This is a genomic window from Acidovorax sp. BL-A-41-H1 (assembly GCF_051942715.1).
This window is the reverse complement of sequence record NZ_JBPVJQ010000008.1, coordinates 1-55,425: the sequence shown is the minus strand read 5'-3', so window position 1 is coordinate 55,425 and position 55,425 is coordinate 1. Positions and strand designations below refer to the sequence as shown.

The 55,425-nt window shown below is 67.2% G+C and carries 48 protein-coding genes and 1 pseudogene (1 of these 49 only partly in view); 26 read left to right on the top strand and 23 right to left on the bottom strand.

Features of this window, described 5'->3' with window-relative positions; all coding sequences use genetic code 11:
- The 9 genes from ACTPOI_RS22470 to ACTPOI_RS22430 form a co-directional block, all read left to right on the top strand.
- On the top strand, positions 1–984 hold the 3' portion of the coding sequence (locus ACTPOI_RS22470; RefSeq protein ID WP_440113017.1) for an FAD-dependent oxidoreductase. The gene continues 147 nt to the left of window position 1, outside the view; 984 of the gene's 1,131 nt are visible here — the last part of the coding sequence; its start codon lies off the left edge, out of view; the stop codon is at positions 982–984.
- Between the two features lie 12 nt (positions 985–996).
- Positions 997–2,157, top strand: a complete 1,161-nt coding sequence (locus ACTPOI_RS22465; protein ID WP_440113014.1) for an MFS transporter — start codon at positions 997–999, stop codon at positions 2,155–2,157.
- Positions 2,154–3,170, top strand: coding sequence for a Bug family tripartite tricarboxylate transporter substrate binding protein (locus ACTPOI_RS22460; RefSeq protein WP_440113011.1), 1,017 nt, complete (start codon positions 2,154–2,156; stop codon positions 3,168–3,170). Before ACTPOI_RS22465 ends, ACTPOI_RS22460 begins: the two co-directional genes overlap by 4 nt.
- Positions 3,171–3,187: 17 nt before the next feature.
- Positions 3,188–3,985: a cyclase family protein gene (locus tag ACTPOI_RS22455; RefSeq protein ID WP_440113008.1), complete on the top strand. Its 798-nt coding sequence runs from the start codon at positions 3,188–3,190 to the stop codon at positions 3,983–3,985.
- 15 nt (positions 3,986–4,000) lie between these two features.
- The gene (locus tag ACTPOI_RS22450; protein ID WP_440113005.1) at positions 4,001–4,582 is read left to right on the top strand and encodes a cupin domain-containing protein; all 582 of its coding nucleotides are present in this window, start codon (positions 4,001–4,003) and stop codon (positions 4,580–4,582) included.
- Positions 4,579–5,550: a Bug family tripartite tricarboxylate transporter substrate binding protein gene (locus ACTPOI_RS22445; RefSeq protein ID WP_440113002.1), complete on the top strand. Its 972-nt coding sequence runs from the start codon at positions 4,579–4,581 to the stop codon at positions 5,548–5,550. The genes ACTPOI_RS22450 and ACTPOI_RS22445 overlap by 4 nt, the downstream gene beginning before the upstream one ends.
- A complete protein-coding gene (locus ACTPOI_RS22440; protein WP_440112999.1) occupies positions 5,547–6,293 on the top strand; it encodes an SDR family NAD(P)-dependent oxidoreductase in 747 nt (248 codons plus the stop codon). Before ACTPOI_RS22445 ends, ACTPOI_RS22440 begins: the two co-directional genes overlap by 4 nt.
- Positions 6,294–6,557: 264 nt before the next feature.
- The gene (locus tag ACTPOI_RS22435; RefSeq protein ID WP_440112996.1) at positions 6,558–7,553 is read left to right on the top strand and encodes a fumarylacetoacetate hydrolase family protein; all 996 of its coding nucleotides are present in this window, start codon (positions 6,558–6,560) and stop codon (positions 7,551–7,553) included.
- On the top strand, positions 7,553–8,551 hold the full coding sequence (locus ACTPOI_RS22430) for an NAD-dependent epimerase/dehydratase family protein (RefSeq protein WP_440112993.1): 999 nt from the start codon (positions 7,553–7,555) through the stop codon (positions 8,549–8,551). Before ACTPOI_RS22435 ends, ACTPOI_RS22430 begins: the two co-directional genes overlap by 1 nt.
- A 264-nt stretch (positions 8,552–8,815) precedes the next feature.
- Here ACTPOI_RS22430 and ACTPOI_RS22425 read toward each other — a convergent pair whose 3' ends face one another.
- From ACTPOI_RS22425 to ACTPOI_RS22415, 3 genes are all read right to left on the bottom strand, one after another.
- Complete coding sequence (locus ACTPOI_RS22425; protein ID WP_440112990.1) at positions 8,816–9,337, bottom strand: universal stress protein; 522 nt, start codon at positions 9,335–9,337, stop codon at positions 8,816–8,818.
- The gene (locus ACTPOI_RS22420; protein WP_440112987.1) at positions 9,334–10,308 is read right to left on the bottom strand and encodes a TerC family protein; all 975 of its coding nucleotides are present in this window, start codon (positions 10,306–10,308) and stop codon (positions 9,334–9,336) included. The genes ACTPOI_RS22425 and ACTPOI_RS22420 overlap by 4 nt, the downstream gene beginning before the upstream one ends.
- 88 nt (positions 10,309–10,396) lie before the next feature.
- Positions 10,397–10,903, bottom strand: a complete 507-nt coding sequence (locus tag ACTPOI_RS22415; RefSeq protein WP_440112984.1) for a universal stress protein — start codon at positions 10,901–10,903, stop codon at positions 10,397–10,399.
- Positions 10,904–11,072: 169 nt separating this feature from the next.
- On the opposite strand from ACTPOI_RS22415, the gene ACTPOI_RS22410 reads away from it, so the two are divergent.
- Positions 11,073–11,960, top strand: coding sequence for a LysR family transcriptional regulator (locus ACTPOI_RS22410; RefSeq protein WP_440112981.1), 888 nt, complete (start codon positions 11,073–11,075; stop codon positions 11,958–11,960).
- A gap of 217 nt (positions 11,961–12,177) precedes the next feature.
- On the top strand, positions 12,178–14,211 hold the full coding sequence (locus tag ACTPOI_RS22405) for a UvrD-helicase domain-containing protein (protein WP_440112978.1): 2,034 nt from the start codon (positions 12,178–12,180) through the stop codon (positions 14,209–14,211).
- A gap of 22 nt (positions 14,212–14,233) precedes the next feature.
- Here the strand turns inward: ACTPOI_RS22405 and ACTPOI_RS22400 are convergent, their stop codons facing one another.
- From ACTPOI_RS22400 to ACTPOI_RS22365, 8 genes are all read right to left on the bottom strand, one after another.
- The gene (locus ACTPOI_RS22400; RefSeq protein WP_440112975.1) at positions 14,234–14,863 is read right to left on the bottom strand and encodes a DUF2894 domain-containing protein; all 630 of its coding nucleotides are present in this window, start codon (positions 14,861–14,863) and stop codon (positions 14,234–14,236) included.
- Positions 14,856–15,515: an OmpA family protein gene (locus ACTPOI_RS22395; RefSeq protein ID WP_094291556.1), complete on the bottom strand. Its 660-nt coding sequence runs from the start codon at positions 15,513–15,515 to the stop codon at positions 14,856–14,858. The genes ACTPOI_RS22400 and ACTPOI_RS22395 overlap by 8 nt, the downstream gene beginning before the upstream one ends.
- On the bottom strand, positions 15,512–18,217 hold the full coding sequence (locus ACTPOI_RS22390; protein ID WP_440112972.1) for a DUF802 domain-containing protein: 2,706 nt from the start codon (positions 18,215–18,217) through the stop codon (positions 15,512–15,514). Before ACTPOI_RS22390 ends, ACTPOI_RS22395 begins: the two co-directional genes overlap by 4 nt.
- Positions 18,214–19,002 (bottom strand): DUF3348 family protein, encoded by a 789-nt coding sequence (locus tag ACTPOI_RS22385; protein WP_440112969.1) that lies wholly within the window; start codon positions 19,000–19,002, stop codon positions 18,214–18,216. Before ACTPOI_RS22385 ends, ACTPOI_RS22390 begins: the two co-directional genes overlap by 4 nt.
- A gap of 288 nt (positions 19,003–19,290) precedes the next feature.
- Positions 19,291–20,559, bottom strand: coding sequence for a benzoyl-CoA 2,3-epoxidase subunit BoxA (gene boxA / locus ACTPOI_RS22380; RefSeq protein WP_440112966.1), 1,269 nt, complete (start codon positions 20,557–20,559; stop codon positions 19,291–19,293).
- Positions 20,560–20,705: 146 nt separating this feature from the next.
- A complete protein-coding gene (gene boxB, locus ACTPOI_RS22375) occupies positions 20,706–22,133 on the bottom strand; it encodes a benzoyl-CoA 2,3-epoxidase subunit BoxB (protein ID WP_252659869.1) in 1,428 nt (475 codons plus the stop codon).
- A 44-nt stretch (positions 22,134–22,177) separates the two neighbouring features.
- Positions 22,178–23,848 carry a 2,3-epoxybenzoyl-CoA dihydrolase gene (boxC, locus tag ACTPOI_RS22370; RefSeq protein WP_094291551.1) on the bottom strand — a complete coding sequence of 557 codons (1,671 nt, stop codon included), beginning with the start codon at positions 23,846–23,848 and terminating at the stop codon, positions 22,178–22,180.
- A gap of 188 nt (positions 23,849–24,036) precedes the next feature.
- Complete coding sequence (locus ACTPOI_RS22365) at positions 24,037–24,972, bottom strand: helix-turn-helix transcriptional regulator (RefSeq protein WP_094291550.1); 936 nt, start codon at positions 24,970–24,972, stop codon at positions 24,037–24,039.
- A gap of 199 nt (positions 24,973–25,171) precedes the next feature.
- Here ACTPOI_RS22365 and ACTPOI_RS22360 point away from each other — a divergent pair, with 199 nt between their 5' ends.
- The 4 genes from ACTPOI_RS22360 (at position 25,172) to ACTPOI_RS22345 (ending at position 29,676) form a co-directional block, all read left to right on the top strand.
- Entirely contained in the window at positions 25,172–25,639 is a 468-nt protein-coding gene (locus ACTPOI_RS22360; RefSeq protein WP_094291704.1) for a DUF4863 family protein, read from the top strand.
- Between the two features lie 61 nt (positions 25,640–25,700).
- Positions 25,701–27,263 (top strand): 3,4-dehydroadipyl-CoA semialdehyde dehydrogenase, encoded by a 1,563-nt coding sequence (locus tag ACTPOI_RS22355; RefSeq protein WP_440112960.1) that lies wholly within the window; start codon positions 25,701–25,703, stop codon positions 27,261–27,263.
- 53 nt (positions 27,264–27,316) lie between these two features.
- Positions 27,317–28,873 (top strand): benzoate-CoA ligase family protein, encoded by a 1,557-nt coding sequence (locus tag ACTPOI_RS22350; RefSeq protein WP_440112957.1) that lies wholly within the window; start codon positions 27,317–27,319, stop codon positions 28,871–28,873.
- Positions 28,870–29,676 (top strand): alpha/beta fold hydrolase, encoded by an 807-nt coding sequence (locus ACTPOI_RS22345; protein WP_440112954.1) that lies wholly within the window; start codon positions 28,870–28,872, stop codon positions 29,674–29,676. Before ACTPOI_RS22350 ends, ACTPOI_RS22345 begins: the two co-directional genes overlap by 4 nt.
- Before the next feature lie 37 nt (positions 29,677–29,713).
- Here the strand turns inward: ACTPOI_RS22345 and ACTPOI_RS22340 are convergent, their stop codons facing one another.
- A complete protein-coding gene (locus ACTPOI_RS22340; RefSeq protein ID WP_252659875.1) occupies positions 29,714–30,406 on the bottom strand; it encodes a Crp/Fnr family transcriptional regulator in 693 nt (230 codons plus the stop codon).
- A 279-nt stretch (positions 30,407–30,685) separates the two neighbouring features.
- Between ACTPOI_RS22340 and ACTPOI_RS22335 the strand changes: the two genes are divergently transcribed.
- Genes ACTPOI_RS22335 through ACTPOI_RS22325 form a run of 3 tightly spaced genes read left to right on the top strand, consistent with a single transcriptional unit; the run spans position 30,686 to position 34,479 of the window.
- On the top strand, positions 30,686–31,678 hold the full coding sequence (locus ACTPOI_RS22335) for a Bug family tripartite tricarboxylate transporter substrate binding protein (protein WP_440113202.1): 993 nt from the start codon (positions 30,686–30,688) through the stop codon (positions 31,676–31,678).
- Between the two features lie 20 nt (positions 31,679–31,698).
- Positions 31,699–32,640 (top strand): 3-hydroxyacyl-CoA dehydrogenase NAD-binding domain-containing protein, encoded by a 942-nt coding sequence (locus ACTPOI_RS22330; RefSeq protein ID WP_440112951.1) that lies wholly within the window; start codon positions 31,699–31,701, stop codon positions 32,638–32,640.
- A gap of 39 nt (positions 32,641–32,679) precedes the next feature.
- A complete protein-coding gene (locus tag ACTPOI_RS22325; RefSeq protein ID WP_440112948.1) occupies positions 32,680–34,479 on the top strand; it encodes a feruloyl-CoA synthase in 1,800 nt (599 codons plus the stop codon).
- A 93-nt stretch (positions 34,480–34,572) separates the two neighbouring features.
- Here the strand turns inward: ACTPOI_RS22325 and ACTPOI_RS22320 are convergent, their stop codons facing one another.
- Positions 34,573–35,028: an HU family DNA-binding protein gene (locus ACTPOI_RS22320; protein WP_094291543.1), complete on the bottom strand. Its 456-nt coding sequence runs from the start codon at positions 35,026–35,028 to the stop codon at positions 34,573–34,575.
- A gap of 387 nt (positions 35,029–35,415) precedes the next feature.
- On the opposite strand from ACTPOI_RS22320, the gene ACTPOI_RS22315 reads away from it, so the two are divergent.
- Positions 35,416–37,164, top strand: coding sequence for a diguanylate cyclase (locus tag ACTPOI_RS22315; protein ID WP_440112944.1), 1,749 nt, complete (start codon positions 35,416–35,418; stop codon positions 37,162–37,164).
- A gap of 30 nt (positions 37,165–37,194) precedes the next feature.
- Here the strand turns inward: ACTPOI_RS22315 and ACTPOI_RS22310 are convergent, their stop codons facing one another.
- Positions 37,195–37,356: a hypothetical protein gene (locus ACTPOI_RS22310; RefSeq protein WP_291470747.1), complete on the bottom strand. Its 162-nt coding sequence runs from the start codon at positions 37,354–37,356 to the stop codon at positions 37,195–37,197.
- Positions 37,331–37,474: a hypothetical protein gene (locus tag ACTPOI_RS22305; RefSeq protein WP_165773957.1), complete on the bottom strand. Its 144-nt coding sequence runs from the start codon at positions 37,472–37,474 to the stop codon at positions 37,331–37,333. Before ACTPOI_RS22305 ends, ACTPOI_RS22310 begins: the two co-directional genes overlap by 26 nt.
- A 204-nt stretch (positions 37,475–37,678) precedes the next feature.
- On the opposite strand from ACTPOI_RS22305, the gene ACTPOI_RS22300 reads away from it, so the two are divergent.
- Positions 37,679–38,683: a M14 family zinc carboxypeptidase gene (locus tag ACTPOI_RS22300; RefSeq protein ID WP_440112940.1), complete on the top strand. Its 1,005-nt coding sequence runs from the start codon at positions 37,679–37,681 to the stop codon at positions 38,681–38,683.
- A gap of 16 nt (positions 38,684–38,699) precedes the next feature.
- Positions 38,700–39,488: an alpha/beta fold hydrolase gene (locus ACTPOI_RS22295; protein ID WP_440112936.1), complete on the top strand. Its 789-nt coding sequence runs from the start codon at positions 38,700–38,702 to the stop codon at positions 39,486–39,488.
- On the opposite strand, the gene ACTPOI_RS22290 is transcribed toward ACTPOI_RS22295, so the two are convergent.
- Complete coding sequence (locus ACTPOI_RS22290; protein ID WP_440112933.1) at positions 39,475–40,833, bottom strand: SPOR domain-containing protein; 1,359 nt, start codon at positions 40,831–40,833, stop codon at positions 39,475–39,477. The two genes, ACTPOI_RS22295 and ACTPOI_RS22290, sit on opposite strands and share 14 nt — an antisense overlap.
- Before the next feature lie 258 nt (positions 40,834–41,091).
- On the bottom strand, positions 41,092–42,177 hold the full coding sequence (locus ACTPOI_RS22285) for a DUF533 domain-containing protein (RefSeq protein WP_440113199.1): 1,086 nt from the start codon (positions 42,175–42,177) through the stop codon (positions 41,092–41,094).
- A gap of 258 nt (positions 42,178–42,435) precedes the next feature.
- Here ACTPOI_RS22285 and ACTPOI_RS22280 point away from each other — a divergent pair, with 258 nt between their 5' ends.
- Positions 42,436–43,956 carry an AMP-binding protein gene (locus ACTPOI_RS22280; protein WP_440112930.1) on the top strand — a complete coding sequence of 507 codons (1,521 nt, stop codon included), beginning with the start codon at positions 42,436–42,438 and terminating at the stop codon, positions 43,954–43,956.
- A gap of 53 nt (positions 43,957–44,009) precedes the next feature.
- Here the strand turns inward: ACTPOI_RS22280 and ACTPOI_RS22275 are convergent, their stop codons facing one another.
- A complete protein-coding gene (locus ACTPOI_RS22275) occupies positions 44,010–44,372 on the bottom strand; it encodes a hypothetical protein (protein WP_440112928.1) in 363 nt (120 codons plus the stop codon).
- Positions 44,373–44,830: 458 nt separating this feature from the next.
- Between ACTPOI_RS22275 and ACTPOI_RS22270 the strand changes: the two genes are divergently transcribed.
- A complete protein-coding gene (locus ACTPOI_RS22270) occupies positions 44,831–45,478 on the top strand; it encodes a DsbA family oxidoreductase (protein WP_440112925.1) in 648 nt (215 codons plus the stop codon).
- A 121-nt stretch (positions 45,479–45,599) separates the two neighbouring features.
- Here the strand turns inward: ACTPOI_RS22270 and ACTPOI_RS22265 are convergent, their stop codons facing one another.
- The 3 genes from ACTPOI_RS22265 to ACTPOI_RS22255 form a co-directional block, all read right to left on the bottom strand.
- Positions 45,600–46,079, bottom strand: a complete 480-nt coding sequence (locus ACTPOI_RS22265) for a CreA family protein (RefSeq protein WP_440113196.1) — start codon at positions 46,077–46,079, stop codon at positions 45,600–45,602.
- A 29-nt stretch (positions 46,080–46,108) separates the two neighbouring features.
- Complete coding sequence (gene cphA, locus ACTPOI_RS22260; RefSeq protein WP_440112922.1) at positions 46,109–48,688, bottom strand: cyanophycin synthetase; 2,580 nt, start codon at positions 48,686–48,688, stop codon at positions 46,109–46,111.
- Between the two features lie 94 nt (positions 48,689–48,782).
- A complete protein-coding gene (locus ACTPOI_RS22255) occupies positions 48,783–50,972 on the bottom strand; it encodes a cyanophycin synthetase (RefSeq protein ID WP_094291532.1) in 2,190 nt (729 codons plus the stop codon).
- Positions 50,973–51,213: 241 nt separating this feature from the next.
- On the opposite strand from ACTPOI_RS22255, the gene ACTPOI_RS22250 reads away from it, so the two are divergent.
- From ACTPOI_RS22250 to ACTPOI_RS22240, 3 genes are all read left to right on the top strand, one after another.
- Positions 51,214–53,520 (top strand): cyanophycin metabolism-associated ABC transporter, encoded by a 2,307-nt coding sequence (locus ACTPOI_RS22250; RefSeq protein ID WP_440112918.1) that lies wholly within the window; start codon positions 51,214–51,216, stop codon positions 53,518–53,520.
- Between the two features lie 21 nt (positions 53,521–53,541).
- Entirely contained in the window at positions 53,542–54,036 is a 495-nt protein-coding gene (locus ACTPOI_RS22245) for a cyanophycin metabolism-associated DUF1854 family protein (protein ID WP_440112915.1), read from the top strand.
- Between the two features lie 348 nt (positions 54,037–54,384).
- Complete coding sequence (locus ACTPOI_RS22240) at positions 54,385–54,816, top strand: hypothetical protein (protein WP_063459004.1); 432 nt, start codon at positions 54,385–54,387, stop codon at positions 54,814–54,816.
- A gap of 82 nt (positions 54,817–54,898) precedes the next feature.
- Here ACTPOI_RS22240 and ACTPOI_RS22235 read toward each other — a convergent pair whose 3' ends face one another.
- Both ACTPOI_RS22235 and ACTPOI_RS22230 read right to left on the bottom strand, forming a co-directional pair.
- Positions 54,899–55,252: an EF-hand domain-containing protein gene (locus ACTPOI_RS22235; protein WP_440112911.1), complete on the bottom strand. Its 354-nt coding sequence runs from the start codon at positions 55,250–55,252 to the stop codon at positions 54,899–54,901.
- A gap of 67 nt (positions 55,253–55,319) precedes the next feature.
- A pseudogene (locus tag ACTPOI_RS22230) lies at positions 55,320–55,425 on the bottom strand (5'-nucleotidase); the annotation flags it as partial.

The following is a 55,425-nucleotide window of genomic DNA, read 5'->3' as shown; positions in this document are numbered from 1 at the left end:
GGGGGCGCCACGCTGCGGGCGTTTCGGCGCCTGGGAATTCTCGAAGCGTTTCTGGCGCAGGGTAACGCCTCGGACGGCTTGAACCTGAACCTGCCCCACGGCCCTCTGGTGGCCACCTTGCCCACGCCCCGTATTGCGGGGGCCGATGTTCCAGGCGGCGGCGCCATCATGCGCCCGGTGCTGGCCCGCATCCTGGCCGAGGCCACCCGTGCGGCGGGCACCAACGTCCGCCTCGGCTGCACCTTTTCTGCCATTGAGCAAGAGGCCGAAGGCGTGCAGGTCACTTTCACCGATGGCCAGCGCCAGCACTATGACTTGGTGATCGGTGCCGACGGCCTCTACTCCAAGGTGCGTGAGACCGTGTTTGAAAACGCACCCCAGCCGCGCTACAGCGGCCAGGCCGTGTGGCGTGCCGTGCTTCCCAAGCCGCCAGAGATCGAGACCGCCACGATGTGGATGGGCCCGAAGATCAAACCCGGCGTGAACCCTGTCTCCAAGACGGAGATGTACCTCTTCGTCACCGAGCCGCGCCCGACCAACGACCATGTCGATCCGGCCACCTTTGCGGACCGTTTGCGCGCATTGCTCGATGGGTTTTCCGCGCCCACGCTGCAGTCCATTCGCAGCCAGATCGGACCGGACTCACAGATCGTTTTTCGTCCGCTCGAAGGTCTGCTCATGCCGCGCCCCTGGTCGCGCGGCCGGGTGGTGCTGATTGGTGACACGGTGCACGCCACCACGCCGCATCTGGCGTCCGGGGCCTGCATCGGGATCGAGGACGCCTTGGTTCTGGCCGATGAACTGGCGCAGGCGGGCGATGTACCGACTGCGTTGTCGGCCTTTGAAGCCCGGCGCTGGGAGCGCTGCCGCATGGTGGTCGAAAACTCCGCCCGGCTGGGCGAGATCGAGATCGAAGGCGGCGACAAGGAGGAGCATTCGCGCATCATGCGCGAGTCCCTCATGGCGTTGTCCCAACCCATCTGAGGCGAGGTGCGCATGATCACAACCCAATCGCTGCGGGGCCGGGTGGCCCTGATGGTGGGCCACTGCGCAGGCATGGTGGATCTGGTGGCCTTGCCCGTCTGGGTGGGCACGCTGATATCGGTGTACCGCTTCGACCCGCAGCAGGCCGGCTTGCTGGCGACGCTGTTTTTGGCTGGAGCGGTGGCCGCCAGCCTGGTGTTAGCGCCGTTCTTTCAGTTGTTGTGCGGGCGCACCGTGGCGACCTGCGGCTTTGCCGGCGCGGCCGTGGCGTTTGCCGTAGCGTCCACCACCACCCAGTTCGCCTTGTTGGCGCTGCTGCATGCGGGGGCAGGTATTGCTGCGGGCACGGCCCTGAGCGTTACCCATGGCACCATTGCCCGCAGCCCCAACCCCCACCGCATGTTCGCCCTGGTGGGCATGGCACTAGGGGTATTTGCCATCGCGTTCCTGGGGGGCACGCCTGTGCTGGTGGCCAAGCTGGGTGGACCCGCGTTGTTCCAGGTCTTTGCCGGCGTCATGGCAGTGGGCGCGGTGGTGGCGGCTCTGGCGTTTCCCGAGGCCGACAGCGTAGGCGGTGCGGCCACTTCGCGGGCTCCGGCTGCGCCTCTGCCCGCTGCGGTCTGGTGGGGCGTGTTGGGCATTGCGGCGCTGGGCCTGGTGCAGTCCATGACCTTCAGCTTTCTGGAGCGCGTGGGCAGTGACCGGGGCTACGGACTTCAGGCCGTCACCGGCGTGCTGATTGCCCTGGGCGTCGTCAACCTCTTTCCCGCAGCGTTGGCCGCTGTGCTGGAAAAGCGCTGGGCTGCCCGCAGCGTTCTGCTGTCGGGACCTGCGCTCCAGGCCTTGCTGGTGGTGGTGATCATGAACTCGCCCGTGTTTGCGCCCTATGCCGCAGCCGCCGCCGTGTTTGCGGCCGTGATGATCTTCACGCACACCTTTGCCTTTGGCGTGCTGGCGCGGCTGGACCCCAGCGGCCGAGCCTTGGCCGCCACCCCCGCCATGCTCATGTTCGGTGCGGCCATTGGGCCCATCCTCGGCGGCACCTTGGTCAAGGCCTGGGGCTATGGCAGCCTGGGGGTTGCGGCTTTGGTGATAGACGCGGTGGCGGTCTATGCATTTGCACGCATCCACCGTGCCCCGGGTACTGCAGGCGCAGTGAAAGGCATGGCATGAGCAGCCCCGTTGCCTTTGCGCAGACGCAGCCCCGGCTCAGCCGCCGTGCCTGCCTGGTAGCGACTGCAGCGGGCATGGCTGCGCCGTGGGTCCAAGCGCAGCCGGGTCGGCACATCACCTTCATCGTTCCCCAGCCTGCGGGTAACCCCAGTGATGTGTTCGCTCGCAAGCTCCAGACGGTGATGCAGCGCGAACTGGGTCAGACCATCGTCATCGAGAACCTGCCGGGCGCCGGTGGCTCCATCGGTGTACAGCGCATGCTGAACGCGCCTGCCGATGGTGCGACGGTGGTGGTGGTTTCGCAGACCGAGCCCATCCTCACCCCGTTGTCGCTGGCCAGCGCGCGCTACAAGCCCGAGCAGATGCGCGCCATCGGCACACTGGGGCGCACCAGCTACGTGCTGGCAGGCCGGGCCGACATGCCCGCCACCACCCATGCGCAGTTGCTGGACATGGCGCGGCAAGCGGCTGCTGCTGGCAAGCCACTGACATTCGGGCACATCGGGCAAGGCTCGATGATCCACCTCATGGGGACCCAGTGGGCACGCCTGTGTGGCGTGCCGCTGGTGCATGTGCCGTACCGGGGCGTGCCCCCGGTAGTGCAGGACCTCATGGGCAATCAGATCGATCTGTCCTTTGTGCCACTGGGGGGCGCGGCGCTGAACATGCTGGAGACGGGCAAGCTGCGTGCCTTCGGCTGCACCGCCGCCAAGGCGCCTTCGCTGCTGCCGCACGTCGCACCGCTGAGCCAGCAGTCTGCAGCGCTCAAGGGCTTTGAATACACCGCCTGGGGTGCGCTGCTGGTGGCGCGCCATACCCCCGATGCGGCGGTGCATCGCCTGCACCAGGCCTTCGGTGTGGGCCTGCGCGACCCCGAGGTCCAGAGCTTTCTGCGCGCCAATGGCACCGAGCCCCAGGAACCGCTGTCGCTGCCCGCCCTCGACAAGTTTTACCAATCCGAAATCCAGATCCACCATGCCCTCGCCCGCACCGTGGGCGTGGTGCCCGAGTGAGCCTTGTACCCACTGCCATGACCAAACCCCCACGCCGCTTTGTGGACCTTTCCATTTATCTGGAAAACGATGTCCTCTCCGACCCGCCCCCCCTGGCGCCCAAGATCACGTACCAGAAGCACGCCGACACGCTGCCCGAGTTCATGGCCATGATCCCGGGCACCCAGCCTGAGGACTACCCCGATGGCGAAGCCGCAGCGGCCGAGTGGGTGACGCTCACCACGCACAACGGCACCCACCTGGATGCGCCGTGGCACTTCCACTCCACGCAGGACGCGAAGAACGGCGGTGCCCGCCCCTCCATCACCATCGATGAGGTGCCGCTGGAATGGTGCTTCCAGCCAGGCGTGAAGCTGGACTTCCGCCACCTGCCCGATGGCTATGTGGCCACTGCGGTCGATGTAGAGGCTGAGCTGGCCCGCATCGGGCACACGCTGCAGCCGCTCGACATCGTGGTGGTCAACACCCGCGCTGGGTCGCGCTACGGGCACAAGGACTACCTGGGCGCCGGTTGCGGTATGGGCTACGAGGCCACCATGTACCTGCTGGAACGCGGTGTGCGGCTGACCGGCACCGACGCCTGGAGCTGGGATGCGCCGTTTTCATACACCGCCCAGCGCGTGGCCGAAACGGGCAACAAGGCCCTGATCTGGGAAGGCCACAAGGCGGGCCGCGACATCGGCTACTGCCATCTGGAGAAGCTGCACAACCTGGAGGCACTGCCGCCCACCGGTTTCACCATCAGCTGTTTCCCCCACAAGATCCGCGGTGCCTCGGCAGGCTGGACGCGCGCGGTCGCCATTTTTGAAGATTGAGTCAGGAGTCCGTTCATGGGTTTTCCATCCATCCACCGCGTGGTCACCGGCCACAACACTCAAGCCCGGGCCGTGGTCGCCAGCCAGGGGCCGTTACCCACCGTGGTCGAGATTGCGGCCATTCCCGGTACGGTGTTCCATGAGGTCTGGAGCACTTCGCAGTCGCCCGCCGTCGTGGACAACGGCCCGGACCCTACGCTCGGTCCGCTGGTGCTGCCGCCCCCGCAGGGTGGCACGCGCATCCGGTTCGTGGACATTCCGCCCGATACGCCCGAGTTCCTCGCACGGGGTGCCGAGCGCATGCATGACGCCTTCAGCCAGATTGGCGATGCGGCCGCCTCCACGGTGAAAACCGACTCCCCCCACCCGCTGATGCACCGTACCGAATCGGTGGACTACGGCGTGGTGATTGAAGGCGAACTGACGCTGGTGCTGGACGAAGGCGAAGTGCCACTGCGCCCCGGCAGCGTGGTGGTGCAGCGGGGTACCAACCACGCATGGGCCAACCGTTCGGGCGCGCCGTGCCGCATGCTGTTTGTGCTGGTGGACGGGCGCTTTGATGCGTCGGTGGCCGCACCTGCCAAGGAGCAGTCATGAGCACGCGCCGTCAATGGCTGGGCGCTGCAGCGTCCGCAGCGGTGGCCCCTTGGTCGTGGGCGCAGACCCTGTATCCCGCGCGGCCGTTGAGCTGGGTGGTGCCTTACCCGGCCGGGGGCTTTGGCGACGCGATGTCGCGCCTGCTGGTGCAGAAGCTGGGAGAGCGCATGCAGCAAGCCGTGGTGGTGGAGAACAAACCCGGCGGTGCGGCGCAACTGGCGGCGCAGCACGTCAAGCAGCAGCCTGCCGATGGCCACACCCTGCTGTACGCAGACATCGGCCCGCTGGCCATGTACCCAGCGCTGTACGCCAAGCTGAGCTTCAGCCCCCTCAAGGACTTTGCGCCCCTGACGCGGTTGTTCAGGTCGCCGCTGGTCGTGGTCGTGCCTGCGGGCAGTCCGTTCCAGACACTGGCCGACCTGTTGCGTGCAGCCGCTGCGGGGGATGGCCTCAACTATGGCTCGTACGGGCAGGGCAGCCAGCCCCATGTGTGGACCGAGCAGCTGCGCATCAAGACGCGTTCGCGCATGACCCATGTGCCCTACCAAGGCGCAGCGCCCGCGCTGCAGGACCTGATGGCCGGGCGCCTGGACTTCATGTGCGATGTGGTGGCTTCGAGCCTGCCGCTGGTGCGCGAAGGCAAGCTGCGCGCGCTGGTCAGCGTGGGCAGCGAGCAGCGCCTGCAGGTGCTCCCCCAGGTGCCTACCCTGACCGAGGCCGGGCATGCGGACCTCGATATTCCGGGCTGGAACGGTGTGATGGTGCGCGCGGGCACGCCTGCGCCGGTGGTCGAGGTGCTGCACAAGGCCGTGGTGGCCGCGCTGGAATCGCCCGAGGTGCTGGGCCGCTACCGGCCGCTGGGCCTGGAGCCTGCACCACTCACGCCCGCTGCATTCGGCGAGTTCATCCAGAGCGAATCGCAGCGGTGGGGTTTGGCCATCCGCCAAGCTGGGGTCAAGGTCGAATGAGCCTCTTTGACCTGCAGGGCCGCACCGCCCTGGTCACGGGGGCCACCCAGGGCCTGGGTCTGGCGATTGCGCGCACCCTGGCCGAGCAGGGCGCCCGGGTGGTGGTCTCCGACCGCTATCCACTCGCCTGCGAACAGGTGGCTGCATCGTTGCCGAACGCCATCGGTGTTGCTGCCGACATGGCCGCGCCAGCTGACATCGCTGCGCTGGTGGAGCGCGCCGGGCCCTTGGACATCCTCGTATGCAACGCCGGCATTCAGGGGCCGGCCGGCCCTCTGGCTGATGCCAGCGATGCCGATTGGCATCAGGTGTTTGACATCAACCTGCGGTCCGCAGCGCGGCTGTGTGCACTGGCGCTGCCTGGCATGGCGGCGCGGGGCGGTGGCAGTGCCGTGCTCATCTCCAGCATTGCGGGCCTGCGCGGCAACCGTTCGATTGGCCTGTACGGTCTGACCAAGGCGGCCCTGGCCCAGCTGGCGCGCAACCTGGCCGTGGAGTGGGGCCCAGCGGGTGTGCGGGTCAATGCCGTGTCGCCCGGCCTCATCCGCACGCCGCTGGCCGAGCAGCTCATGGCTGATGAAGCCTTCATGGTCAGGCGTGTGCAGGCCACGCCACTGCGGCGCGCTGGAGAACCCGAGGAAGTGGCTGGTGTGGTCGCCATGCTGGCCAGCCCGGCCGGGGCCTTTGTGACTGGACACAACCTGGTGGTCGATGGCGGCACCACCATCAGCGATGGGAGTTGAAAACATGTACCACATGCTGAGCTGCAGATCGGCGTACAACGCTCGCCCGCCTTGTCCGCCGTTTTGCTCTCCGTTGCCGAAATGCCGGGCCTGGCGGACTTCCAGGTTATCGGCTGGTTTGGCCAGGTGTGCACCGCCGGGTGCTCCCAACCAAACCGCGCGCGAATTCGGCGCATTTCTGACCGCAGAGATCGACCACTATGCCCGCGTGATCCGGGTGGCGGGGCCGCGACTGGAAACCCCTTCTTCTTGATAGGACTGGCGATGCGATTTGCAACTTTGAAAGACGGCAGCCTGGACGGCCGCTTGGTACTGGTTTCATCCAACGGTCTGCAGGCCGTCGATGCCGCTCCGATAGCTGCGAGCCTGCTGGGGGCCTTGCAGAACTGGGACGCTGTGGAACCCGCTTTGCGTGAGCGCACGGCAGCGCTGGAGGCGGGCACCGCAACCGGCATCTTTGCGTTCGATCCCGCCGCATGCAGCGCGCCGTTGCCGCGCAGCCCGCAGTGGCTCGATGCATCTGCGTTCCTCAACCATGGACGCTTGATGGAGCGCGCCTTCAACACGCCACCCATCCCGCATTTCGACACCATCCCGGTCATGTACCAGGGCGCGAGCGACGACTTTCTGGGCCCGCACGATGATGTACCAATGCCCAGCGAGGCCGACGGCATCGATTTCGAAGGCGAGTTCGGTGTCATCTGTGGCCCGGTACCCATGGGCGTGACGCCTGAAGCGGCATTGGGCTGCGTGCGTCTGGTCGTGCAGATCAACGACTGGAGCCTGCGCGCGCTGGGCCCGCACGAAATGAAGACGGGCTTTGGCTTTTTGCAAGCCAAACCCTCCACCAGCTTTGCACCGGTCGCAGTGACCCCTGATGAGCTGGGCGACGCCTGGCAAGGGGGGCGGGTGCATCTGCGGCTGCATGTGGATTCCAACAGCCAGTGGTTTGGCCACCCCCATGGGGGCGAGATGAATTTCAGCTTTGGCCAGCTGATTGCCCACGCGGCCCGCACACGGCGACTCACGGCGGGCACCATCATCGGTTCGGGCACGGTGTCCAACCAGGGGCGCGATGCAGGCTCTGCTTGCCTGGCCGAGCGGCGCGTGATCGAGATACTGGACGAAGGTGCGGCCAAGACACCGTTCATGCACTACGGCGACACCGTGCACATGCAGGCGCGTTGGCCCGATGGCCGCGAGGGGCCGTTTGGTGTCGTGAGCCAGCGCGTGGTGCCACCCGGTTCGGAGCAGCGCTGATGCATGTCCTCATCACGGGCGCCGGGGGTTTTGTAGGGGCCGCCCTGGCGCGGCGCCTGCTGGGGCCGTCCCCGATGCTGGCGGGTCAGCGGCCTGTGCGCTTGACCCTGGTGGACCGGATGGCCCCCGCCCAGGTGCCGCCGCCCAGTGTGCGCTGGCATGCGGGCAGTTTTGCCGCCCCCGCACTTCTGCAGGCCATGCGCGAGGACCCTCCAGGCTGCGTGTTCCACCTTGCCAGCGTGCCCGGTGCGCTGGCAGAGCGTGACCCGTCGCTGGGTGTGCAGGCCAACTTGCTCGATACCGTGGCCTTGCTGGAGGCGCTGGCCGGTGGAGTGCGCGAGGGCGGTGGCAGCGCTCCACGCGTGGTGTTTGCGAGTTCTGTTGCGGTGTATGGGGCGGTCGGACCATCCCCTGTGTCCGAGTCGCAGGCGCCCCAGCCCTTGTTGAGTTATGGCACCCACAAATGGGCGACGGAGTTGCTGCTGGCTGACTACAGCCGCCGTGGTGAACTGGACGCCTGCAGCCTGCGCTTGCCCGGTGTGGTGGCCCGCCCGTCTGCTGAAACCGGTCACGGCTCGGCATTCATGAGCGAGATCTTTCATGCGCTGCGCTCCGGACAGTCCTACACCTGCCCGGTGTCGCCCCAGGCCACGGCCTGGTGGATGTCGCTGGAGCGTTGCCTGGACAACCTGCTGCACGCCGCACAGCTTTCGGCAACCACCATGCCATTGTCCCGGTGTTGGCAGCCGCCTGTGCTGCAGGCTTCGGTCGGGGCGGTGGTCCAGGCCATGGCGCAGTCCCTCGGCCGAGATGCGAAAGCGGGTATCCGCTACGCACCCGACCCCCACATCGAGGCGTTGTTTGGCCGGTTGCCAACCATGCAAACTCCCCAGGCTGAAGCCGCCGGGTTTGCGCACGATGGGTCGGTTCAGGCGCTGGTGGAGCGAGTGATGCGCCACTTGGGCATTGCGGAGCAGGCAGCGCTCTTGCATGGTTAGCCAAGGTGCTCTGGTCGTGGCCGACACGGCTGCCTGGATGTAGAGGGGGGCGTCGCCGGGCGGCAGGCGAACTGTTGTGCTGCAACTGGTGGGGCAGGTCAACAGCTGGCTTTGCATGCCCGGCGATGATTTTCTGACGGAGATGGCGTGACTTCCTTGCATCCGAGCGAACCTTTGCCGGTTGGCAGACACCGCGCCACGGGCGGGGGCGATTCCCAAAGGGAGCATGGAGGGGCTTGTCATTGGGCGCGATGCCTGTCGGCCTCAGCGGACCACCAGGGTCGGCCCCCTGGCCAAGTGCAAGATCTTGTACGCCACTGAACCCATGAACAGGGACTCGGCAGCGGTCAGGCCCTGCGAGCCGATGGCGATGCCGCAGCTGCCCAGGGTATGGGCCAGGCCCACGATCTCTGTTGCGGCGTCGCTCCCCATGAGGGCATGCAGGCGCCAGTGCAGGGCGGCGGCCTCCAGCAGCTCGCGGGCGGGGGCCATGGCGGTCCAGCCGCGTTGCACCAGTTCGGTTTCGGCGGCCTCTAGGCTCAGCCAGGGCTCTACATGCACCAGATCCACCTCGGCGTGGGGTGCGAGTGCCGCCAGGCGTGCAGCCATCGCGGCGGCGCGCAGTGCGCAGGCCGAGCCATCTACCGCCACCAGCCAGCGTGCACGGCCCGTGCCCGTCGGTCTTGAGCCCGCGCTGTGCCAGGTCGCGGCAACCAGGCGGCCCGTGCTGTCGCGCCGCGTCAGGTCGGGCGCGGGCAGGGCGTCTGGCAGGGCCGTGGTGGTCATGATGCGCTCCGGGGTGGCCGGTGGCCTGAGAACTTCAGGCTGAGCACCACGGAGATCAGGATGATTGACCCCACGATGGACAGCGACCACTGCACCGGCATGTGGAACCAGGGCATGGCCAGCATCTTGCCGCCGATGTAGATCAGCACCAGGGCCAGGCCGTACTTGAGCAGGTGAAAACGCTCGGCCATGTCGGCCAGCAGAAAGTACAGCGCTCTCAGCCCCATCACGGCGAAGATGTTGGAGGTGAACACGATGAACGGATCGGTGGTCACGGCAAAGATCGCCGGAATGCTGTCCACCGCAAAGACCAGGTCGCTGGCCTCAATCATCACCAGCACCAGGAACATGGGGGTGGCATACCGCAACCCATTGATGTTCACAAAAAAAGCCTGGCCATGAAAGCCGGGCGTGATGCGCATGTGGCCGCGCAGCCAGCGCAGCAGCGGGTTCTGGTCCAGGTCGGGCTTCTGGTCGGCCATGACCAGCATCTTGATGCCGGTCACCACGAGGAACAGGCCGAACACATACAGCACCCAGGCGAATTCAGACACCAGCCAGACGCCGCCCAGGATCATGACTGCGCGCATGGCGATGGCCCCCAGCACGCCATACAAAAGCACGCGGCGCTGCAGCTCGGGCGGGACGGCGAAGTAGGTGAAGATCATCACAAACACGAACATGTTGTCCACCGACAGGGCTTGTTCGATCAGGTAGCCGGTGAAAAACTCCAGCGCCTTGCGGTTGGCTATCTCGCGGCCGACGGCGCCATCCAGGTACCACCACAACAGGGCGCCAAACGTGCTGGCCATGGCCACCCAGGCCGTGGCCCAGCTCGCAGCTTCTTTCGCTGATACGCGGTGGGCCTTGTTGCCACCGAGCACGAACAGGTCCAGCGCCAGCATGACCAGCACAAAGGCGATGAAACCGGCCCACATCGGGGCGGTGGCCAAGGATTCGATGGTGTGCATCTGTAGCCCCTGGGGCGGCGTGGCTCGCCGTGCTGTGTGGCGGTGGAGAGGGGTGGCGCGGTCGGTCTGGCGGCCCCGCCGTGGTGCCTCAGCTGGCAGCCATCCACAGCACCAGGATGCCCGCCCCTACCCCTGCGGGTATGCCAAAGCGTTCGAGCTTCGAGGCGGGTTCGCCAGCAATCACTTCCACCGGCACGGTGCTGCGTTCGATCACCTGGTTGGTGATGGAGTGCTCCACCAGGCGCACCAGCGAACTCTTGCGTGCGGTGCTCATCAGGATGCAGTCGCACGCCAGCCGACGCGCCACGGCCACGATGCAGTCAGCCTTGTCGCCGACCTCGTAGTGGACGGTGTAAGGAACTCCGGCCGCATCCAGGGCCTGCCGCACCGGCGCAAGCGCGAGGTCGGCTTGCTCGCGGTGGAAGTCGGCCCGATCGCTTTTGTTGGTGAAGTCGCTCACATGCTTGGAGAACGGTGGCTGTACGTTGAGGACGTGGACCTCCAGGCTGGGGTTCTTCTCGCACTCGCTGATCACGTGGCGTATGCCGTGTTGTGATTTGGGTGAGCCATCGGTGGGGACAAGGACTTTCAACATGGTGGTCTCCTTCACATGCATCGGTGTGGCGGTGCCATGCGCCCCGCGCCAGGCGCCTCGACGAGGCCCCACGATAGCCGCGCAGCCGGTTTGTAAAAGCAGATAATTGAGAAGCAACAGTTCTGAAAAACCGGAGAGACACCGGAGAACACCGAGGAGGCACCGAGCCATGGGACCCGACTTCAGCTATCGGCATCTCTACTACTTCTGGGTGGTGGCCAAGGAAGGAGGGGTTGCGCGCGCCGCCGAACGCCTGGGCATGGCCGTGCAGACCGTGAGCACGCAGGTGCGCGAGCTGGAGCGCTCTCTCGGTTATGCCCTGCTCAAGCCCGCAGGGCGCGGGGTGGCGCTCACCGATGCCGGGTTTGCCGCGATGCGGCAGGCCGAGCAGATTTTTCAGCTGGGGGAACAACTGCCCGCGGCCGTGCGGGATGCCGTGGGCGCCCCCGTGGTGCGCCTGGTGGTGGGGATCTCCGACGACCTGCCCAAGCTGGCCGTGCACAGCCTAATGCAGCCGGTGATGCAGGAGCCCAACCTGCGGCTGCTGTGCCTGGTGGACGAGTTCGAGGACCTGCTGGGCGACCTCGCGTTGCATCGGCTTGACGTGGTGCTGGCCGACCGCGCTGCGCCGCCCAACCCCAACCTGAAGGTCTACAGCCATCTGCTGGACACATCGCCCTTGGCCTGGTACGCTCCAGCGCCCTTGCAGACGGCCGCACGGCGGGGGTTTCCGCAGTCCTTGTCCCAGGTGCCGGTGCTGCTGCCCACCCACCATGCCGCAGTGCGCGCCCGCATTGACCAGTGGTTCGAGCGCATGGCCATCCGGCCGCAGGTGGTGGGCGAGTTCGAGGACAGCGCCCTGCTCAAGACCTTTGGCGCGGCGGGCATGGGGGTGTTTCCGATGGCGGGCCTGGTGCACGACGATCTGACGGCCCGCTATGGCGTGAAGCGGGTGGGCGCGTGCGAAGGGGTGGAGGAGCACTTCTTTGCAATAGGTGCGCGCAAGAAAGTGCTGCACCCGCTGGTGGAGCGGTGGCTGTCGGCCGGACACTCGTAGCCCGTCGCACTGGGTTGGCGCAGCGCCTGCGGACCCTGGGATGGTCAATTGCTATTAAATATATAGCTAAAAATCCATATGGAACGCGCGCAGAGGCCGGTTTTTGTTTGAATTTTCAGCGCCTGAGGCAACGCAGGTGCTTTCAGCGCCGCCGCCAGGCGCGGTGGGCCACGGCCGGTGACAATAGCGCCCCCGTCTGCCACATGGCCCCCAAGAAATGACACATCCCCCCGCCAGGAGCTGGAACAGCCAGTGGTTCGTGCCCACCGGCGAACAACAGCAGGTGCTGCAGTCCAGTGCTCCGGCCCTCATCATCAGTGCGCTGGCGGGCACGGGCAAAACCACCACGCTGTGCATGAAGGCCTGCCAGCTGCTGGCGGGCCTGGGGCCGCAGGGGCGCATCCTGGTGCTGGCCTATTCCCGCGCCGGTGTGACGGCGCTGCGTGACCGGTTTCTCAAACTCCACGGCGCCGTGCCCGCCAGCCTGGAGATCCTGACGATCGAGCAGCTCAGCGAACAGGTGCTCAAGGCCCAGGGCGATCCGGTGGTCAAGCTCGATGACCCGGTGCAGCGGCGCTTTTTGATCCTGCAGGCCCAGCAGGCGTTGCGCCAGGAACTGGCGCGCAGCCCGGACCCGGATGCCGACGCCGTGCTGGCGCATGACGTGGACATCGACGCTTTTCTGGCCTTCGAAGCCCTGGCCAAGAAACGGCAGCTGGACAAGCAGTGTGAGGACCATGGCGGCACCTTGCGGGATTTTTGTGAAGCGCAGGACCTGGACTACGGCCTGTACCGCCTGCTGCGGCACTACGAGCGCATGCGCGTGGGCATGGACCACGAACCCCGCTTCTACGCCGAGGGCGACTGCAGCTTCGAGCTGTGCCGCCAGCTCGACCTGCTGGGCTGGGACGATCCCTGCGAGCCGCTGGTGGGGCGCTATGGCGCGGTGCTGTTTGATGAACTGCACGACCTGGACGAAGGCGCGCTGACGATTCTGCGCAAGCTGGTGCAAAGCCACAACGGCGTGTTTGTGGGCGCGGGCGACTTCAACCAGCACATCCATGAGGGCGCGTTCTCGGTGTTTGGCGGCGCGCTGCAGCACATGCTGGGCAGCCTGCCTGCGGGCACGGAAGTCCTGCGCATCCACACCACACGCCGCTTTGGCGCGGAGATATGTGCGGCCCTCAATCCCTTGTTCGGGGTGGAGTTTGCGTGTGCTGCGCAGAGTTCGGACTCGTTCGTGCACCTGCGCTACGACACCGACGCGCACTGCGCGCAGCAGCTGGTGGAGCTGCACACCCAGATTGTTCAGGGCTGGGGCGGCCTGCGGGCTGACACATCCGACAGGGCCGACAAGAGCGCGCACAGCGCGCTGAACGTGGTGCTGCGCAACCCGCAGGACAGCATCCTGCTGGAGTGGGTGTTTGGGCACGAAGGCGTGCACTACGGCTGCCAGGGGATGGGCGCCTTTTACCTGCGCCGCGAAGTGGCCCTGGTGCTGGCCCTGATGTGGGCGCTGGACGGCGACAGCGCCGCAGAGCGACCCCTGACCCCGGGGATCGTGGCCGCCGCCATTCAGGGGCTGCTGCACTATGGCCGCCGCAACGCCCGGCCCGATGCGGTGGACCCCGACGTGCTGGCCCAGGGCCAGTTTGACGATGCGGGCTGGAGGGTGGGGCCGGGGGCCAGCGAAAGCCAGCAGCTGGCCGCGACCCTGCATGGCAATGCGCCGCTGATGCAGCGCTACATCGTGCACGGCACGCTGGACCGCAACGCCCCGCCGCTCGCAGACGCCTGTGCCCAGGCCATGGCGCTGGGGCCGGAAGTGCTGGCCGATGCGGGCGCGTTCTTCAGCCATGCGCTGGTGCGCCGCATCTTTGATGATGCCGCCATCCATGGCGCGGAGCGGCAGGCCTGCCTGGCCAGCCTGGAGCAATTGGCACGGCTGGCGCAGGGCATGCCTGCAACCGAGTTCCTGGGCCGCCTCACGCTCATGGCCACCACCAGCATTGCGATGTACCAGGCCAAGGAGCCCGTCACCCTGCGCCTGCTGAGCGTCGAAGCGTGCAAGGGGCGCGAGTTCATGTTTGTGGCCGTGCCGTTTGTGGAGCGCGGGCGGTTTCCGGGCCCGGCCTCGCATGCAGAGGCCTACCGCGAGCGCAACATGCTGTACGTGGCCATGACCCGTGCGCGCACGGCGCTGTGGCTGCTGGAGAGCGCTGCGCGGCCGGTGAGCCCGGGGCCGGTGTAGCCAGGGCTGCCAGGGAGGGGGCTTAGACCTTGCCGCGTCCCTTGCGCGGGGCGCGCGCGGCCTGTGCGGGCGCCCGGGTGCCTGCCTGGTCGAGCCACAGCAGGGCGTCCATCTGGGACATGAAGCGCCGCAGGTAGTCGGGCGACAGCGCGCGCATCAGGCTCAGCGAGCGCAGCACCAGCTTGTGCGAGTTCAGCGGGCCCGCGTTTTCGGGCCCCCGGTGCAGGGCCTGCACCACCTGCTGCTCGGCCGAGATCTTGGACCAGACCTCGCTGAACTGGCGCACGCTTTTCATGTCGGGCAGGTGTGCACCTGCGCTGGCGTGCAAGGCGTCGGTGGTGTCGGCATGGGGCTCGGCCGATGCGCGGGCCCTCAGCTCGCGGTTGAGCCGGGCCAGGGGGGATGGCGCAGCGGTTGCCGGGGTCGCCCCCGTGCCGGGTGCCGCCGCTGCGGTGGCGGCAGACCGGGCCTCGCAGGCATAGGTGGCCACGGCCTGCTCCAGCCGCTGCGCCAGCACCTGCTGCACGGCTGCGGGCTGGCCCGGCAGGCGCTGCGCCAACACCTCCAGGTAGTGGAAGCGGGCCGGGTTGTGGCGCTGTAAGCCTTCGGCGCGCAGCGTCTCCAGCATGGCCTCACCGGGCTGTTCATTCATGGCGCGGGGCTGGTGTGTTCGAGGCCTTGGGCACCGGGGCCATTTCCACGCGCCGGTTCTGTGCGCGACCCTTTTCATCGGCGTTGTCGGCCACGGGCTGCTCGGCGCCAAATGCGGCGGCAAACACCTGGGACGAGGGCATGCCCTCGTCGATGAGCGCGCGGGCCACCGTGAGGGCCCGCTGGGCCGACAGCTCCAGGTTGTCGGCAAAACGCTGGTGGGGGCCGCGCAGCAGCGTGGTGTTGTCGGTGAAGCCGCTCACCATCAGCATTTCATCGCGCTCGCGCAGGTAGACCTGCAGGGGCTGCACCAGGCTCTTGAGCAGCTGGCGGCCTTCGGGGCGCAGCTCGTCGGAGCCCGTGGCAAACAGCACGCTGCCGCTGATGCCGATGCGGCCGTTGTTCACCGTGACGCGGCCGCTGGCCAGCGGAATGGCCAATGCTTTCTCCAGCGCCATGCGGCGCTGTTCCTCCTGCTGGCGCTTTTCCACCTCCTGCTTGAGGCTGGCCACCAGGTCGATCTGCACCACCAGCACCCCGGCCAGAATCAGCACGAACGCGCCCAGCAAACCGGCCATGAGGTCGCCGAACACCGCCCACACGGGGGCGGTGGGTTCGGCGCTGTCGTCCAGGGTGTCGTCCAGGCCGGTCACGCGGCGGCTCCCTCGGTCACTGCTGTTGCCACGCTGGCAGGTCGGCCCGCGTTGCCATGCAGCCTGCGCAGGTCTTCCACAATGCCCTGCTGGGCGCTGATGCTCAGGTCAATCACCTCGCGGGCCTGGGCCACGTAGTAGGCCAGTTGCTCGTCGCTGCGGTTCATCGACTGGCTGATGGCGCCCTCGATGCTCTGCAGGCCCTCCAGCAGCTTGTCGTTGCTGGCGCTGAACAGGCCCACGCCATGGCCGAAAGCCTCGCCCAGGCTGGACAGCTCCACCGCGCTGGCAGCCACATGGGCGGCCACTTCGTCCACCTTCCCGGCCTGCGCGCCCAGCGCCTGGGCAAACTGGTCGCCCGCCTGTTCCAGCACCCGGGCGGCGGAGCCCACCAGGGCATCGATGGCCGCGCGCTGCTGCACGGCGGCATCGTTCACCGCGTGCAGCAGGGTGCCTAGCTGCTCCACCATGGAGGTGCGCTCGGCCAGCGCGGTGTTGTCGCGTTCGCTCATGCGCGCCATCTCCTGGCGCAGCTGGGTGATGACCTCGGCCGCCGCCTGCGGCACGTCGGATGCGGTCTGCAGCAGGCGCGTGACAGGCGCCTCCAGCGCCGACCCGAGCGTGGCCAGGTGCTGTGCGACGGCGGCCTGCAGCGTGTCGAGCCGCTCCACGGCGGCCTGGCCGCGCTGGGCTTCGGCGTCGCGCAGGGCCTGCAGCTCGGTGCGCCACACGCTGGTGAGTTCGTCCATGCGCTGGCCCTGGGCCTGCACCCACTGGGCCTCGGTGGCAAGGCGCGTGCGCAGCAGGGTGTCCGACTGCTCCATCAGCGCCGCCGTGCTGCCCAGGGTGCGCGCCACCTGCTCGGTCATGCGCTCGGTGACCTGGGTGGCGGTGGCCTCCAGCGCCCGGCACACGCCCTGCTGCTGGGCCACCGCTTGCTCGCCCACACGCTGCCACTCGGCCGTCAGGGCGCCTGCCATGCCGTCCATGGAGCGGCTCCAGGACTCCAGCCGCTGCTGGTCGGCGGCGAGCTGGGTGGTGTGCGATTGGGCCACGGTGTTGTTCAGGGCCTCCAGCCAGGCGCTGGAGCGCTGGTCGAGTGCCTGGCTGGCGGTTTGCAGCGTGTGGCCGATCTGGGTGGCCGTGCCTTCGAGTGCCTGGCAGGCTGCCTGCTGTTGCGCCACGGTGTGTGCGCCCACCTTTTGCCATTCGGCACTGAGGGTGCTGGCCAGGCCTTCCATGGTGCGGCTCCAGCCCTCCGCGCGCTGCTGGTCCGCCGCCAGCTGGGCCGCGTGCGATTGGGCCACGGTGTCTTGCAGGGCGGCGAGCAGGGCGTCTGCGCGCTGGTCGAACGCCTGGGTGGCGCTGTGCAGGGTGTGGCCGATCTGCGCGGCAGCGCCCTCCAGCGCCTGGCCCACGCCCTGCTGCTGTGCCACCGTCTGGGCGCTGGCCTGCTGCCATTCGGCGGCGAGTGTGGTGGCCATGCCGTTCAGGGCGTCGCGCCAGCCTTCCAGGCGCTGCGCATCGGCGGCGGCCTGGGTGGCTTGCAACTGGGTGGCCGATGCCTGCAGCGAGGCCAGCAGGGCGCTGGAGCGCTGGTCAAACGCCTGGGTCACGGTCTGCAGGGACTGCTCCAGTTGGGCCACCAGCGTGGATTGGGTCTGGCTGTGGCTTTGCAAGGCGGTGGTCCAGGTGTCGGCCACCTGGCGGGCCGTACCCTCCCATTGGCCCGACAGCGCCTGCATCTGCGCATCGGTGGTGGCGCGCAGGCGGTCGTGCGAGCGCTGGGCCTCCTGGGCCAGGGTGGCCATGGCTTGCTCCACCACGGGGCGGATGGCCTCCCCGGCCTGGCGTGCGCTGGCGCCCAGGCTGTCTTGCAGCGAGGTGCCCACGGCGCTGGCCAGCTGGGTGTAGGCGGCAGCGGCTTCGCGGTGAAATTCTTGCTGCTGCGTCACCAGCTGGGTGCCCAGCTGTTCGTTGCGCCGCTCCAGCCCTTCCGCCAGGCCCTGCAGGCGCTCAGCGATCAGGGGCAGGGCCTGGGCCTGTGTCTGCAGGGCGTGCAGCATCTCGTCACGCCGATGGGCGGGCGAGAAGGGGCGGAACAGGGTGGGGATGTGTGCATCCAGCAGGCGCACGGCCGCCAGCCGCTCGCGGCGGCTCAGCGCCGACAGCAGGCCCAGCATGGCCGAGGCGGCCACACCGGCCACCGAGGTGCCAAACGACAGGCCCAGCCCCTTGATGGGCGCCGACAGCGCGGCGCGGATCGACTCCAGGCTGGACGAGGTTTCCAGCGCAGACATGGTGCCGCTGAAGGTGATCACCATGCCGAGGAAGGTGCCCAGCATGCCCAGCATGACCAGCAGGCCCACCAGGTAGGGCGTGAGGGCGGGGCCTGGCAGTGCCACACGCTCGCCTTCGATGCGCTGGCGCACGGGGTGGTGCAGCGCGGGGGCCAGGCGGCCCAGCCAGCCGTTCAGGTCGGCCAGCGGTGCTGGTCCTGCCGTGCCGTCGGTCAGCGCGCGCCCCAGGGACTGGGTGGCGGCGCGGAACTGCCATAGCTCATAGGCCCCCAGCACATAGACCGCGCCAATCACCGCCGTCATGGCCAGCGCCAGGGGGCTGGTTCCGACAAAGCCCCAGCCCACCCAGCCCACGGCCGCCAGGCCCACGGCGAAGACGGCGGGCATCACACTCTTGTTCATTCCTGTTGTCCTGTTTTCTCGTTGTGGGCGGCTTCCAGCAGCCCCGTGATGGGTAGCAGGCGCACTTGCATCTCGGCCAGCAGCAGCGCCTGCATGTCTTGTTCAAAAGCCCACAGCCAGCCGCCTGGCAGGCGCCAGCGTTGCGGCTCATCGGCCAGGCCCCGGGCCTGCAGCGCCTGCTGGTGCGCCTGGTGGCGGTGGGCCAGGCGGCGCTCCAGGTGGCTGGGCAACGACGCCCACAGCCGCTGCTCGCGCGCGCCCAGCATCTGCTCCATGACGGCATCCAGGGCCGCCAGCTGCCGCAGGGCGGGGCGGCCCTTGGCAATGGAATGGCGCACCTGGGTCCGCAAGGCCAGCAGGCGCGTGTCCATCTGCCGCTGCAGCTCCAGGTAGCGGGGGGCATGGGCACCAAAGTCTGCATCGGCTTCGGGGTCGGGCAGCGCCACGGGGGTGTTGTCGGCCCGTGCGCGCAGGGGCTTGGGGGCTGCGGCCCGGGCCGTGAGCAGTGCGGACAGGTCCGCCTGGGCTTTCTGGACAAAACGGTCCAGTGCGGCCAGGTCGATGGCCATGCCGGGTTCTGCCCCTGTGCGTCCTGCCTCTGGCAAGGATTCGATGGCATGCAGCGCCCGGCTGAGCTGTACGGCGTCCACCGTGCCCAGCCACTGGCTCAGCGTGTGCGCCACATCGGGCTGCGGTAACTGCGCAGCCCGCGCGCCATCGTCCCGCGCCCATTGCTGGAGCAGGACAACAAGGCGTGAGCTGTTGAGTCGGTGGTGCAGGTACATCCCGTGGAGGCCATTCACTGTGCTGGCACCCCGCACCGGATCGCTCCGGGTGCGGGGGCATCAGGGAACGGGTCCCCAGTGGGCAAAGCCCGCTATTTTCGCAGGAACGCCGAACCGGCCCGCCCGGGCTGGGAGGGCGTTGCAGGTGTTACATGTCCGGAACCCCTTGGAAAGAGGGGAAAATGGCGCAGCGTTGCGGCGGGATCCTTGCACCGGGGGCGCTATGACCCTGGGAGGGCTGGCGGGCCTTGGCCAGCAGTGCTGACGGTCCCGCCAAGGGGCAGGGGCTCAGTAGGTTTCCAGGTGCAGGCGGCCCTCGCGCTGCAGGGCCGCGCCCACCGTGTCCCAGTCCAGCCCGGCTTCACTGGCAATGTCGCGCAGGGCCATCACCACGCCTTCTTCCATGCTTTTCAGGCCACACACATAGAAGTGGCTGCTGCCGTCCCGCAGCAGCGCGGCCAGGTCGGCGGCGCGCTCGCGCATCAGGTCCTGCACATAGCGCTTGGGCTGCCCGGCGGTGCGTGAGAACGCCAGGTTGATGTCGATGAAATCCTTGGGCAGGTTCTGCAGCGGGCCAAAGTACGGCAGCTCCTGCTGCGTGCGGGATCCGAAAAACAGCATCAGCTTGCCGCCCTCGAACTTGCCGCTGTTGCGCAGGCGCCGCCGCCACTCGGTCATGGCGCGCATGGGGGCGCTGCCGGTGCCGGTGCAGATCATCACGATGTGCGAGCGGGGGTGGTTGGGCATGAGGAAGGAGCTGCCAAACGGCCCCACCACCTGCACCTTGTCGCCCACCTTCAGGTCGCAGATGTAGTTGGAGGCGATCCCCTGCACAGGGTGGCCGTCATGGTCCTGCGTCACGCGCTTCACCGTGAGGGCCAGGTTGTTGTACCCGGGCCGCTCGCCGTTGCGCGGGCTGGCGATGGAGTACTGGCGCGCGTGGTGCGCCTTGCCCAGTGCATCGGTGCCGGGTGGGATGATGCCAATGGACTGCCCCTCCAGCACCGGGAACGGCATGCAGCCAAAGTCCAGCACCACGTGGTGGGTCTCGTTCTCGAAGCCCGTCTCGGTGCAGTTGAAGTTGCCGACCACGGTGGCTTCGGTAGGGCTTTTGGGCGGGAACAGGTTGGTGTAGGGGTGGGCAGCCGACCAGGGCGGCACCGTGGCGCCGTACTGGGCCGAGCGGAACGCTTGCGTGCCCGGCTCCACGGGCGCGGCAGGGCCGGAGGTAGGTACGGCATCCACGGGCGGCACAACACCTTCGGCGGTCAGCGCATCGGGCGGGAGTTCGGGCGGCAGCTCTTCCCAGGTGAACTGCTCCTCAATCGTGTATGCGCGCGCCAGGGGCATGGTGCGCCAGTTGTCGATGGAGCCTGTGGGGCAGGGCGAGATGCAGGCCATGCAGCCGTTGCACACATCGGCCCGCACGACGTAGTTGTTGTCGTCGTGTGTGATGGCACCTACCGGGCAGGTGGCCTCGCAGGTGTTGCAGCGGATGCAGATCTCGGGGTCGATCAGGTGCTGCTTGATGACGGCGGTCTGGACGGCCATATCCATGGTTGTTCTCCTGAAGGCCTCGCGGTCGGTATGGGGGTTGTACCGGGAGGCGGGCGGGGTGCGCTATCGGCAAAAACGTGGGGCCCCGGCCCATGTTGCCCTGCTCCCTGGTATGGGCAACGGGGCAACGTTGGCGTGTGGGTGGGTCAGCCGAACCGGACGTATTCAAAGTCCACGGGTTGGCGGTTGATGCCCATGACCGGGGGCGCAATCCAGCCCGCAAATTTGCCAGGCTCGACCACACGCCCCATCAGCGAGGCCACAAAGGCAAAGTCTTCCGGCGTGGGCAGCCATTCGGCCTTGCGCGCCGTCCATTCCGCTTCGCTCACCACGCGGCCATCGGGCGACATCTTGATGCCCGCGAGGGCGCCGATCTGGCGGTTGAAGGCCTTGTGTGGCACGACCAGGCGCGTGGGGATGCCGGCTTTCTCCAGCACCTTGTTCCAGCGGCCCACCCCGGCCATCGAGTCCTTGATGAAGTCGTCTCGCAGCACCTCGTTCAAGGCGTTGAGCATGGGCACGTCCTTCTCCTGCAGCTGGCCGTTGACCACTTCCAGCACCTTGTAGGTCTGGCCTTTGAGGATGTGGTCGTCACCTCGCTTGCCTTCTTCGTAGCGGCCCTTGAGGCCCGAGCTGTAGAAAGTGGCGGCGTTGCTCGACTGGTCGGCACCGAACAGATCGATGGTCACGCTGTAGTGGAAGTTGAGATAGCGCTGGATGGTGCCGAGGTCGATGGCGCCTGCTGCGCGCACCTGGGCCGGGTCGTCGGTCTTGAGGTCGTTCATCACCTGCGCGGTGCGCGACAGCACGCGCGAGACGCCGCTCTCGCCCACGAACATGTGGTGGGCCTCCTCGGTCAGCATGAACTTGGTGGTGCGTGCCAGCGGGTCAAACGCGCTCTCAGCCAGGGCCGACAGCTGGAACTTGCCATCGCGGTCGGTGAAGTAGGTGAACATGAAGAACGCCAGCCAGTCGGGTGTCTTCTCGTTGAACGCGCCCAGGATGCGCGGGTTGTCCTGGTCGCCCGAGGTGCGCTGCAGCAGCGCCTCGGCCTCTTCGCGGCCGTCGCGCCCAAAGTGCTTGTGCAGCAGGTAGACCATGGCCCACAGGTGGCGGCCCTCTTCCACGTTGATCTGGAAGAGGTTGCGCAGGTCGTACATGCTGGGCGCGGTGAGCCCCAGGTGGCGCTGCTGCTCGACCGATGCAGGCTCGGTGTCGCCCTGCGTCACGATGATGCGGCGCAGATTGGCGCGGTGCTCGCCGGGCACGTCCTGCCAGGCTTTTTCTCCCTTGTGGTCGCCAAAGTGGATCTCTCGGTTGGTATCGCCGGGGTTCAGGAAGATGCCCCAGCGGTAGTCGCGCATCTTCACGTGGCCAAACTGTGCCCAGCCATTCGGGTCCACGCTCACGGCGGTGCGCAGATAGACCTCATGGTTGGTCGAACCCTCGGGGCCCACGTCGTCCCACCAATTGATGAAGTTGGGCTGCCAGCCTTCCAGGGCGCGCTGCAGCGTGCGGTCTTCGCTCAGGTTGACGTTGTTGGGGATCTTCTCGCTGTAGTTGATGGTGCTCATGGATGTCTCCTCGCGGGATGGAAAACCGAACGGTTGGGGTGGGGCTAGACGCGGTTCAGATCAAAGCCAGCTTTCTGGCCGGTGCCGTAGACCTTGAGCGCACCTTTGTCGCCCACGGCGTTGGGGCGGTTGAAGATCCAGTTCTGCCAGGCGGTGAGGCGGCCAAAGATGCGAGTGGCCATGTTCTCCTTGCTCGCAAAACGCAGGTTGGCCTCCAACCCTGTGAGCGCGTCGGGCGACATGGCGGCGCGCTCCTCGATGGCGATGCGGATTTCGTCGTCCCAGTCGATATCGTCCGGGGCTGCAGTCACTAGGCCCAGCGCCAGCGCAGCGTCGGCATCCAGAGCCTTGCCGACGGCTGCGCGGGCGGCCTCCAGTGGCGCGGCTTCTTCGTAGAAGCGGCGTTGCAGGCGGCTTTGGTCGTTCACCATCGGCAGCAGGCCGAAGTTGAACTCGTTGAGCGTGATATTGGGTGCGCGTTCCGTGTCGTCGGGCAGGGCCAGCATGTAGGTGCGATCGGCGGCAAAAGCCAGCTCGGCCAGGGAGCCCGCAAAGGCCGAGCCGGGCTCCACCAGCGCGAACAGGCTGCGCGACGACACATCGAGCCGCGCGAAGGTGCGGCGCAGCGCGCCGATGGTTTCGCGTACCAGCCAGTGGTCCTGGTGCGCTATCAGCGTGGCGTCGCTGGCCAGCACCGCCTGTGCGTCGCCTTCGGTCTTGAGCAGCCAGGTGCCGATGTCCAGCTCGTTGGTGCGCAGGTTCAGGATGGCATCGTCCAGCTGGCGCGCCAGGGCCAGGGGCCACCAGGCGGCCCCTGCGGCTTCGATGCTGGCGATGTCCGTAGGCTGCACGCCAGTGGGGACCTTCAGCGTGATGGTGGCTGTGCGGCGGGTGCGGTCGATGTCCACGCTCACATGGGCGTAGCGCAGGCTGTCGGCCGTTTCTTCGCGCTCCACGCGGGGCAGGGCCACGCCTTGCGCGTGGCTTGGGCGGGGGCTGCCCTCCGCCAGACGTGCGGCGGTGTCATCCACTGCAGCAGCGAACTGCGCAGGCTTGGCAATGCGGTCCACCAGGCGCCAGTCCACCGCGCGTTGGCCGCGCACGCCTTCCACGCTGGTGCAGAAGATGTCGGCCAGGTCGTGGCGCACGTGGCGCTTGTCGGTCACACGGGTCAGGCCGCCGGTGCCGGGCAGCACGCCCAGCAGCGGCACTTCGGGCAGCGACACGGCCGAAGAGCGGTCATCCACCAGCACGATCTCGTCGCAGGCCAGGGCCAGCTCGTAGCCGCCGCCTGCGCAGGCGCCATTCACGGCGGCCACGAACTTGAGGCCCGAGTGCTTCGAAGAATCCTCGATGCCATTGCGCGTCTCGTTGGTGAACTTGCAGAAATTCACCTTCCAGGCGTGGCTGGAGACGCCCAGCATGAAGATGTTGGCGCCCGAGCAGAAGATGCGGTCCCGGGCGCTGGTGACGATGACCGAGCGCACCTGTGGATGCTCGAAGCGGATGCGGTTGAGGGCATCGTGCAGCTCGATGTCCACCCCCAGGTCGTAGCTGTTGAGCTTGAGCTTGTAGCCGGGGCGGATGCCGCCGTCTTCGGCAATGTCGAGCGACAGGCGTGCCACTGCGCCGTCCACGGCCAGCTTCCAGTGGCGGTACTGCGTGGGGTCGGTCCGGTAGTCCACGCGGGACGGGGGCTGCACAGGGTGGGTCATGGCGTCTCCTTGGAATGGGTTTGTGCAAAATAATGCATGTTTTGCCTGTTGATGTGCATAATGATGCATATCAACAGGCAAGTCAATGCATGTTTGTGCGGTGATTCGTCAGGAGGTGGCGCGTGGTGGAAAGGGCGGCGCTGGGCGGACAGGGCCACACCCTGTGTGGGGCGTGGCAGGTGTGGGGCTCAGGCCGCCCGGGCTGTGGCCTTGCGCACGCCCGCGTGCAGGGCGGCCAGGCTTTGCTCGGGCGTCTGGCCCGAGGTGTCGATCGTGATGTCGGCCTTGGAATAGAAGGCGGCGCGCCCGTCCAGAATGCGCTTGAGGTCGTCCATGGCTTCCCTGCTGGCCGCCATGGGTCGCATGTCGCCCTGGGCTACCACGCGGCCCATGTGTTCTTCGGGTGCTGCGCGCAGCCAGACGGTGGTGCAGTGCGCCAGCAACTCGTTGAAGGTGGCCGGGTCCGACACAATCCCGCCCGGTGTGGCGATCACGACCTCGCTGTGGATCTGGATGGTTTCTTCCAGCGCCCTGCGTTCATAGCGGCGATAGGCCGTGGTGCCATAGAGGTCGTGGATCTCGCGCACGCTGCAGCCCGCCAGGCTTTCGATCTCGCGGCTCAGTTCGATGAAGGGCACGTCGAGTGCACGCGCCAGCAAGGGCCCCAGGGTGGACTTGCCTGCACCCCGCAGGCCCACCAGGGCGATGCGCCCGTGCCGGGCTGTGTCATTGCTGCCGCCGCTCAGCAGCTCATGCAGGGCCAGGCGCACGCGGCGCAGCTCGGGCTCGCTGCGGTGCTCCAGTAGCTCGCGGATCAGCAGCCATTCGGGCGAGCTTGTCGTGAAATCGCCCATCAGTTCGGCCAGCGAGCAGTGCAAGGCGCCCGCCACCTGCTGCAGCACCAGGATGGACGCATTGCCCGTGCCGTACTCCAGGTTGGCCAGGTGCCGCTCGGACACGTCGGCCGCCACGGCCACGGCCTTGCGGGTCAACCCCCGCTGCGCGCGCAGGTTGCGCACCCGCTCCCCCAGCGCCACCAGCACGGGGTTCTTGGGTTCCTCGGTCGTGGTTGCGGCCGTGGCAATCGTTGGCAAACCCGTCCCTGCCTCTTCTTGTTCGTTCATACCCATCCTTGTGCGCCAATTGCCGCCCTGTATTTGCTCAGGGAAAATACTGAATATGCACTATAGTGCTTGACGCTGACTGAATCAGAAACTATTGTTCGTGTGACGCAACATACTGCATGTTTCGGGGTGGCGCAAGGACATGGATCAAACCATTGCCTTTGCACTTTCGCCCCTGATGCCCTCACCTGAGACACCCATGTCCACCAAAGCCGTATTTCACCAGACCCTTGCCACGTTGACGGGCCAGATCGCTGGACAGCCGCTGGATGCGGCGCTGGCGGGCTGGCTCAACCAGAACCACGGCCCCGGGAGCGATGTGTACGAGCGGCTCAAGGACGCGTGCACGGTGGGGGTGCGTGAAGGCTGGTTGTGCGAGCGCGAGGGCGGTGGCATCCGCTACGGCCGGGTTTTCAAGCCCGAGGACGCCTTGCACCGCTTCTCGGTGGATGTGGTGGACATGCAGGACCTGGCGGGCCCGCACCACACGCACCCGAACGGCGAGATCGATTTGATCATGCCGCTCACGCAGGGCGCGACTTTTGATGGCCACCCTGCTGGCTGGTGTGTCTACCCGCCCGGCAGTGCACACCATCCCACGGTGGCGCAGGGACGCGCCCTCGTGCTCTACCTCCTGCCCGAGGGGCAGATCCACTTCACCCGGTAGGCGCCACGCAGGCCTGGCGACCTGTTGCCGACTCCTTTCCCCTATTTGAAGAAAGCCCCGCATGACTGAACTGCTCCCCAACTATGCCGCAGGGCGCTGGCAACACGGAGTCGGGCCGGGCACAGCGTTGTGGGACCCTGTGCTGGGCACCGCGCTGGTGCGGGTGGATGCGGCAGGGCTGGACCTGGCCGAGGCATTTGCGTTTGCGCGTGATACCGGTGGCGCGGCCTTGCGCGCAGCCACCTACCGCGAGCGCGCCGCGATGCTGACGGCTGTGGTGAAGGTGTTGCAGTCCCATCGCGACAGCTACTACGAGATCGCTACGGCCAATGCCGGTACCGTCAAGAACGACTCGGCCGTGGACATCGATGGCGCCATCTTCACCCTGGGCCAATACGCCCGATGGGGAGATGCACTGGGCGATGTGCGTGCCCTGCGCGACGGAGACGCGGTGAAGCTGGGCAAGGAGACTGTCTTCCAGTCGCAGCATCTGCAGGTGCCCCGGCAGGGCGTGGCACTGTTCATCAATGCGTTCAACTTCCCGGCCTGGGGGCTGTGGGAGAAGGCCGCACCCGCCCTGCTGTCGGGCATGCCCGTCATCGTCAAACCTGCCACGGCCACTGCATGGCTGACACAGCGCATGGTCCAGGATGTGGTGGATGCCGGGGTGCTGCCCGTGGGCGCGCTGTCGGTCATCGCCGGAAGTTCAGCGGGGCTGATGGACCAGCTGCAGCCCTTCGATGTGGTGTCGTTCACGGGTTCGGCTGAGACGGCGGGCGTCATCCGCGGCCACCCTGCGGTGGCCCAGCGCTCGGTGCGCGCCAACATCGAGGCCGACAGCCTCAACAGTGCCCTGCTGCTGCCGGGCGAGGCACCGGGCAGCGAGGCCTTTCACCTGCTGGTGCGCGAAGTGGTGCGCGAGATGACTGTCAAATCCGGCCAGAAGTGCACGGCGATCCGCCGCATCCTCGTGCCCGCAGACGTGTACGACGCGGCTGCCGAAGCCATTGGCGCCAAGCTGGCTGGCATCACCGTGGGCAACCCGCGCAACGACAGTGTGCGCATGGGCTCGCTGGTCAGTCGGGCTCAGCTGGCATCGGTGCACGAAGGCCTGGCCACACTGTTGGCCCATGCCGCAGTGCTGTACGACGGCCGCAACCAGCCGCTGGTGGATGCTGACCCCGCCGTGGCCGCCTGCATGGGGCCCGTGCTGCTGGGCGCGCGCGATGCCGATGCTGCGCAGCCGGTGCACGACGTCGAGGTCTTCGGCCCCGTGGCCACGCTGCTGCCCTACCGCGATGGTGCGCATGCGATCGCGCTCGCGCAGCGCGGCCAGGGCTCGCTGGTCACCTCGCTGTATGGCAGTGATGAGGCCGCATTGGCGCACACCGCGCTGGCAGTGGCTGCCAGCCATGGCCGTGTGCATGTGGTCACGCCCGATGTGGCGCAGGCCCACAGTGGCCATGGCAATGTGATGCCCATGTCGCAGCACGGCGGCCCGGGCCGTGCGGGCGGTGGTGCCGAGCTGGGCGGGTTGCGCGCGCTGGACTTCTACCACCAGCACAGCGCCGTGCAGGCCAGCCCCGCAGTGCTGGCGGCACTTGGTTTGCCTGATCTGGCGTAGCCCTGCTTCATTTGCGCAGGCCCTTTCCCTACAAGAACCACGGAGACATCCCCATGACCCGCCTGCCAGAGCATTTCAACTTTGCGGAGCACCTGTTTGCGCTGAACCGCGCGCGCGGCGACCGCATGGCCTACATCGACGACCATGAAACCCTGAGCTACAGCGCCCTGGAGGACCGTGCGCGCCGACTGGCGGCGCTGCTGGTGGGGGCCGGTGTGCGGCGCGAGGAGCGGGTGTTGCTGCTGATGCTCGACACCTGCGATTGGCCTGTGGCCTTTCTGGGCTGCCTGTACGCCGGGGTGTTGCCCGTGGCCGTCAACACCTTGCTCAAGCCCGAGGACTACGCCTACATGTTGTCCCATGCCCGTGCGCGCGCGGTGCTGGTGTCGGGGGCGTTGCTGCCTGTGCTGAACGACGCCATGCACCGACAGCCGAACGAGGTGGCCCTGCAGGTGGTGTCGCAGCCGCAGGGGCCGCTGCCCGGCGGTGCGCTGGACATGCGGGCTGCCATCACTGCTGCGGCGCCCCTGTCGGCGCCCGCTGCCACGGGGCCGGATGCGCCGGGTTTCTGGCTGTACTCATCGGGCTCCACAGGCAAGCCCAAAGGCACGGTCCACACCCACGGCAACCTGTGGTGGACAGCCGAGCTGTATGGCAAGCCGGTGCTGGGCCTCACCGAGCAGGACCGGTGCTTCTCGGCCGCCAAACTCTACTTTGCCTATGGCCTGGGCAACAGCCTCACCTTCCCCTTGTCGGTGGGGGCTACGGTGGTGCTGATGGCCGAACGCCCCACGCCCGATGCCACCTTCGAGCGCTGGGCGCGGCACCAGCCCACCGTGTTCTTCGGGGCCCCCACGGGTTTTGCGGGCATGCTGGCCTCGCCCCGCCTGCCGCCACGCAGCGCGGTGTCACTGCGCATGTGTTCATCGGCGGGCGAGGCCCTGCCCGCCGAGATCGCGCAGCGCTTCAAGGCCCACTTTGGCTGCGACATCATCGACGGTATTGGATCCACCGAGATGCTGCACATCTTCCTGTCCAACCGTCCGGGGGATGTGCGCTACGGCACCACGGGCAAGCCCGTGCCAGGGTACGAGGTCTCGCTGCGTGGTGAAGACGGGCGCGAGGTGCCAGATGGCGAGATTGGCGACCTGTACATCCAGGGCCCCAGCGCAGCGCTGCTGTACTGGAACAACCGCGAGAAGACGCGCGAAACCTTCCAGGGCGCATGGACCAAGAGCGGCGACAAGTATGTGCGCGATGCCGAGGGTTACTACACCTACGCCGGGCGCAGTGACGACATGCTCAAGGTCAGCGGCATCTATGTCTCGCCGTTCGAGGTGGAGGCTACGCTGATGCAGCACCCGGCGGTGCTGGAGGCCGCCGTGATTGGCGCGCAAGACGCCGATGGCCTGACCAAGACCAAGGCCTTTGTGGTACTCAAGGATGGGCAGAGCGCCACGCCAGAAGACCTCAAGGCCTTTGTGAAGGAACGCCTGCCCCCCTACAAGTACCCACGCCTTATCGAGTTTGTGCCCGAACTGCCCAAAACCGCCACGGGCAAGATCCAGCGCTTTCGGCTGCGCGAACGAGAACAAGGGCCGCGGCCATGACAGCCGTGGCCTGTACGCCATGCAAGGTCTCCGTCGCTTGGCGGCAGCGCACTGTGGAGATCGAATACGCTTGGATCGCGCCCGAGCGCAAGGCGGCGCCCCTGGTGGTGTTCCTCCATGAGGGCCTGGGGTCGGTCGCCATGTGGAAGGACTTCCCGCAGCGGCTGTGCGAAGCGGGGGGATTCCGGGGGCTCGTCTTCTCGCGCCCCGCCTACGGCCAGTCCACCCCGCGCGCGGCGGACGAGGTGTGGGGCGTGGACTTCATGCACCAGCAGGCGCACGAGGTGATCCCCGCCTTTCTGGATGCGCTGGGTGTGCGGGAAGCGCCTTGGATGTTCGGCCACAGCGACGGTGCCTCCATCGCGTTGCTGTTCGCTGCGCGGTGTCCGGAGCGCACACGCGGCCTGGTGCTGCTGGCCCCGCATATCTTTGTGGAAGGCGTGACGGTGGAGAACATCGAGCGTGCGAAGCATGCCTACCTGCATACCGACCTGGCGCAGAAGCTGGGCCGCTACCACGACGACCCGAACTCGGCCTTCTGGGGCTGGAACCGCATCTGGCTGGACCCTGCGTTCCGCACTTGGAACATCGAGGCCGAGATCACCGCCATCCGTGCGCCCGTGCTGGCTATCCAGGGGCTGGACGACGAATACGGCACGCTGGCGCAGATACGCGGCATTGCACGGCAGGTACCCGGCACCCGGTTGCTGGAGCTGCCCGCCTGCGCGCATTCACCACACCGTGATCAGCCCGAGGCGGTGATCGCGGCCACCGTGGCCTTCATCGCGGCCTCTGATTCGTGAAGCGCATCCCACGCTGCAAGCCGTTGTAGCGGCGCGGCTATTCCACCCTGCGGCGCAGGCCCTCCAGGTTGGTGACCGTGATGCCGCCGTATTCGATCTCCAGCAGGCCCGCAGCCTGCAGGCGCTTCAAGGCTGCGTTGCAGCGCTGGCGCGACACGCCCGAGAGGTTGGCGATTTCCTCTTGCGAGACTTGCAGGTGCGTATCGCTGCCCGGGTGCAGCCAGGGGTGGAACAGGCCCGCCAGCGCCCGGGCCACCTGGCTGTCGGTGTCGAGCAGGTGGTGGGCCGTGAAGTTGCCCAGGAACCAGTGCATGCGCTCGTTGATCTGGCGCAGCAGAAAGTGGTCGAAACTGCGCTCGGTGGCGTGCAGCCACTCGAAGGTCTCCACCGGCATCAGCGCAACGCGGCTGGGGCGCAGCGCAATGATGTCGGCCGTGCGCGGGCTGCCGCGCAGCAGCGTGCCTTCGCCAAACCAGCTGCCCGCCGACAGCCCGCCCAGCGTGACCGAGCGGCCGTCGCCCGAGGTCACCGTCCACTTGAGCAAGCCCTCGATGGCGCCGTACCAGTGCACGGGCTTTTCGCCACGTCGGCACAGCGCGCCCCCCTGTGGCACATCCACCTCGCGCAGCTCATCACGCACACGCGCCTGCGCGCCGCTGTCCAGCAGCGGAAACCAGGCAGACGCTGCGAGCAGATCGTCCATGGTGGGGGGCGTCACTTTGACCAACATGGTGGGCATTCTCCTGCTTGCTGCACCGTTCAAAAGACAGACCCACGTATACCCTGAGTCCAAATGTCGTCGGGATGACTGAATGGGCCGGGCCGGGAAAAAATAATCTGCAGCACTGGCATTTTCCGTTACGCACCATGTTGACCCAACGCAAGGTCTTTGACACCACTGCCCTTGGCTCAGGGCGTGGCCTGTCGGCCGCGAGATCCGCGTTGGTGCACCACTGAGCCGCACCTCTTTTCATCGCCACAACAAACCACCCGCAGGAGACACAGGATGATGTACACACGCCGCCACTTCATGAACCAAATGGGCAGCGCAGCGGCGCTGGCAGCCCTGTCGCCCCTCGCTGCGCAGGCCCAGGCGCTGGATCAGGTCAAGGTCCTCTACGGATTTCCGGCGGGCAGTGCGGGGGACAGCGTGGCGCGCCGGGTGGGCGAGAAGCTGGCGGGCTCGCCCTACACGCGCAACCCTGCTGTGGTGGAGAACAAGCCCGGCGCAGGTGGACGCATTGCGCTGGAGTCGCTCAAGGGGGCTCCTGCGGACGGCACCGTGCTCACACTCTCGCCGTTCTCGTGTACATCGATCTATCCCCACATCTACAACAAGCTGAGCTACGACCCCGTGAAGGACTTCGTGCCGGTGTCGATTGCTGCGGTGATGCACCATGGGCTGGCCGTGGGGCCGCTGGTGCCAGCGTCGGTCAAAACGGTGAGGGACTTCCTGGCCTGGGCCAAGGCCAACCCGGTGCTGGCCAACTACGGCTCGCCCGCAGCAGGCTCCACGCCGCACTTCATTGGCGCTCTGCTGGGGCTGAACAACGGGGTGGAACTCAAGCATGTGCCTTACCGGGGCTCCATCCCGGGCGTCACGGATGTGGTGGGTGGGCAGATCGCCTCCATGGTCACGCCCAGCGGCGATTTCATCCCCAACCACAAGGCCGGCAAACTGCGGCTGATTGCGACTTCGGGCCAGGCGCGCTCCCCGTTCTCACCCGAGGTGCCCACGTTTGCCGAGCAGGGCTTTCCAGAGCTCACGACCGAGGAATGGTTTGGCTTCTACTCCCCGGCCCGCACGCCCGCTGCCGTGGTGGCGGCCGCCAACGCGGCCATCAACGCTGCCATCAAGGAAAAGGCCGTCATCGACAGCCTGGCCGTGGTGGGGCTGATCGCCAAGGGTTCCACCCCCGGCGAGATGCAGGCATCGCAGCAAGCCGAGTTCGAGCGCTGGGGCCCGCTTGTCAAGAAGGTCGGCTTCACGGCTGAGTCTTGATCGCACGAGGAACCCATCGCATGGACCTGACTGTGAAGCGCGTGGCCGTGGTGGCCACCGGTGTCATCGGCGCGAGCTGGGCTGCGTACTTCTTGGCGCGTGGTCTGGACGTGGATGCCTGGGACCCGTCGCCAGGCGCGCAGGAGCGCCTGCGTGCGGCTGTGGCCGCGCACTGGGAGGCTTTGTCGCGCCAGGGGCTGGCGGACGGAGCCCACCTGGATCGCCTGCGTTGGCATGACCGGCTGGAGGACGCGCTGGCGCAGGCCGACTTTGTGCAGGAGAACGGGCCGGAGCGGCTGGACGCCAAGGTGGAGCTTTTTCGCCGCATGGATGCGGCAGCGCCTGCCCACGCGATCCTGGCATCCAGCACCTCGGGCCTGGCCATCAGCGACATCCAGCAAGCCTGCGCGCGGCCTGAGCGGGTGGTGTTGGGCCACCCGTTCAACCCGCCGCACCTGATTCCGCTGGTGGAGGTAGGCGGGGGCCAGCAAACGGAGCCCGAGGCTGTGGTGCAGGCGATGGCGTTCTACGCCCACATTGGCAAGCGCCCCATCCAGGTGCGGCGTGAGATCAAGGGGCATATCGCCAACCGCCTCCAGGCCGCACTTTGGCGCGAAGCCTTTTATTTGGTGAACGAGGGCGTGGCCACCGTCAGCGACATCGACACCGCCATCGCCCAGGGCCCCGGCCTGCGGTGGGCGCTGATGGGGCCGTTCATGAATCTGCACCTGTCGGGCGGCGAGGGCGGCATTGCGCACCTGCTGGCCCACCTGGGCGGGCCCATCGAGGACTGGTGGCGCGACCTGGGGGCCCCGTCCATGGATGCGGCCCTGCAGCACCAGGTGGTCGATGGGGTGGCGCAGGCGTTGGGCATGCGGCAAGCCACCGAGCTGGCCCGCGCGCGCGATGCGCTGCTGATCGAGCTGCTGCGCGCCAAGCAATCGTCGGGTGCGCTGGACTGATGCGCCCTGCACACAGAAAAAATCCTCCGAGACAACACCATGCACCCTGCATTCCTTGACGACGAAGACCAGATCGCGCCGCCGCGCACGCTGCGCCGGTCCCTGGACGATGGCGCGTTCACGCTGCGCTCCCCCGAGGCTCTACGTCCCTATGCCCGCTGTGTGGGCGAATGGCTGGAACGCTGGGCGCAGGAGACGCCCGACACGCTGGCCCTGGCCGAGCGCGATGCGGGCGGCGAGCAATGGCGTGGCCTGAGCTACGCACAACTGCGCCGCGAAGTGGGTGCGGTGGCCCAGTCGCTGCTGGACCTGAAGCTGCCCGCCGGGCGCCCCATTGCCATCCTGTCCGACAACGCGGTGGACCATGCGGTGCTCATGCTGGCGGCCATGCATGTGGGCATCACACCCTGCTCCATGTCCAGCGCCTACGCGCGCTCCCAGGACCCTAGCCGCCTGCACAGCATGCTGGCGGTGCTGGAGCCCAGCCTGGTCTACGCCTCCGATGCGCAGGTCTACGCGTCAGCGCTGGCCGGTTACGGCGGTGAGGTGGTGAAGGTCTTCAGCCGCCATGCCGACCGCTGTGCAGGCGCGCTGGCGTTTGAGCAGCTGCAGCGCGGGCAGGAGACACCTGCCGTGCGCGAGGCGTTTGAAGCGCTGGACGCCGATGGCCATGCCAAGTACCTGCTGACTTCCGGCTCCACCGGGCGGCCCAAGGTGGTCATCAACACCCACCGCATGCTGTGTGCCAACCAGCAGATGATGGCCCAGACCTGGCGCTTTCTGGCCCACGAAAAGCCGGTGCTGGTCGATTGGCTGCCCTGGAGCCATACCTTCGGTGGCAATCACAACCTGAACATGGTGCTGTGCCACGGTGGCACGCTCTACATTGACGAAGGCCGACCGGTGCCGGGGCTCATCGACAAAACCGTGCGCAACCTGCGCGACGTGCAGCCCACCATGCTGTTCAATGTGCCCCGGGGTTTCGACATGCTGCTGCCGTTTCTGGAGGCCGATGACGCCCTGGCCGCGCAGGTGCTGGCGCGTGTGCGCCTGGCCTTTTATGCGGCGGCCGCACTGGCCCCCTCCACCTGGCAGCGGCTGGAGGCGCTGGCCCACCGGGTGCGTCCGGCACGGCCCCTGTGGCTGACTACCTCGTGGGGTGCCACCGAAACCGCACCCGCCGTGACCACCGCCCACTGGCGCCTGGAGGGTGCGGGCTGCATTGGCGCGCCGCTGCCAGGGCTGGAACTCAAGCTGGTGCCCAACGGCGGCAAGCTGGAGATGCGGGTCAAAGGTGTTTCGGTGTTTGCGGGCTACCGCAACGCGCCCAGCGAAACCGCCGCCGCTTTCGACAGCGAGGGCTTCTACCGCATTGGCGACGCAGGCTATCTGGCCGACGCCGAGCGGCCCGAGCGGGGCGTGGTGTTCAACGGGCGCGTGGCCGAGGACTTCAAGCTGTCCAGCGGCAGCTGGGTGTCGGTGGGCACGTTGCGGGTGGAGCTGGTGTCGCAGCTTGCGCCGCTGGTGCAGGACATCGTGCTCGCGGGCCACAACCGCGACGAGGTGGGGATGCTGGTGTTCCCATCGGCAGCAGGTGTGGCCGATACGGGCAGGCTGGAAGCGGCCTTGCGCGCGCTGATGCATGCGCGGCGCAATGGGGGCGCGGGGTCTTCACAATGCCCCACACGGGCGCTGGTGATGCGGGAGCCGCCCGATGCTGACGCGGGGGAAATCACCGACAAGGGCTATATCAACCAGGGGGCTGTGTTGTCACGCCGCGCAGCAGCAGTGGCTGCGCTCTACGCCGAACCCGCTGCTGCGGGTGTGATCACCGGCTGACTGTCCGGGGAGAGGGGCGAGGGGGCGGGGGGCGTGCATGGGGCAGGGCCCATGCACGCAGGCCGGTACGGCCTGCAAGAACCAAAGGCCTGATCAGGCCGTTGCGTCCTTGAGCTTCTTCAGCGCGCGGGTCTTGATCTTGACCGATGCGGGCTTGGCGGGGAACCAGCGCTCTTCACCGGTGAAGGGGTCCTTGCCGAAGCGCTTCTTCTTGGCAGGCACTTGCTGCAGGCCGATCTTCAGCACGCCGGGCAGCGTGAATTCGCCAGAGCCCTTTTTGTGCACCGAGCCCAGGATGGCGGCTTCGAGGGCTGCCAGCACAGCCTTGGCGGCCTTGGGTTCCACGCCCGATTGCTCGGCCAGATGGGCCACCAGCGTGGTCTTGTTGAAAGCCGTCTTGATGGGCTTGAGCGCTGCGGGGGCCGCTGCTGCAGGCTTGGCAGCGGGGGCTGCGGCCTTCTTGGCGGGAGCAGCCTTTTTGGCTGCGGGTGCTGCGGCCTTGACGGCGGCTTTCTTTGCGGGTGCTGGAGCTTTCTTTGCAGTTGCCATGATTGTTTCTTCGTTGGTTTGGATTGCGATCGGCCCTCTCCGATTTGTCGAGAGCCTGCGTGATTTTAGGTGCGAGAACGCCCAGACCGATAGAGGGCATGTCCTGCCGGTGTCTGAGGCTTCTGCATGGCCCTGTGCCGAGGGGCATGGTGTGGGCCGCACTGGGGGTTTGGGGGGCAGTGCCGAGGTGTGTTGAACGCACACAAGCAGATGCCTCGGAGCGCCTGGTGGGCCGGGCCACAGCAGTCCACGGCCGCCCGGGAAAGGTCTGCCAGACCAGCCTTCATACAATCCCGGCAGGCCGCAGCGTGCAGGGGCGGCCTTTCCTGTGCTGCCTGGTGCAGCTTTCCTTTTCTGGTGTGGTGCCCGCAAAGCGCTTGTTTGTTCATGCAACTCAGTCGAATGCTCCACCTGCTGGGGGCCCTGGTTCTGGTGGCCACGATGGTGCTGGTGGGGCGCCTGGCCACCACCGAATGGCAATCGGTGCACAAGGCGTCGGAAAGCTTGCGCTTGCTGGAGCAGCTGCGACGCGGGCTGGTGGCGGTGGAGATGGTGTCGCGCGAACGTGGGCCCACCAACGGTGCGCTGGGCGATGCCTTGCCCATGGCGCAGCCGCGCGCCCAGGCGCTGCAGGAGGCGCGGGCGCGCACTGACCAGGCGTTCGAGGCCCTGCGGCAGGCCGTGGCGGCCGCACCCCGTTCCACCGCCGACGGCATCCATCTGGTGCAAAGCCTTCAGACCGCGCGCAGTGCGCTGGTACAGGCCCGCGCAGATGTGGACCAGGTGCTGGCGCTGCCGCAAGCGCAGCGCTCGGCCGAGGCCATCCGCGACGCTGTGCAGGGCATGGTGGCCGTGGTGCCCCTGCTGTCGCCGGTGACCAACCCACTGGCCAGTGCCGCCCAGCACGCCTACCCCGCACTGGGTGACGATGTGCAGGGCGCGCGCCTGGCCGCAGCGCTGCGCGAATACGCAGGCCTGCTGGGCTCCCACTTCACGGCGGCCCTGGTCAAGGCGCAGCCGTTTTCTGCAGCCGAGCGCCGTGCCATTGACGAGACGCGGGGGCGCATTGCGCAGTTGCGCACGCTGGTAGAGCTGCGGCTGCAGCTGCCGGATGAGGCCCAAGCGGTGTCGCAGGCGTGGAGCACGGTGGAGGCGAGGTACTTTGGCGTGGCGCAGGCGCTGCTGGGCCAGGTGCTGGCGCAGGGCGATGGGGAGGGCCACTACGGCCTGTCGGCCGCCGAGTTCGCGGCCCTGTATGTGCCCGAGATGAACCCCATCCTGGCGCTGCGCGATGCGCTGCTGGCCCAGGCCCGCGACCGCGCGCAGCAGGAACACCGGCGCGCGCTGCGGGTGCTGGTCTGGGCGCTGGCGGGCTCCGGGGCGCTGCTGCTGGTGCTGGGCGGTGCGCTGTATGTGATCCAGCACCGCGTGCTGCAGCCCTTGGCCAAGACCACGCGGGCCCTGAAAGCGCTGGCCAACAACGACCTGCAGGCGCCTTTGCCCGTCCCCCTGGCCGACGACGAGATGTCGGCGGTCATCGGTGCGGTGCGCGCGCTGCAGGGCCAGACCCGCCGGCGCCAGGACCTGGAGCGCGAGCGCGACCTGCTCATCGAGCAGCTCAGGGAGCAGTCCGAAACCGACTACCTCACGGGCCTGCCCAACCGCCGTGCCTTCATCACCCAGGCGCGCACCGCCCTGGCGCAAGCCACGCGCTATGGCGTTGACATGGCTGTGCTGGTGCTGGATGTGGACTGGTTCAAGCAGCTCAACGACAGCCTGGGCCACGCCGCGGGCGACAAGGCGCTGCTGGCGGTGGCCGATGTGGTGCGCGCCGAACTGCGCGAGGGCGATCTGGCGGCGCGTTTTGGGGGCGAGGAGTTTGTGCTGCTGCTCAGCCACTGCAACCGGGAGCAGGGCCTGCAGTTTGCCAATCGCCTGCGTGAGAAGGTGGCCGCAGCGCAGGTGATGGGCACGGCCGACCCCGAGGTGCGCGTGACGGTGAGCCTGGGGATTGCGGACTCGGCCCACGGGGGCTGGGGGCTGGATGCCCTGTTGTCCGCCGCCGATGCGGCGATGTACCAGGCCAAGAATGCGGGGCGCAACCGGGCCGTGGCAGCTTCAGTGTCGCCAGACTGAGCGCCTTGCCCGGCTTTCTGCCTGGCCCGCTCAGTGGTGGTGGATGGCGGCCTGCTGCCGCTGGCGCCACTGCTGAAAGCGCGAGCGCTGCAGCGCCAGCAGCTCCACCAACCCCCAGGCCAGGGCGCACACCAGCATGCCCCGGCCCACGGCCCAGCGGTAGGCCTCAGTCCTGCGCGGCGGCCGGTGCATCGTCAAAGGCTCCGTCGCACGCCCATTCGTGGGTGCGGGGCAGGTCAAAGCTCAGCCAGCCCCCTTCATCGAACAGCTGATCCAGCAGCCGCTGCAATCCGAGCAATTTCCAGAGCATGGTGCGCCTCTTTCGTAGGGAGGTTGAAGGAAGACCGTGGCGATCTGCAGGGCAAGTTACCGCCGTTGTGTGACGGTTTTGCGTCGGTTCGCATGAACCCAACAGCGGCCCCGCCACGCGCCTGTTTGCCCACCCGGGCGTGCTGGCGGGCGCTATCCTCTTGCGGTGAGTCCTTGCCATCCCTCCTGAAAAACCCCTCTGCACATGCTGCCCGAGCTTCTGGCACTGGAAAAAATCCTGGAGCAGGGCGCGCCCCATCTCGATGTGCAGGTGGTGCGGCAGGTGCAGGTGGCCACCGGCGAGCGGTTTCCGGTCTACGCCATTGGTGTGGGCAACCCGGCGCTGGATGTGCCTGCGGTGGGCTTTTTTGGCGGCGTGCACGGGCTGGAGCGCATCGGGGCCGAGGTGGTCATCGCCTACCTGCAGAACGTGGTCATGCGCCTTCAATGGGACACCACCCTGCACCGGCAGCTGGAGCAGGTGCGCCTGGTCTTCATGCCCATCGTCAACCCGGGCGGCATGTGGTCGGCCACGCGGGCCAACCCGCGCGGGGTGGACCTGATGCGCAACGCCCCGGTGGACGCCGTGGACCGCGTGCCGCTGTGGGTGGGCGGGCAGCGGGTGAGCGCGGGCCTGCCCTGGTACCGGGGGCGCCTGGGCGACCCCATGGAGGCCGAGAGCCAGGCGCTGTGCGAGGTGGCCACGGCCCAGCTGCTGGCGCGCCCCTTCAGCATGGCGCTGGACTGCCACTCGGGCTTTGGCGTGAAGGACCGGCTGTGGTTTCCGTTTGCGCACACGCGCAAACCCATTGCGCACCTGGCCGAGCTGCATGCGCTGCAAGAGATCTTTTTGCAGGCTCACAGCCACCACCAGTACATCATCGAACCGCAAAGCACGCAGTACCTGGCGCATGGCGACCTGTGGGACCACCTGTACCTGCAAGCCTGCCAGACCCTGCCCACACACACCTTCCTGCCGCTCACGCTGGAGATGGGCTCGTGGCTGTGGATCAAGAAGAACCCCCGCCAGCTGTTCTCGCGCAACGGCATCTTCAACCCGCTCATCAACCACCGCCAGCAGCGCGTGCTACGGCGGCACCTGTCGCTGCTCGACTTTCTGGCGCGTGCGGCCTGCAGTCATGCACGCTGGGTGCCCGCGCCCGATCAGCGCGCACAACGCCGCGCCGACGCGCTCGCGGCCTGGTACTGAAACGGAGCGCTGCACCATGCGCCAATGGATCCTGTTGCGCGGTCTGACCCGCGAAACCGCCCACTGGGGCGGGCTGGTGGCCGACCTCCAGCAGGCGCTGCCCGGCGATGCCGTGCTGGCCGTGGACCTGCCCGGCAACGGCTGCTGGCACCACAGGCCCTCGCCCACCACGGTGCAGGGCATGGTGCAGGCCTGCCGCGCCGATCTGGCGGCACGCGGGCTGGTGCCGCCCTACCACCTGTTGGCCATGTCGCTGGGCGCCATGGTGGCGGTGGAATGGGCGCAGGGGGCGCCGGAGGAGATCGCGAGTGGCGTGCTGGTCAACACCAGCCTGCGGCCGTTCAGCCCGTTCTACCACCGGCTGCGCCCGCAGAACTACGGCGCCCTGCTGCGCCTGGTGCTGTTGGCCCGCCCGGCCGAAGCGGTGGAGCAGCAGGTGCTGGCGATGACCAGCAACCTGGCCGCAGCGCGCGCCCCGGTGTTGGCGCACTGGGCCACCGTGCGCAGGCAGCGGCCGGTGTCGGGCCGCAACGCGCTGCGCCAATTGCTGGCCGCCGCGCGCTACCGGGCTCCGGCCACCGCACCGCTGCCCCCCTTGCTGCTGCTGGCCAGCCGCCACGACCAGTTGGTGGCCAGCGCGTGTTCGCAAGCGCTGGCCGCTGCGTGGAACCTGCCGCTGGTGATGCACCCCTTTGCAGGCCACGACCTGCCGCTGGACGACCCGGCCTGGGTGGTGGAGCAGGTGCGGCAGTGGGCAACACATGGGTCGCACCCATCGGGCGGCGCGCCGGTTACGGCTGCTTGAATACCACGGCTTCCAGGGCCATGGCGCGGATGCTTTCTGCCGCGGCATCGGCCTGCGCGCGCGTGTCGTAGGGGCCCACGCGCACACGGATGCGCCGCCCCTTGGCGCCGTCCAGCTCCTGGCGGAAGGCGGGCAGGCCCTCGTTGAGCAGCCGCGCCTGGGCCTTGCGCGCATTGGCCTCTTCGGCAAACAGGCCCACGTTGATGTAGTAGCCCGCCGCCGTGCCCACGGTGGGCAGCGGTTTGTCGGCAGCGGCAGCGGCTGGTGCCGACGCAGGTGCCTTGGGCTTGGTGGCGGCACTGGCGCGGCTGGCGGCGGCCTCGCGCCGGGGGGCGGGCGTGCTGGCGGCCGAGGCTGTCGGGCTGGTGGTGGCCGATGCGCGGGTGGATGCTGCAGGTGTGGCCGTCTTGGCTGGTGCCGGTGCCGACGCGGCCGCCTTGCTGGCAGGGGCTGAAGCAGGCCGTGCTGACGGGGCGGGCTCGGCCGGTGGCGGGAGCACCGTGGCGGGCGGCACGTTGGGGGTCGAGGCTTTGGGGGCTGCAGATGCCTTGACTGCTGCGGCTGCCGGTGCCGGGGGCGATGCGGGTGCGGGTGCGAGGCGCGACTCTGCCACAGGGGCTGGTTCGGGGGCTGCTTCTGGCATGGGGGCTGTCGTGGATGCAGCTTGGCCCGTGGCCTTGGCCGGTGAAGCTGGTGTGGTGGTCGAAGCTGCCGTGGCCGCTGCGGTGGCCTGGGCCACGGTCACTGCGGGCTCCAGCGCCAGGGGTTTGGTGTCTGAAGGCGACCAGACCAGGTAAGCGATCAATGCGGCCACGCCCAGCACCACGTTGGCCAGCACCACCATCTGCAGGCGCTTGCGCGAGCTGGCCTGCTTCTCCAGCAGCGCGCAGGCCTCGGGCACAGTGCGCGATGCGGCCAGCGCGCGGGCGATGCGCTTGCGGATGTCGGCATACAAAATGGCATTGCCATACAGCCCCGGCACCGCAAAGGCCAGCACCGCAAACGCGCCCAGCACGCCCAGCTCCACGCCCGGTGGCCAGTTCAGAAAAGACCTGCCAATGCCAAACACGATCAGCGCCAGCCCCTCGGCCGCCGCCACATACACCAGGGCGGCGCCCCAGAGCTGGCGGAACACCATCCAGTTCAGCGTGGCCAGGCAGGCGGCCCAGTTCCAGGTAGTGGTCGTGCGGCCGGTGCTGTCAAAGCGTTCGAAGACGGCCAGGTAGTAGTCGGTGTTGACGGGCCCCAGCGCCAGGCGGGACAGCGCGGTCATGGCGTTGTCGGACGGGGAATCGAGCGACATGGCCGGAATGATGGAGGCGACAGGGTCCGTGTGGTCGAGCATGGGCCGATTCTGTCACGCACCGCCGCGCACGCCACCGGTGTGGGGTGCAAGTCGCTCCGCTGTTGCGGCCCCGCCGCACAGGGGCCCCGCCGCCGCGCGCCGACCGCGCCCGCCGCCCGGCAGGTGCGGTGGGCGTGTGGCCGGGGTTTCTATCCTGTTTCAGCGCCGGAATATTGGAAAAATAGGCCGCTTCCGCGCATCCAGTATCGATTGTTTGCTATCAAAAATATAGTATTGAAGCCACGCGCACGGCCCCGCTCAGCCGCCCCGCACCATGGCCATGACCTTGGCCGCGTCCAGCGTGGCGGCCTTCTGCTGGATCTGCGGCAGGTACTGCAACTGCATCTGCTTGGCGGGCCCCAGCAGGTTCTGGAAGGTATCGCGCAGCATGGCCGTGCTCATCACGCGGCCCCCGGCGTAGTAGCGCTTGGCCACCTGGCCCAGTGCATAGGTGGTGGCAAACGAAAACGCCATGCCCGTGGCCGCACTGCCCAGCCCGCCAATCGTCCGGCCCGCCGCCTTGCCCAGCAGGCCGCCCAGCAGCTTGCGGCCAAACTGCTCCAGGTATTGAGACGTCATGCCCACCCCGGCAGCGGCAATGAACTCCTTGATATGGCCCTGGTCCAGCTCCACCCCATGCGCCTTGCCAATGCCGTACACCATCTTCACCTGCAGCGGAATGATGGCCATGGACGCCCAGGACTGGGGCAGCAGCTCCAGCGCGCCGTTGAGCAGCGCGTAGTTGAGGATGGACTTGTCCAGCTCGGCATCGGCCGGGCCGGGGAGCGTTGTCGTGGCCTGGGTGGCTGCAGGGGTTGGTGCCGCAGCGGCGTAGGCTGCAGCGCCCGCCGCCCCCCAGGGCGTGGCCGAGGGGGCGGATTTTTCCACCACATCCACCAGCGCATCGGCATCGTGCTCAAACGCCGCCGTCTGCTGCGCACCCAGCTGCAGCGCGGCCTTCAGCGCGGCCAGAAACTGCGCCTCCGCCGCTGTCTGCCGCCCATCCACATCACACACGCACACGGCCATCTCGTAAGCCAGCTGGCGGTGGGCCGGGTCGCTCAGCGCAGCGGCAGCGGCCTGCACGCTGGTGCGCTTGAGCAGCACATCCTGGTAGATGCGCGGCAGGTCGGCCATGCCACTGTCGCCCGCCAGCGACTGGGCGATGCGGCGGATCTCCTCGCGCTCGGCATCGTCCTTGGTGCCGTCTGCAAAAGCGGCTAGCAAGGCAATGGTGAGGATGGATTTTTGCTGTTCGGTGTTCATGCGGTGCGGGCCTGGGGGCCGGTGGAAAGAAGCGGTTCCGCAGGCGGCGCGATGGCCGTTGTGTGCTGCGGGGCGGATGTTTTGGTCAGATGCAGTCTAGGCCGCAGGCTTTCAACGCCACAGCGTGTGGGGAATTGCAGGAATCTGGTAACCCGCTGTATCGCGCCTGCGCCGGGGGGCGCAGCCGATGCGGGTTTCTCCTTGCGTAGTTGATCGACTGTGCGGCGCTGCCGGGTTTGCATACAGTGGTTGCCTCATTGCAACAAGGAGACACGGCATGCGGCTGGCGGCGACAGGGATGGGGGCGGGCAACTTTGCCCCGATGGGGGACACACGATGAACATCGCCCACCTGCTGCGCCGCAGCGCTCAGCTCTATCCCGACCAGCCCGCCGTGCTGCACGGCGACCAGCTTCTGTTTACCTACCAGGCGCTGGGCGCCCGCACCGCCGCACTGGCCGCCTGCCTGCGCGAGCGCCACGGCGTGCTGCCCGGCGACCGCGTGGCGATCTACGCCGCCAATGCGCCGGGGTATCTGGAGGCGCTGCACGCTGTTCTGTGGGCGGGCGCCGTGTCCGTGCCCGTCAACTACAAGCTGCATGCCAAGGAGCTGGCCTATGTGCTGGCCGACTCGGGCGCACGCGTGGTGCTGGTGTCTGAGGCCTTGTTGGCCGCCGCACACGAGGCCGGTGCCGACCCCGCCCACACGCTGGTGCTGGGCTCCGAGGCCTACCAGGCCGCCGTGTCGCACGCCCCCATGCCCGTGTGCGACCGCGCGCCGGACGACCTAGCCTCGCTGTTCTACACCTCGGGCACCACCGGCCGCCCCAAGGGTGTGATGCAGACCCACCGCAACCTGCTGGCCATGACGGCCTGCTACTTCACCGATGTGGACGACGTGCTGCCTGGCGACGCCATGGTCTACGCCGCGCCCATGTCGCACGGCGCGGGCCTGTACAACTACGCCCAGGTGCTGCGCGGCGGCCGGCATGTGGTGCCGCGGTCGGGCGGGTTCGAGCCTGCCGAGTTGGTGCAGTTGGCTGCCTGCGTGGGCCAGCTCACCCTGTTTGCCGCGCCCACCATGGTGCACCGCCTGATGGACCATGTGCGTGCCACGGGCGCCGATGTGAGCGGCTTCAAGACCATCGTCTACGGCGGTGGCCCCATGTACGCCGACGACTTGCGCAACGCCCTGGCGGTGATGGGCAACCGCTTTGTACAAATCTACGGCCAGGGCGAAAGCCCCATGACCATCACCGCCCTGCAGCGCGCCCAGCTGGCCGACCGCAACCACCCCCGCTGGGCCGAGCGCATGGTGTCCGTCGGCGTGGCGCAGTCGCTGGTGGAAGTCCGTGTGGTCGATGCCACAGGCCAGCCCCTGCCCCCGGGCGAAACCGGCGAGGTGGTGGTGCGCGGCGATACCGTGATGCCGGGCTACTGGAACAACCCCGAAGCCACGGCGCAGACGCTGCGCGATGGCTGGCTCTGCACCGGCGACATGGGCGTGCTGGATGCCGATGGTTTCCTCACGCTCAAGGACCGGTCCAAGGACGTGATCATCTCCGGCGGCAGCAACATCTACCCGCGCGAGGTGGAAGAGGTGCTGCTGCTCCACCCCCAGGTGCGCGAGGTGGCCGTGGTGGGGCAGCGGGATGTGGAATGGGGCGAGGTGCTGGTGGCCTACCTGGTCGCGGGGGAGGGCGGGGCGGTGGCCGATGTGGTGCTGGATGCCCTGTGCACGGATCACATTGCGCGGTTCAAGCGGCCTAAGGAGTACCGATGGGTAGCGGCGCTGCCGAAGAACAGTTATGGGAAGGTGTTGAAGACGGAGCTGCGGGGGATGGGGGCTAACGTCTAGCACTAGAGTCGCTTGAAGGCTGAAGGCTGGAAATCACCCATTCGCTGGATGAGCTAGCGCTCATCTACTAGGCTCGCCCCATAAAGTGCCATTCCATAAGTGAAAAGATGTTCTTTGTCATCTTTCCTTGCCGCGTGCACTCTCTCTAGAACGTCCCTGACATCTTGTCGCACCCGCTTTGCGAATTCATCAGTTTGCACCAGCTTTTCCCAATCCGTGAGCACTTCTTCGTTGAGTGCGGTCTGATAGTTTTCTGTAGTTCGGATGAGTGGTTTGATGTTGATCTCGCCTGACCGACCGTGAGCAATGGTATTTCTGAGGTTCAACAGCTTGTGAACTGTTTGCAATGGGCGCGCACCGTGACCCTCGGGAAAGGAAACGTTTAGCTTTTCAGAGAGCAACTCAAGCTTTGCCATCGGTGGCAGCCTGTCAAGTTCCTCCCAGCACTCGAAGGTTACGTCACCAGCATGATTGAGATAGGCCTCAAAGGCGAACGCGGTTAGCACGGCGCTAGAAAGGAATTGCCACTTAGAAACTTCTGGCCGTTCTATCCCGACGTTAAGCACACATTCTGATGCGTGCCACAACTCGGCATACGTATGTACAGTCCTCTGCTTGGTGACAACAACTGTGCGTGGTTTTGATGCTTCCACTGGTCTTTAACGCCATGCGTTCTACAGAGTTCGAACAGACAAACTATAGCTTTGGCTGGTCAAGTTTGGGACTGTGTGCGCATGTCGTGACTGCATGGTGGTTCGGTACGCCAATTGCTCTCTGAGCCGAAATCTCCCATTCGCTGAGAAAGTAGACTCGCCACCCCTACGGTTAACCCACCCCGCCTACCATCCCCTCTTTGTCCGCAGGAACCCCTCCCATGCCCACCACACTCAAAATCGATTTCGTCTCCGATGTCTCCTGCCCATGGTGCATCATCGGCCTCAAGGCGCTGGAGCAGGCGGCGGACCGGCTGCAGGGTGAGGTCGCGCTGGACCTGCATTTCCAGCCGTTCGAGTTGAACCCGCAGATGGCGCCCGAGGGCCAGGACATTGGTGAGCACCTGCAAGAAAAATACGGCGCCACGCCCGAGCAGAGCCAGAAGAACCGCGAGGCCATCGCGGCGCGCGGCGCGGCGCTGGGGTTTACCTTCAGCATGGACAAGCGCAGCCGCATCTACAACACCTTCGATGCGCACCGATTGCTGCACTGGGCCGAAGAAAAGGGCGTGCAGCCCGCGCTGAAGAAGGCGCTGTTCAAGGCGTATTTCACCGACGGGCAGGACCCGAGCAACCACGAGGTGCTGGTGCGGGTGGCGGGCGAGGTGGGGCTGGATGTGGCCGAAGCGCGTGCGCTGCTGGCCTCAGACCGCTACGCCGACGAGGTGCGCGAGCGCGAGCAGTTCTATCTGCAAAACGGCATCCATTCGGTGCCCGCCATCATCATCAACGAGCGCCACCTGATCCAGGGTGGGCAGCCGGTAGAGGTGTTTGAGCAGGCGCTGCGGCAAATTGCGGCGCAGGGATGATGCTATATGTTTGATAGCTTATTGGGCATGATGGACGCGCGGTAGGGGTTATTTTTAGCCGTAAAAAAGGGGCCGATGGCCCCTTTTTTGATGGCGAGTCCTGCCCCCGCCCCGCGTTGCCTTACTTGCGCAGCGGGATGGCCGTGGCGCGGTCCACCGGCACGGCGGTCACGCTGTTTTGTGGCGAGCCGTCGATGAGCTTTTCGGAGTAGGTCAGGTAGACCAGCGTGTTGCGCGGCGCGTCCACCATGCGCACGATGCGCAGGCGCTTGAAGAGGATGGACATGCGTTCGCTGAACACTTCTTCCTGCTGCTTGAGCGGCGCAGGAACGTGGATGGGGCCGACCTGTCGGCAGGCGATCGATGCCTCGGCGCGGTCTTCGGCCAGGCCCAGCGTGCCCTTGATGCCACCCACGCGGGCGCGCGAGACGTAGCAGGTCACACCCTGCACGGCAGGGTCGTCGTAGGCCTCGACGATGATGTCGTGGTCGCGGCCGATCCACTGGAAGGCGGTGTCCACCGTGCCGATTTTTTCGCCGGACGCTGCTTGTGCCGTGCCAGTCACACCCACCCAGGCGGCGCCAGCGGCCAGGGCCAGCAGCGCCGAGGTGACGGCTTGCTTGAGGGTTGTCACGCGGAGGCCCCGGCTTCGGTGCAGCGCTGGGCTAGATGGGCCAGGGCTTCTTCGACCTGGTCCACCAGCACCAGGCACAGGTCGCCGGGCTGCAGGCGGGCCAGCGCGGTGTCGATGGCGATGAATTCGCCACGGATTTCTTCGATGTGTTTGGTGCGCGATGCGCCGGCCAGGCCTTCGCGCAGCAGGGCCATCACCTCGCCGTCGGCACGGCCGCGCTGGGCGGCGTCCTGGTACAGGATCACGTCGTCAAACGCGGCGCCCAGGATCACGGTCTGGTCGCGGATGTCTTCGTCGCGGCGGTCGCCCGCGCCGCTGATCACCACGCTGCGGCGGTTGCCGGGCAGGGCGTCCACGGCCTGCACCAGGGCGCGCATGGCGTCGGGGTTGTGGCCGTAGTCGGCGATCACGGTGGCGCCCCGGTAGTCCATGATGTTGAAGCGGCCGGGTGCGTTGTCGCTGTCGTTCACAAAGCCCGACAGGCCCCGGCGGATGGTCTGCCAGGGCATGCCCACGCCCCAGGCGGCGGCCACGGCAGCCATGACGTTCTCGACCTGGAAGCCGATCTTGCCGTTGCGGGTGATGGGCACGTCGCGCAGGTGGATGGTCTCGCGCCACGAACCTTCCGAGGCCACGATGGAGTCGCCATCCACGTACACCGTGCGGTGCCCTTGGGCGCGGTGCGTGACCATCACGGGGTGGTGGCGGTCGCTCGCAAAGTAGATCACCTTGCCGGGGCAGGCCGAGGCCATGGCGGCCACGATGGGGTCGGCGGCGTTGAGCACGGCGTAGCCCGTGGGGGCCACGTTCTGCACGATCACGCGCTTGAGCACGGCCAGATCTTCCACCGTGGTGATGTAGTTCAGGCCCAGGTGGTCGCCTGCGCCGATGTTGGTGACCACAGCCACCTGGCAGCGGTCAAAACCCAGGCCCTCGCGCAGGATGCCGCCCCGCGCGGTCTCGAACACGGCGGCGTCCACCTCGGGGTGCAGCAGCACGTTGCGGGCGCTCTTGGGGCCGCTGCAGTCGCCGCTGTCGATCTGGCGGCCGTTCACGTACACGCCATCGGTGTTGGTCATGCCCACACGCAGGCCCTGGGCGGTGAACAGGTGCGCCATCAGGCGGGCGGTGGTGGTCTTGCCGTTGGTGCCAGTCACGGCCACGGTGGGGATGCGGCCGTCGTCGCCATGGGCAAAGAGCTTGTCCACCATGGCCGCGCCCACGTTGCGGGGCTTGCCATAGCTGGGCGCGAGGTGCATGCGCAGGCCGGGGGCGGCGTTCACTTCGACAAAGCCGCCGCCTTGTTCTTCGAGCGGGCGCAGCACGGTCTCGGCCACCATGTCCACGCCGCAGATGTGCAGGCCCACCATCTGGGCAGCCGCCACGGCACGGGCGGCGACCTCGGGGTGCACGTCGTCGGTCACGTCGGTGGCGGTGCCGCCGGTGGACAGGTTGGCGTTGTTGCGCAGGATGACGCGCTGGCCTTTCTCGGGCACCGAGTCGGGCGTGAGGCCTTGCATTGCCAGGCGGGCCACGGCGATGTCATCAAGGCGGATCTTGGTGAGCGAGGTGGCGTGGCCTTCGCCACGGCGGGGGTCCTGGTTGACCACCTCCACCAGCTGGCGCACGGTGTGTTCGCCGTCGCCCAGCACCTGGGGCGGCTCGCGGCGTGCAGCAGCCACCAGCTGGTCGCCCACCACCAGCAGGCGGAAATCGTGGCCGGGCAAGAAGCGCTCGACCATCACGGTGCCGTAGTCGGCGGCGTTCTTGTAGGCCTCTTCGAGCTGGGCGCGGTCGGTGATGTTGACGGTGACACCCTTGCCCTGGTTGCCGTCTTGCGGCTTGACCACCACGGGCAGGCCGACCTTGAGGGCGACTTCCCAGGCTTCGTCCACGCTCTCGACGGGCTTGCCCAGGGGCACGGGCACACCGGCGGCGTGCAGCAGGCGCTTGGTCAGGTCCTTGTCCTGGCCGATGGATTCGGCCACGGCGCTGGTCGAATCGACCTCGGCGGCCTGGATGCGGCGCTGCTTGGAGCCCCAGCCAAACTGCACCATGCTGCCGCGCGTGAGGCGGCGGTAGGGGATGCCCCGGGCCACGGCGGCTTCGACGATGGAGCCGGTGCTGGGGCCCAGGCGCTCGTCTTCGTCCAGCTCGCGCAGCTCGGCGATCACGGCGTTGGCATCAAAGCTGCCATTGCCCAGCGCGGCTTCGATGAGCTGCTGCGCGTATTCAAACGCCTTGCGGCCCACGGCCTCTTCGCTGTATTCGACGACCACCTGGTACACCCCCACATCGCTGGTGGCGGTGGTGCGCGCAAAAGTCACCGGGCAGCCTGCCTGGGCCTGCAGGGCAAGCGCAGCGGTTTGCAGCACATGGGCCAGCGAGACATCGCCGCCGCCGGTTTCGGGGTGCAGCGCGCCAATGGCGGGGAACAGGGCGCGCAGGCGGGCTTCAAACCCGGCCATCTGGCCCACGGCACGCTCGGTTTCCGAACAGGCCACCACGGCTTCGATGGCCATGTGGCGGCTCCAGAGGTTGGGGCCACGCAGGGCCCGGGTGCGGGATACATCCATGGGGTTTCTTTCAGTAGTCGTCGGGGCTCGCGGGCCGCGTTCCAGTCGAATGCGTGTGTGGCTGTGTCAATGGGGCTGTGGGGCTATCAAGCTTTCAGGCAGGCAGCTCGGGCTCGAAGGTCTTGATGCCCGCGCCGATCAGGTCGGGGGCAATGTCCAGCGCCCAGGCGGTACCCACGGCGGCCAGCAAGGCCTCGGTGTCGGGCACCACGGCGTTGCGGCCGAAGGTGAGGTCCGACAGGGCCCCCAGCACATGCTCGGCACTGCCGGTGGCCAGCACCACGCGGCCGTTTTTCACGAAGACGGCGCGGCCGTTGTCCTTGGCGCGGTGGTCCACGATGGCGGGCAGCGTGCCGTCCTGTGCATACAGCACCACGTCGCCGTCGGACAGCGGGGCCAGGTCGGCCACCTGGGCGATGGCGGCATTGAGCACGGCAGCGCCTTCGGCCAGCACCACGTCCACCTGGGTGCGCATCACCTTGGTCATCTGGTCCTGCTCGTGCACGTCAAACTCGGCCAGCGTTTCCACGCCGTCCATGTCGGTCACCACGCCCACCTGGCAGCGGTCGTAGGCCAAGCCGTCGCGCAGGATGGTGCGCGCGTCGCTTTCGATCACGGCGGCCTGCACCATCTTGTTCATCAGCAGGCGGTGGGCGGCCTCCCAGTGGGCGCAGTCGGTGGCTTCCACGCGGCGGCGGTCCAGGAACAGGCCGTCGCGGCAGGCCAGGCCCGTGTGGTGGCCGCTCAGGTGCAGCAGCCAGGCCACCACACGCGAGATGGTGGCGGTGTTGCGGGTGCCCGCCACGCCCACCAGGGGGATGCGGCCAACGGGGCCTTCATCGTCACCTTCGGAGGGGAACAGGTGCTCGGCAATCGCCTGGCCCACGGGGCGGGGCGCGCCCACGGCGGGCTTGAGGTGCATCAGCAGGCCGGGGCCGGCATTCACTTCCACAATTGCGCCGCCCTGGGTGTGCAGTGGCTTGGAGATGTCGCGCGCCACCATGTCGATGCCCGCGATGTCCAGGCCCACGACCTTGGCGGCCAGCTGTGCGATGTAGGCCACCTCGGGGTGCACGTCGTCTGTGCAATCCACGGCCACGTTGCCGTTGCGCTGCACCACCACCTGGCGGCCTGCTGCGGGCACAGAGTCGGCGGCCAGGTCCTGGCGCTTGAGCTCGAGCTGCACCTTGGTGTCGGTGGCCAGGTCGATGATCTCCAGCGGGTACTCTTCCTCGTAGCCCCGGCGGGGGTCGGAGTTGAGCTGGCTGTCGATGAGTTCCTTGACGGTGTTGCGGCCATTGCCGGTAATGCTGACCACCTCGCCGCGTGCAGCGGCCACCACCTTGCCGCCCACCACCAGGATGCGGTGCTCGTCGCCGGGGATGAAGCGCTCGACCATGACGTCGCTGCCCTCGGGGTAGGCCACGTGGTAGGCGGCCTCGATGTCTTCCTTCTTGCGCAAATCCAGCGTCACGCCCCGGCCGTGGTTGCCGTCGGACGGCTTGACCACCACGGGCAGGCCGATGTCCTGCGCGGCTTCCCAGGCCTCTTCGGGGCTGTTGACCACCTGGCCTTCGGGGATGGGCACGCCGCAGGATTGGAGCAGGCTCTTGGTCAGGTCCTTGTCGCTGGCAATGCCTTCGGCGATGGCGCTGGTGAACTCGGTCTCGGCCGTCCAGATGCGGCGCTGGCTGGCGCCGTAGCCCAGCTGCACCAGGTTGCCGTCGTTCAGGCGGATGTGGGGGATGCCCCGGTCGGTGGCGGCGGTGACGATGCAGGCGGTGCTGGGGCCAAGGTACTGGTCGTCCACCTCGGTGCGCACGCGGGCCACGGCGGCGGCCACGTCAAAAGGCTGGTCGTTGATGGCCGCCATGATCAGCGCATGGCCTTGGGCCAGTGCCACGCGGGCTACGCTTTCGTCGCGGGCGCGGAACACCATGCGGTACACGCCGCGCTGGCTGGTACTGCGCGTCTGGCCAAAGCCGGTGGGCATGCCCGCCAGGTTGAGCAGCTCGATCACGATGTGCTCCAGCACATGGCCGCACCAGGTGCCCTCTTGCAGGCGCTGCAGGAAGCCGCCGCGCTCGCCCACGCCGCAGTGGTGTTCGATCAGCGCGGGCAGCCAGGCCGTGAGGCGGTCATTGAAGCCGGGGATGGTGTTGGAGGGATAGTCCTCCAGCTCGCCCAGGTCCAGCCAAACTTCCAGGACCGGCCGGTAGGTCCAGATATTGGGGCCCCGCAGGTAGTTGATGCGAAGCAGTTGGATGTCGTTGAGTTTCGCCATGGATTGCAGCGGGTGTGTTTCCGGCCTTGTGAGGGCTTTGCGTGGAAAAAGGGGACGAAGGGGGACTTTGTTGGACGATGATTGTGCGCCAGCCCGGGGCCTGTTCGCAGTGTCAGCCAAATGGCTGCCGCAGACGTTACAGGAGGATGCCGTCGCACCGTGGCGTGCAGTATCGGTGAGAATTCCCGCTTTCGCGAGTTCGGCCACCGCAGGCTGCCGGTGGCGGAAAAACCAACCAAAAATGCAACATCACCATTCTGTGGACGCCTCGGGTGTCTTTTCTGGCCCCGTGGGGGGCGAATTGCGGGCCATGCTCGCTTCCAAAGAGAACGTGCTGGCTGCGTTACAGGTTGACCTGAGTACCGCGCTGCGGTTTGCGACAGGTTGGGTGGTGGTGACGTCCGAGCGTCTGCTGGCCTGCGAGCCCGGCACCACGACCTGGCGCAGCTGGCCGCTGGGTGACGGCCTGGCCCTGCGCCTGCACGACCATGGCGGTGTGGGTTCCCTGGAGCTGCACAGCCCCCAGGCCCGGCTGGCGCTGTGGCGCTTTACGCTGGCGCACCACGCCCAGGCATTGCGCCTGGTGCAGCGTTTCGAACAGCAGATGGCCCTGGGCGCAGGCAACACGGCCGCCGAAGACGACGAGCCCGCCTGCCCCACCTGCCACACGCCCCTGCCGCCCGACACCGACGAATGCCCGGCCTGCGCCCGGGCCCAGCCCCCGCAAACGTCCACCTGGGTGCTGCTGCGTCTGTGGCGTTTTGCCCGGCCCTACCGCAAGCAGCTGGCCGCCGGGTTTGCGCTCACACTGGCGTCCACCGCCGCCACGCTGGTGCCGCCGTACCTCACCATCCCGCTGATGGACGACATCCTGATCCCGTTCCAGAACGGCAAGCAGATCGACCCCATGCTGGTGCTGCTGTACCTGGGCGGGCTGCTGCTGTCGGCCCTGCTGGCCTGGGGCCTCTCCTGGGCGCGCACTTATATATTGGCGCTGGTGTCCGAGCGCATCGGTGCCGACCTGCGCACCACGACTTACGAGCACCTGCTGCGCCTGTCGTTGGACTACTTTGGCGGCAAGCGCACCGGCGACCTCATGGCCCGGATTGGTTCCGAGACAGACCGCATCAACGTGTTCCTGTCGCTGCATGCGCTCGACTTCGTCACCGACGTGCTGATGATCGTGATGACGGCGACCATCCTGTTCTCGATCAACCCGTGGCTGGCGCTCGTCACGCTGGTGCCGCTGCCCTTCATTGGCTGGATGATCCACACTGTGCGCGACCGCCTGCGCACCGGGTTTGAAAAGATCGACCGCGTGTGGTCCGAGGTGACCAATGTGCTGGCCGACACCATCCCCGGCATCCGCGTGGTGAAGGCCTTTGCGCAAGAGAAGCGCGAGGCCCAGCGCTTCCGTGACGCCAACCAGCACAACCTGGAAGTCAACGACAAGCTCAACAAGACCTGGAGCCTGTTCACCCCCACGGTGTCGCTGTTGACCGAAATCGGGCTGCTGGTGGTCTGGGCGTTCGGCATCTGGCTGGTGTCACGCAACCAGATCACGGTGGGGGTGCTCACCGCCTTCATCGCCTACATCGGGCGGTTCTATGGGCGGCTCGATTCGATGAGCCGCATCGTCTCGGTCACGCAAAAGGCGGCCGCAGGTGCCAAGCGCATTTTTGACATCCTGGACCACGTGAGCAACGTGCCCGACCCTGCCCAGCCCGTCAAGGTGGACAAGGTGCAGGGTGCCATCAGCATGCAGGGTGTGGGCTTTCGCTATGGCAGCCGTGCCGTCATCAAGGCGCTGGATCTGGATATCCGCCCCGGCGAGATGATCGGCCTGGTGGGCCACAGCGGCTCGGGCAAGAGCACGCTGGTCAACCTGATCAGCCGCTTTTATGACGTGAGCGACGGTTCCATCCAGGTGGATGGCATCGACATCCGCCGCTTTGCCGTGGCCGACTACCGCCGCCACATCGGCTTGGTGCTGCAGGAGCCCTTCCTGTTCTTCGGCACCATTGCCGAGAACATCGCCTACGGCAAGCCCGAAGCGACGCGCGAGGAGATTGTGGCCGCCGCCCGCGCTGCGCATGCACACGAATTCATCCTGCGCTTGCCGCATGGCTACGACTCGCTGGTGGGCGAGCGCGGCCAGGGCCTGTCGGGAGGCGAGCGCCAGCGCATCAGCATTGCGCGCGCACTGCTGATCGATCCGCGCATTCTGATCCTGGACGAAGCCACCTCGGCCGTGGACACCGAGACCGAGAAGGAAATCCAGAAGGCGCTCGATAACCTGGTGCAAGGCCGCACCACGATTGCCATTGCCCACCGCCTGTCCACCCTGCGCAAAGCCGACCGCCTGGTGGTGATGGACCGGGGCGAGGTGGTGGAAGTGGGTCCCCACGACGAACTTATGGAAAAGCAGGGCGCCTACTGGCGGCTCTACGAAGCCCAGGCGCGCCGCGCCGAAGAAGACGCCCAGGCGGCCGGGGTCATCATCGACAGCAGCCTGCTGCACCCTGCCCACCCTGCGGGCAATCCCTGAAAAGTTGTGAGCGAGCTTGCCATGAACGCACCCCTGAACCCGTCGTCTACGCCTGCCTTCCAGTTGGCGCGCAACCCCCATGGCCGCCTGGTTCTGACGCTGCCCGACGGCTCGGAGCATGAAGGCGTCACCCCCGTGCGGGCTTTCCCCATCGCCGCGCCTGGCGAGGGGCTGTCGCTGGTGGGCGCGGATGGCCATGAGTTGTTGTGGATTCCGCAGGTGGACCGGGTGGCGGGCCCGGCCCGGCAGCTCATCGACGAGGAGCTGGCGGTGCGCGAGTTTGTACCCACTATCGAAAAAATCATTGCAGTGTCGAGTTTCTCAACGCCCAGCACCTGGCAGGTGGAGACCGACCGGGGCCCGGCCAGCCTGGTGCTCAAGGCCGAAGAAGACATTCGCCGTCTGGGTGGGCGCACCCGGCTGCTGATCGCCGGGGGCGACGGCATGCAGTTCCGCGTCAAGGACACCACCGCGCTGGACCGGCACTCGCGCAAGCTGCTGGAACGCTTTCTCTGACCGGCTCGGGGCCCTGCAGCCCCAGCTGAGGCCCCTCTTTATCTCTTTTTCGTTGCGCGGAAAGCCTCCGGACGCCTTCGGCCGCCCCTTGGCGCATGGCCAACACGCACAAAAACCACAGGCTGGCCTGGTGGTTGTGATCGCCGGTGCGCTCAATCTGTGTTTTCTGCCCACATCAGGCTGGTGCATGGCTTGAACTCTTGCTGAAATCTAGGTGAAAACCCTTGTTTTGGTTCAATCGGTGAAAAAGACCTAAATTTCCCCTTCTTTTTGCCGTTATGAATTACGAAGACGGCGGAAAACCCTCTGCACGCCAAGACACATTCATTCACCATCGGGGCCACTGCCATGCAAATGCCACCTGTCGATCGATCGCCGAGTTGGCGTCCTCAGGGCGCTGATTTGTATTCCACTGGCGCCTCCGGCGCGCCGCCGGTGCGGCCTATCAATGCGCCCAACCCGGTGGAATCCATGGACCGCCTGGGCGAGGGCGCCGTCGTGCGTGAGCCCGACAAGCCTTCTGCCCCGGACACCGCCAACCGGGACTGGACCGAGGTCAAGAAAAAGGAAACGGTAGAAGAACCCCCCGAGCCGCCCAAGGAGCCCATCTACAAGCAGCTGCTGGAACTCATCCAGTCGATGTGGCGGGCCAGCGGCACGGCGGTGGAGGTGGCGCAGGACATCAACAAGATGACCCTGCAGGAGCGCATGGCCCAGCAGGTCAAGAACGAGCCGCTCACCTATTCAGACCCCAAGGTCAAGCGCACCGGTGGGTTGTAGTTTGCTATATAAATAATAGCTATCAAGGCTTGATGGACGCGCGGTAGCGGTCAAATTTTCTTGTATTTTTCACGCCACGGCATCACGGCCGGGGCGATGAGGCGGCAGCTGCCGCCTGGGCGGCGGCACGTTGCTGGTCTCGCTGCTCCCGGTATTTGGCGGCAAAGACCCGCACTTCCTCGTACGACACATAACCGTCCTTGTCGGTGTCTGCGTCATCGAACGCGGCGGCCAGCCGGGGAAACAGTTGCACCTCGGTGCGGCTCAGCTTGCCGTCTCCGTTGAAATCCAGCATCTTGAAGTCGCGCTGCGCTTTGGCTTCGCCCTTGGTGGGGGCGGGCGGGGTGGTGTCGGCGTCAGGCGTTTGGGCCAGCGCCGCGTGGCAGGCGATGACCCAGAGGGCGGCCATGCTGGCCCGTAGGAAGTTGGTACGCAAAAAGGCTCCTTTGGGTGCCTGGGATGCCGGTGGCAGCCCGGACCTGGACAGACCACAAACCGGGCGGTCAGTTCCCTGCAGCCTGCAGCGGCACCATGTTCGAGATACCGCTGCTGACGTGCCCAGCCGGCACATGGCGCGCGGCCGAGGTCACATGGCCCGTCTGGTCGTCG

Excerpts from the sequence above, each read along its gene's own strand:
- ACTPOI_RS22465 (WP_440113014.1), top strand. The coding sequence starts at position 997 with ATGATCACAACCCAATCGCTGCGGGGCCGGGTGGCCCTGATGGTGGGC.
- ACTPOI_RS22460 (WP_440113011.1), top strand. The coding sequence starts at position 2,154 with ATGAGCAGCCCCGTTGCCTTTGCGCAGACGCAGCCCCGGCTCAGCCGC.
- ACTPOI_RS22455 (WP_440113008.1), top strand. The coding sequence starts at position 3,188 with ATGACCAAACCCCCACGCCGCTTTGTGGACCTTTCCATTTATCTGGAA.
- ACTPOI_RS22450 (WP_440113005.1), top strand. The coding sequence starts at position 4,001 with ATGGGTTTTCCATCCATCCACCGCGTGGTCACCGGCCACAACACTCAA.
- ACTPOI_RS22445 (WP_440113002.1), top strand. The coding sequence starts at position 4,579 with ATGAGCACGCGCCGTCAATGGCTGGGCGCTGCAGCGTCCGCAGCGGTG.
- ACTPOI_RS22440 (WP_440112999.1), top strand. The coding sequence starts at position 5,547 with ATGAGCCTCTTTGACCTGCAGGGCCGCACCGCCCTGGTCACGGGGGCC.
- ACTPOI_RS22435 (WP_440112996.1), top strand. The coding sequence starts at position 6,558 with ATGCGATTTGCAACTTTGAAAGACGGCAGCCTGGACGGCCGCTTGGTA.
- ACTPOI_RS22430 (WP_440112993.1), top strand. The coding sequence starts at position 7,553 with ATGCATGTCCTCATCACGGGCGCCGGGGGTTTTGTAGGGGCCGCCCTG.
- ACTPOI_RS22425 (WP_440112990.1), bottom strand. The coding sequence starts at position 9,337 with ATGACCACCACGGCCCTGCCAGACGCCCTGCCCGCGCCCGACCTGACG.
- ACTPOI_RS22420 (WP_440112987.1), bottom strand. The coding sequence starts at position 10,308 with ATGCACACCATCGAATCCTTGGCCACCGCCCCGATGTGGGCCGGTTTC.
- ACTPOI_RS22415 (WP_440112984.1), bottom strand. The coding sequence starts at position 10,903 with ATGTTGAAAGTCCTTGTCCCCACCGATGGCTCACCCAAATCACAACAC.
- ACTPOI_RS22410 (WP_440112981.1), top strand. The coding sequence starts at position 11,073 with ATGGGACCCGACTTCAGCTATCGGCATCTCTACTACTTCTGGGTGGTG.
- ACTPOI_RS22405 (WP_440112978.1), top strand. The coding sequence starts at position 12,178 with ATGACACATCCCCCCGCCAGGAGCTGGAACAGCCAGTGGTTCGTGCCC.
- ACTPOI_RS22400 (WP_440112975.1), bottom strand. The coding sequence starts at position 14,863 with ATGAATGAACAGCCCGGTGAGGCCATGCTGGAGACGCTGCGCGCCGAA.
- ACTPOI_RS22390 (WP_440112972.1), bottom strand. The coding sequence starts at position 18,217 with ATGAACAAGAGTGTGATGCCCGCCGTCTTCGCCGTGGGCCTGGCGGCC.
- ACTPOI_RS22385 (WP_440112969.1), bottom strand. The coding sequence starts at position 19,002 with ATGTACCTGCACCACCGACTCAACAGCTCACGCCTTGTTGTCCTGCTC.
- boxA (WP_440112966.1), bottom strand. The coding sequence starts at position 20,559 with ATGGATATGGCCGTCCAGACCGCCGTCATCAAGCAGCACCTGATCGAC.
- boxB (WP_252659869.1), bottom strand. The coding sequence starts at position 22,133 with ATGAGCACCATCAACTACAGCGAGAAGATCCCCAACAACGTCAACCTG.
- boxC (WP_094291551.1), bottom strand. The coding sequence starts at position 23,848 with ATGACCCACCCTGTGCAGCCCCCGTCCCGCGTGGACTACCGGACCGAC.
- ACTPOI_RS22365 (WP_094291550.1), bottom strand. The coding sequence starts at position 24,972 with ATGAACGAACAAGAAGAGGCAGGGACGGGTTTGCCAACGATTGCCACG.
- ACTPOI_RS22360 (WP_094291704.1), top strand. The coding sequence starts at position 25,172 with ATGTCCACCAAAGCCGTATTTCACCAGACCCTTGCCACGTTGACGGGC.
- ACTPOI_RS22355 (WP_440112960.1), top strand. The coding sequence starts at position 25,701 with ATGACTGAACTGCTCCCCAACTATGCCGCAGGGCGCTGGCAACACGGA.
- ACTPOI_RS22350 (WP_440112957.1), top strand. The coding sequence starts at position 27,317 with ATGACCCGCCTGCCAGAGCATTTCAACTTTGCGGAGCACCTGTTTGCG.
- ACTPOI_RS22345 (WP_440112954.1), top strand. The coding sequence starts at position 28,870 with ATGACAGCCGTGGCCTGTACGCCATGCAAGGTCTCCGTCGCTTGGCGG.
- ACTPOI_RS22340 (WP_252659875.1), bottom strand. The coding sequence starts at position 30,406 with ATGTTGGTCAAAGTGACGCCCCCCACCATGGACGATCTGCTCGCAGCG.
- ACTPOI_RS22335 (WP_440113202.1), top strand. The coding sequence starts at position 30,686 with ATGTACACACGCCGCCACTTCATGAACCAAATGGGCAGCGCAGCGGCG.
- ACTPOI_RS22330 (WP_440112951.1), top strand. The coding sequence starts at position 31,699 with ATGGACCTGACTGTGAAGCGCGTGGCCGTGGTGGCCACCGGTGTCATC.
- ACTPOI_RS22325 (WP_440112948.1), top strand. The coding sequence starts at position 32,680 with ATGCACCCTGCATTCCTTGACGACGAAGACCAGATCGCGCCGCCGCGC.
- ACTPOI_RS22320 (WP_094291543.1), bottom strand. The coding sequence starts at position 35,028 with ATGGCAACTGCAAAGAAAGCTCCAGCACCCGCAAAGAAAGCCGCCGTC.
- ACTPOI_RS22315 (WP_440112944.1), top strand. The coding sequence starts at position 35,416 with ATGCAACTCAGTCGAATGCTCCACCTGCTGGGGGCCCTGGTTCTGGTG.
- ACTPOI_RS22310 (WP_291470747.1), bottom strand. The coding sequence starts at position 37,356 with ATGCACCGGCCGCCGCGCAGGACTGAGGCCTACCGCTGGGCCGTGGGC.
- ACTPOI_RS22305 (WP_165773957.1), bottom strand. The coding sequence starts at position 37,474 with ATGCTCTGGAAATTGCTCGGATTGCAGCGGCTGCTGGATCAGCTGTTC.
- ACTPOI_RS22300 (WP_440112940.1), top strand. The coding sequence starts at position 37,679 with ATGCTGCCCGAGCTTCTGGCACTGGAAAAAATCCTGGAGCAGGGCGCG.
- ACTPOI_RS22295 (WP_440112936.1), top strand. The coding sequence starts at position 38,700 with ATGCGCCAATGGATCCTGTTGCGCGGTCTGACCCGCGAAACCGCCCAC.
- ACTPOI_RS22290 (WP_440112933.1), bottom strand. The coding sequence starts at position 40,833 with ATGCTCGACCACACGGACCCTGTCGCCTCCATCATTCCGGCCATGTCG.
- ACTPOI_RS22280 (WP_440112930.1), top strand. The coding sequence starts at position 42,436 with ATGAACATCGCCCACCTGCTGCGCCGCAGCGCTCAGCTCTATCCCGAC.
- ACTPOI_RS22275 (WP_440112928.1), bottom strand. The coding sequence starts at position 44,372 with ATGGCAAAGCTTGAGTTGCTCTCTGAAAAGCTAAACGTTTCCTTTCCC.
- ACTPOI_RS22270 (WP_440112925.1), top strand. The coding sequence starts at position 44,831 with ATGCCCACCACACTCAAAATCGATTTCGTCTCCGATGTCTCCTGCCCA.
- cphA (WP_440112922.1), bottom strand. The coding sequence starts at position 48,688 with ATGGATGTATCCCGCACCCGGGCCCTGCGTGGCCCCAACCTCTGGAGC.
- ACTPOI_RS22255 (WP_094291532.1), bottom strand. The coding sequence starts at position 50,972 with ATGGCGAAACTCAACGACATCCAACTGCTTCGCATCAACTACCTGCGG.
- ACTPOI_RS22250 (WP_440112918.1), top strand. The coding sequence starts at position 51,214 with ATGCAACATCACCATTCTGTGGACGCCTCGGGTGTCTTTTCTGGCCCC.
- ACTPOI_RS22245 (WP_440112915.1), top strand. The coding sequence starts at position 53,542 with ATGAACGCACCCCTGAACCCGTCGTCTACGCCTGCCTTCCAGTTGGCG.
- ACTPOI_RS22240 (WP_063459004.1), top strand. The coding sequence starts at position 54,385 with ATGCAAATGCCACCTGTCGATCGATCGCCGAGTTGGCGTCCTCAGGGC.